This window comes from Shewanella sp. MMG014, from assembly GCF_018100775.1.
Taxonomy (GTDB): domain Bacteria; phylum Pseudomonadota; class Gammaproteobacteria; order Enterobacterales; family Shewanellaceae; genus Shewanella; species Shewanella japonica.
Genome location: NZ_JAGJDZ010000006.1, coordinates 1 through 57671, shown reverse-complemented (window position 1 = coordinate 57671; position 57671 = coordinate 1). Strand labels below are relative to the sequence as shown.

Annotated in this window: 44 protein-coding genes and 1 pseudogene (1 of these 45 running past the window's edge); 30 read left to right on the top strand and 15 right to left on the bottom strand. The window is 41.5% G+C overall.

Going from position 1 to position 57671, the window contains the following annotated elements; translation table 11 throughout:
• The 4 genes from J8L86_RS11230 to J8L86_RS11215 form a co-directional block, all read left to right on the top strand.
• Positions 1 to 595, top strand: partial view of an efflux RND transporter periplasmic adaptor subunit gene (locus J8L86_RS11230; protein ID WP_211030356.1) — the 3' end only. Its footprint begins 698 nt before the window's first position; only the last 595 of its 1293 coding nucleotides appear in the window; the start codon falls outside the window, past its left edge; it ends in the stop codon at positions 593 to 595.
• Positions 595 to 3789, top strand: coding sequence for an efflux RND transporter permease subunit (locus J8L86_RS11225; protein ID WP_211030354.1), 3195 nt, complete (start codon positions 595 to 597; stop codon positions 3787 to 3789). The genes J8L86_RS11230 and J8L86_RS11225 overlap by 1 nt, the downstream gene beginning before the upstream one ends.
• Positions 3790 to 3941: 152 nt before the next feature.
• A complete protein-coding gene (locus J8L86_RS11220; RefSeq protein ID WP_065109895.1) occupies positions 3942 to 4649 on the top strand; it encodes a response regulator transcription factor in 708 nt (235 codons plus the stop codon).
• Entirely contained in the window at positions 4646 to 5902 is a 1257-nt protein-coding gene (locus J8L86_RS11215; protein ID WP_211030352.1) for a HAMP domain-containing sensor histidine kinase, read from the top strand. Before J8L86_RS11220 ends, J8L86_RS11215 begins: the two co-directional genes overlap by 4 nt.
• Before the next feature lie 102 nt (positions 5903 to 6004).
• Here J8L86_RS11215 and J8L86_RS11210 read toward each other — a convergent pair whose 3' ends face one another.
• The 4 genes from J8L86_RS11210 to J8L86_RS11195 form a co-directional block, all read right to left on the bottom strand.
• Complete coding sequence (locus J8L86_RS11210; RefSeq protein ID WP_211030350.1) at positions 6005 to 8431, bottom strand: S8 family serine peptidase; 2427 nt, start codon at positions 8429 to 8431, stop codon at positions 6005 to 6007.
• Positions 8432 to 8947: 516 nt separating this feature from the next.
• Entirely contained in the window at positions 8948 to 9652 is a 705-nt protein-coding gene (gene trmH / locus J8L86_RS11205; RefSeq protein WP_211030348.1) for a tRNA (guanosine(18)-2'-O)-methyltransferase TrmH, read from the bottom strand.
• A 206-nt stretch (positions 9653 to 9858) separates the two neighbouring features.
• A complete protein-coding gene (locus tag J8L86_RS11200; protein WP_055022535.1) occupies positions 9859 to 10686 on the bottom strand; it encodes a mechanosensitive ion channel domain-containing protein in 828 nt (275 codons plus the stop codon).
• Positions 10687 to 10895: 209 nt separating this feature from the next.
• Positions 10896 to 11546: a DedA family protein gene (locus tag J8L86_RS11195; RefSeq protein ID WP_055022534.1), complete on the bottom strand. Its 651-nt coding sequence runs from the start codon at positions 11544 to 11546 to the stop codon at positions 10896 to 10898.
• An 833-nt stretch (positions 11547 to 12379) separates the two neighbouring features.
• On the opposite strand from J8L86_RS11195, the gene J8L86_RS11190 reads away from it, so the two are divergent.
• The 4 genes from J8L86_RS11190 (at position 12380) to mepA (ending at position 16213) form a co-directional block, all read left to right on the top strand.
• A complete protein-coding gene (locus J8L86_RS11190) occupies positions 12380 to 13933 on the top strand; it encodes an ammonia-forming cytochrome c nitrite reductase subunit c552 (protein ID WP_211030346.1) in 1554 nt (517 codons plus the stop codon).
• A gap of 250 nt (positions 13934 to 14183) precedes the next feature.
• Positions 14184 to 14744 carry a sugar O-acetyltransferase gene (locus J8L86_RS11185; RefSeq protein ID WP_080914983.1) on the top strand — a complete coding sequence of 187 codons (561 nt, stop codon included), beginning with the start codon at positions 14184 to 14186 and terminating at the stop codon, positions 14742 to 14744.
• An 18-nt stretch (positions 14745 to 14762) separates the two neighbouring features.
• On the top strand, positions 14763 to 15155 hold the full coding sequence (locus tag J8L86_RS11180; protein ID WP_211030344.1) for a ribosome recycling factor family protein: 393 nt from the start codon (positions 14763 to 14765) through the stop codon (positions 15153 to 15155).
• 197 nt (positions 15156 to 15352) lie between these two features.
• Positions 15353 to 16213, top strand: coding sequence for a penicillin-insensitive murein endopeptidase (mepA, locus tag J8L86_RS11175; protein ID WP_211030343.1), 861 nt, complete (start codon positions 15353 to 15355; stop codon positions 16211 to 16213).
• Positions 16214 to 16577: 364 nt separating this feature from the next.
• Here the strand turns inward: mepA and J8L86_RS21165 are convergent, their stop codons facing one another.
• Entirely contained in the window at positions 16578 to 16838 is a 261-nt protein-coding gene (locus J8L86_RS21165) for a pentapeptide repeat-containing protein (protein WP_247663346.1), read from the bottom strand.
• A 45-nt stretch (positions 16839 to 16883) separates the two neighbouring features.
• Between J8L86_RS21165 and J8L86_RS11165 the strand changes: the two genes are divergently transcribed.
• Positions 16884 to 17315, top strand: a complete 432-nt coding sequence (locus tag J8L86_RS11165) for a GNAT family N-acetyltransferase (RefSeq protein WP_211030339.1) — start codon at positions 16884 to 16886, stop codon at positions 17313 to 17315.
• A gap of 137 nt (positions 17316 to 17452) precedes the next feature.
• On the opposite strand, the gene J8L86_RS11160 is transcribed toward J8L86_RS11165, so the two are convergent.
• Positions 17453 to 18469 (bottom strand): SDR family NAD(P)-dependent oxidoreductase, encoded by a 1017-nt coding sequence (locus J8L86_RS11160; protein WP_211030337.1) that lies wholly within the window; start codon positions 18467 to 18469, stop codon positions 17453 to 17455.
• 101 nt (positions 18470 to 18570) lie between these two features.
• Between J8L86_RS11160 and J8L86_RS11155 the strand changes: the two genes are divergently transcribed.
• Complete coding sequence (locus tag J8L86_RS11155) at positions 18571 to 19179, top strand: TetR/AcrR family transcriptional regulator (RefSeq protein ID WP_211030335.1); 609 nt, start codon at positions 18571 to 18573, stop codon at positions 19177 to 19179.
• A 74-nt stretch (positions 19180 to 19253) separates the two neighbouring features.
• Here J8L86_RS11155 and J8L86_RS11150 read toward each other — a convergent pair whose 3' ends face one another.
• Positions 19254 to 20156 (bottom strand): LysR family transcriptional regulator, encoded by a 903-nt coding sequence (locus J8L86_RS11150; RefSeq protein ID WP_211030333.1) that lies wholly within the window; start codon positions 20154 to 20156, stop codon positions 19254 to 19256.
• A gap of 158 nt (positions 20157 to 20314) precedes the next feature.
• On the opposite strand from J8L86_RS11150, the gene J8L86_RS11145 reads away from it, so the two are divergent.
• Entirely contained in the window at positions 20315 to 21187 is an 873-nt protein-coding gene (locus J8L86_RS11145) for an SDR family oxidoreductase (protein ID WP_065109908.1), read from the top strand.
• Positions 21188 to 21642: 455 nt separating this feature from the next.
• Positions 21643 to 23250, top strand: coding sequence for an ABC-F family ATPase (locus tag J8L86_RS11140; RefSeq protein ID WP_211030553.1), 1608 nt, complete (start codon positions 21643 to 21645; stop codon positions 23248 to 23250).
• Positions 23251 to 23351: 101 nt separating this feature from the next.
• Here the strand turns inward: J8L86_RS11140 and J8L86_RS11135 are convergent, their stop codons facing one another.
• Both J8L86_RS11135 and J8L86_RS11130 read right to left on the bottom strand, forming a co-directional pair.
• Positions 23352 to 24593, bottom strand: a complete 1242-nt coding sequence (locus tag J8L86_RS11135; RefSeq protein WP_211030331.1) for a 4Fe-4S binding protein — start codon at positions 24591 to 24593, stop codon at positions 23352 to 23354.
• Between the two features lie 374 nt (positions 24594 to 24967).
• On the bottom strand, positions 24968 to 25822 hold the full coding sequence (locus J8L86_RS11130) for a PA4780 family RIO1-like protein kinase (RefSeq protein ID WP_211030329.1): 855 nt from the start codon (positions 25820 to 25822) through the stop codon (positions 24968 to 24970).
• A gap of 179 nt (positions 25823 to 26001) precedes the next feature.
• Here J8L86_RS11130 and J8L86_RS11125 point away from each other — a divergent pair, with 179 nt between their 5' ends.
• From J8L86_RS11125 to J8L86_RS11070, 12 genes and pseudogenes are all read left to right on the top strand, one after another.
• On the top strand, positions 26002 to 26517 hold the full coding sequence (locus tag J8L86_RS11125) for a VF530 family DNA-binding protein (RefSeq protein WP_065109912.1): 516 nt from the start codon (positions 26002 to 26004) through the stop codon (positions 26515 to 26517).
• Between the two features lie 203 nt (positions 26518 to 26720).
• Complete coding sequence (locus J8L86_RS11120; RefSeq protein WP_065109913.1) at positions 26721 to 27014, top strand: hypothetical protein; 294 nt, start codon at positions 26721 to 26723, stop codon at positions 27012 to 27014.
• Positions 27015 to 27342: 328 nt separating this feature from the next.
• Complete coding sequence (locus J8L86_RS11115; RefSeq protein WP_247663342.1) at positions 27343 to 28731, top strand: DASH family cryptochrome; 1389 nt, start codon at positions 27343 to 27345, stop codon at positions 28729 to 28731.
• The gene (locus tag J8L86_RS11110; protein ID WP_211030327.1) at positions 28731 to 30182 is read left to right on the top strand and encodes a deoxyribodipyrimidine photo-lyase; all 1452 of its coding nucleotides are present in this window, start codon (positions 28731 to 28733) and stop codon (positions 30180 to 30182) included. The genes J8L86_RS11115 and J8L86_RS11110 overlap by 1 nt, the downstream gene beginning before the upstream one ends.
• A pseudogene (locus J8L86_RS21160) lies at positions 30182 to 30328 on the top strand (DUF2256 domain-containing protein); the annotation flags it as partial. The gene J8L86_RS11110 and the pseudogene J8L86_RS21160, both read left to right, overlap by 1 nt.
• A gap of 92 nt (positions 30329 to 30420) precedes the next feature.
• Positions 30421 to 31992: a cryptochrome/photolyase family protein gene (locus J8L86_RS11100; protein WP_211030324.1), complete on the top strand. Its 1572-nt coding sequence runs from the start codon at positions 30421 to 30423 to the stop codon at positions 31990 to 31992.
• 119 nt (positions 31993 to 32111) lie between these two features.
• A complete protein-coding gene (locus J8L86_RS11095; protein WP_211030550.1) occupies positions 32112 to 32825 on the top strand; it encodes a flavin reductase in 714 nt (237 codons plus the stop codon).
• Between the two features lie 230 nt (positions 32826 to 33055).
• Complete coding sequence (locus J8L86_RS11090; RefSeq protein WP_211030322.1) at positions 33056 to 38935, top strand: response regulator; 5880 nt, start codon at positions 33056 to 33058, stop codon at positions 38933 to 38935.
• Between the two features lie 32 nt (positions 38936 to 38967).
• Entirely contained in the window at positions 38968 to 40059 is a 1092-nt protein-coding gene (locus tag J8L86_RS11085; RefSeq protein WP_211030320.1) for a two-component system response regulator, read from the top strand.
• Between the two features lie 167 nt (positions 40060 to 40226).
• A complete protein-coding gene (locus tag J8L86_RS11080; RefSeq protein WP_211030318.1) occupies positions 40227 to 41762 on the top strand; it encodes a response regulator in 1536 nt (511 codons plus the stop codon).
• 167 nt (positions 41763 to 41929) lie between these two features.
• Positions 41930 to 44116: an OsmC domain/YcaO domain-containing protein gene (locus J8L86_RS11075; protein WP_211030316.1), complete on the top strand. Its 2187-nt coding sequence runs from the start codon at positions 41930 to 41932 to the stop codon at positions 44114 to 44116.
• A 509-nt stretch (positions 44117 to 44625) separates the two neighbouring features.
• On the top strand, positions 44626 to 45618 hold the full coding sequence (locus J8L86_RS11070) for a hypothetical protein (RefSeq protein WP_211030314.1): 993 nt from the start codon (positions 44626 to 44628) through the stop codon (positions 45616 to 45618).
• Between the two features lie 151 nt (positions 45619 to 45769).
• Here the strand turns inward: J8L86_RS11070 and J8L86_RS11065 are convergent, their stop codons facing one another.
• The 5 genes from J8L86_RS11065 to J8L86_RS11045 form a co-directional block, all read right to left on the bottom strand.
• Positions 45770 to 46258, bottom strand: coding sequence for a zf-TFIIB domain-containing protein (locus J8L86_RS11065; RefSeq protein ID WP_211030312.1), 489 nt, complete (start codon positions 46256 to 46258; stop codon positions 45770 to 45772).
• Between the two features lie 394 nt (positions 46259 to 46652).
• The gene (gene katG / locus J8L86_RS11060; RefSeq protein ID WP_211030310.1) at positions 46653 to 48833 is read right to left on the bottom strand and encodes a catalase/peroxidase HPI; all 2181 of its coding nucleotides are present in this window, start codon (positions 48831 to 48833) and stop codon (positions 46653 to 46655) included.
• 680 nt (positions 48834 to 49513) lie between these two features.
• Positions 49514 to 50404: a sterol desaturase family protein gene (locus J8L86_RS11055; RefSeq protein WP_082972427.1), complete on the bottom strand. Its 891-nt coding sequence runs from the start codon at positions 50402 to 50404 to the stop codon at positions 49514 to 49516.
• 9 nt (positions 50405 to 50413) lie between these two features.
• Complete coding sequence (locus tag J8L86_RS11050) at positions 50414 to 51004, bottom strand: hypothetical protein (protein WP_211030308.1); 591 nt, start codon at positions 51002 to 51004, stop codon at positions 50414 to 50416.
• 72 nt (positions 51005 to 51076) lie between these two features.
• Positions 51077 to 51661 (bottom strand): TetR/AcrR family transcriptional regulator, encoded by a 585-nt coding sequence (locus J8L86_RS11045; RefSeq protein ID WP_055024836.1) that lies wholly within the window; start codon positions 51659 to 51661, stop codon positions 51077 to 51079.
• Between the two features lie 130 nt (positions 51662 to 51791).
• Here J8L86_RS11045 and J8L86_RS11040 point away from each other — a divergent pair, with 130 nt between their 5' ends.
• From J8L86_RS11040 to J8L86_RS11030, 3 genes are all read left to right on the top strand, one after another.
• Positions 51792 to 51992: a hypothetical protein gene (locus tag J8L86_RS11040; protein ID WP_065109925.1), complete on the top strand. Its 201-nt coding sequence runs from the start codon at positions 51792 to 51794 to the stop codon at positions 51990 to 51992.
• 12 nt (positions 51993 to 52004) lie between these two features.
• Complete coding sequence (locus J8L86_RS11035; protein ID WP_211030306.1) at positions 52005 to 53171, top strand: aromatic ring-hydroxylating dioxygenase subunit alpha; 1167 nt, start codon at positions 52005 to 52007, stop codon at positions 53169 to 53171.
• Positions 53172 to 53306: 135 nt separating this feature from the next.
• On the top strand, positions 53307 to 53798 hold the full coding sequence (locus J8L86_RS11030) for a tyrosine-protein phosphatase (protein WP_211030304.1): 492 nt from the start codon (positions 53307 to 53309) through the stop codon (positions 53796 to 53798).
• A gap of 369 nt (positions 53799 to 54167) precedes the next feature.
• Here the strand turns inward: J8L86_RS11030 and J8L86_RS11025 are convergent, their stop codons facing one another.
• Entirely contained in the window at positions 54168 to 54386 is a 219-nt protein-coding gene (locus tag J8L86_RS11025) for a hypothetical protein (protein WP_211030303.1), read from the bottom strand.
• Positions 54387 to 54641: 255 nt separating this feature from the next.
• Between J8L86_RS11025 and gloA the strand changes: the two genes are divergently transcribed.
• The 3 genes from gloA (at position 54642) to J8L86_RS11010 (ending at position 57462) form a co-directional block, all read left to right on the top strand.
• Positions 54642 to 55019 (top strand): lactoylglutathione lyase, encoded by a 378-nt coding sequence (gene gloA, locus J8L86_RS11020; RefSeq protein WP_065109929.1) that lies wholly within the window; start codon positions 54642 to 54644, stop codon positions 55017 to 55019.
• A 56-nt stretch (positions 55020 to 55075) separates the two neighbouring features.
• Entirely contained in the window at positions 55076 to 56176 is a 1101-nt protein-coding gene (locus tag J8L86_RS11015; RefSeq protein ID WP_211030301.1) for an alkene reductase, read from the top strand.
• 434 nt (positions 56177 to 56610) lie between these two features.
• Positions 56611 to 57462, top strand: coding sequence for a DMT family transporter (locus J8L86_RS11010; protein WP_211030299.1), 852 nt, complete (start codon positions 56611 to 56613; stop codon positions 57460 to 57462).
• The last annotated feature ends 209 nt before the right edge of the window (positions 57463 to 57671 follow it).

The window sequence follows — 57671 nt, the reverse complement described above, 5'->3', positions numbered from 1 at the left end:
CAGCTTTATTAATGTCGGTGGTGAAGTCGCAATCTTGTATAGCGTTGACCGCATAGAGGTTGAGATCCCGTTATCCGAAAAGCAATGGGCTAACTTACCGCAAGCTGTAATGAATGCGGGTAATGGCACTAATGCTGCCACTGCTAATACTGATAGTGCGCAGCAATGGCATGCAACAATAAAAGCAACAGGCAGCGACACCACACAAGGGCAACAGTGGTCTGCCTATGTTGAACGTACTCATCAATATGTTGCCAAGGACACACGTCAACGTTCATTAGTGTTAGTGGTCGAGAAACCACTTGAGCAAGGTGCGCCGCTTTATCCTGGCACCTTTGTTGAAGCGACCATTGAAGGGATGACACTAGATTATCTATGGGAACTGCCTTCATCAGCTCGTTCACAGCAAGGAGAAATTTGGACGGTTGATGCCCAAGGGTTATTGCAAAAATCAACAGCACATACCTTGTTCGAGCGCCAGAATAAAATCTATGTCACCCCAACAGAAGAGGCTGAATTAGCCCAAGTGGTTAAGCGTCCACTAAGCAACTTTAAAGCGGGTATGAAAGTTGTACCAACAACTGAGGAGCTATAATGAGTCAGCATGTAAATGACAAAGCGCCATTGCCATCAGGCATTATTTCTTGGTTCGCTCAAAACTCAGTCGCGGCAAACTTATTAATGATGGGCGTGATCATTGTCGGCCTGTTTTCATTCAATGATATTCGCAAAGAAGCTTTTCCAAGCCTTGAACCAGATTTAGTAACAGTATCGGTCAGTTACGACAGTGGTGACCCTATTCGTGCTGAAGAAAGTATCGCAATGAAGATTGAAGAAGCGCTTGAAACCGTTTCGGGTGTTAAGCGTATTACTTCAACTTCTAATGCATCAGGCAGTAATGTTTCAATCGAAAAAGAAACTAACTATGACCTAGATACGTTACTAACTGACGTTAAAACCAAAGTTGATGCGATCAATAACTTACCAACCGATGCTGACAATCCGGTTATTGATAAAGCCCGTCGTCAAGAGCATGCCATATGGGTGCAACTATACGGTGATGCTGACCGCAAAACCCTACAAGATTTAGCAGAGCAGCTTAAATCAGATTTGTTAAGTCAAAGTGCTATTCGTGACTTATCGATTAGCGCCAAACTTGATCCAATGATTTCAGTTGAGGTGAATGAGGTCAAACTACAGGCATATGGCCTGACTTTGACCGATGTCTCTAATGCTATTAATGCTGAGTCATCAAGCAGTATCGTGACTAGTTTACGTAATGCCGATAAAACCGTGCGCCTAAAAGTGTCTGAGCAAGCTTATGAAGTTGAAGACTTTAAAAATATCTCAGTATTAACCTATGCCGATGGCAGTCATATTCTACTGTCTGACATTGCCGTGGTTACCGATACGTTTGAAGAAGATACATTCAGTTTATCTCGTTATAACCAACAAAACGCGATGGGTATTCAGGTCGTCATGGATGAATACAGTGATGTGGTTGATATCGTTGCACAAGCAAAACAGGTTATCGAAACATGGCGTAGCAGCAACCTATTACCTGAAAATGTTGAGATTGAAAGTTGGTATGACAAGAGTGATCTGATCACTGAACGACTATCGCTGTTAGCGAAAAATGCATTAAGTGGTATTGCATTAGTCTTTATCATTTTGGCGTTATTCTTAAATATCCGTGTCGCATTTTGGGTGGCAGCCAGCTTACCGTTTGTCTTCAGCGGCACGTTATTTTTTATGACGGACACCTTTGCTGGGTTTACCTTAAATGAAATGACCACCTTTGGTTTTATCATGGCCCTTGGGATCGTGGTTGATGATGCGGTAGTGATTGGTGAAAGTATCTATACCACACGTAAGCAACAAGGCGACTCAATCCGAAGCACTATTATCGGTACCCATAAAGTTGCCGCACCGACGATTTTTGGGGTACTCACAACGGTTGTGGCCTTTATGTCGATAGCCGCAATTGAAGGTAAGCTAGGGGAAATTTACGCACAGTTTGGCACGATTGTGACCATCTGTTTATTGCTGTCTTTGGTGGAATCTAAATTGATTTTGCCTGCCCATTTAGCGCATATGAATACACAGCGCAGTGATAAAAAAACGTTTTGGAATACGATTCAACAAGGCGCTGATAATAGCCTAGATTGGTTTAACAACCATGTTTATAAAAAGGTCATTAGCCAAGCCCTTAAGTTGCGTTATGCGGTGGTGATGGTATTTATCGCACTGTTTTTGTTAGTGATTGGTATGCCATTTACCGGTGGCGTTCGCGTGGCCTTTTTCCCTGAAATTGCAGGCGATACAGTGCGAGCTGAAATACGCATGGTTAACGACAGCAGCTACGGCCAAACTCAAACCAATTTGATGACACTGGAAGCCAATGCCATTGAGCTTGATAAAACCTTGCGTTTAGCCGCAGGCGAGACGGAGTTTTCAAGTGATTTTGGTGCTGATTCACACTCTGATATTAGCAGCATTCAGGTTACCGCTAGCGCCGATAAGTCAGGTTCGGTAATCATCGAATTAGACAGTGATGCCGCTTATACCGCGCGTGATTTTGCCAATGCATGGTCAGATATGTCAGTGCAAATGGAAGGGGTAAGTAAGCTTAAAGTATTGTCGATGCAGGAAATGGTCGATAACTTTAAAGTTGAGCTTAAAGCCAATGATGATGGCTTATTAACTGAAGCGGCCAATAAACTTAAGCAAAAACTGCAAACCATAGATGGCGTGAGTGGCATCGATGATAACCTTGATTTAGGTGAGCCGCAGTACCGTTTTGAGTTAACACCTCAAGGGCGCGCTTTAGGGATGGATACCGCTGACTTAGCCAAGCAAGTATTGCAAGCGTTTGGTGGTGATATTGTCCAGCGTTTTCAACGTGGTAAAGATGAAGTGAAAGTGCGAGTTCGTTACCCTGAGGAAAACCGTCAGACGTTTGCTGATGTCACGACGGCCAATGTCAGAACCGCTGATGGTACTGTTGTGCCGTTAATTTCGGTCGCCAACGTTTACTCTGATTATCAGCAGTCAGAAATCACCCGTATTGATAACCAGCGCGCGGTATACATTACCGCAGTAGTTGATAAAGAAGTGATTGCGTCTAATGAGTTGGTCACGCAATTGCAGCAAAGCATGGTGCCACAATTAAATGCTGACTACCCCACGGTAAAAATTGACTTTACAGGTGAAGCAGAGCAGCAAAAAGAGTCCACCGACTCAATGCAAGCGACCTTTGTATTGGCGCTAATATTAATTTTTGCGCTGTTGGCGATACCGCTTAAATCGTACGTGCAGCCAATGATCATTATGATAGCGATTCCATTTGGTATTGTGGGGGCGATTTTGGGGCACTGGTGGAATGATTTAACTATCAGTATCTTATCGCTAAATGGTATTTTGGCGTTAAGTGGCGTGGTGGTGAATGACAGTCTACTACTGGTATCGCGTTTTAATGAGTTAGTACGTGAGAAGTCGATGCCGATTGGCGATGCTATTGAGCAAGCTTGTACAGGACGTTTACGTGCTGTGTTACTGACCTCAATTACCACATTTGCAGGTCTTGCTCCGCTATTAAGTGAAACCTCAATGCAAGCGCAGTTCTTAATTCCTGCTGCAGCGGCATTAGGTTACGGTATCCTATTTGCTACAGTGATAACCTTAGTATTAACACCGTCGTTGCTGATGATTCAAGCCGATACTGAAAGCGGCATTAAAAGGTTAAAGCAACGTTTGTTTGGCTCAGCTAACACTTTGCAAACGCAATGATAGTAACGCATCGTTCGATTCAGTTAGACTGAGTATGTGATCTTATTGCTCAGTGAATGATGCTCGTTATGTGCAGCGTAACGGCTATTGAATACACAATTATTCGCGAGTGATAAAGCCTCGCACTGATATGGAATCTAAGAGGGAAAACAATGTCTGATCATTTGCAGTTACTTCTGGTTGAAGATGATATTGACCTAGCAACAGCGATTATTGATTACCTTGAACTGGAAGATATTCAGTGCGATCACGCAGCCAATGGCGCTGTCGGCGTTAATTTAATTGAAACCAATCAATACGATGTTGTGGTGTTGGATTTAAACCTGCCGAAAATGAATGGTCTTGAAGTGTGTGAACGTATACGCGCTCAAGGCATTGATGTACCAGTGCTAATGCTTACCGCCCGAGATACCTTAGATGATAAGTTAGTTGGCTTTTCAAAAGGGGCAGATGATTACCTCATTAAACCCTTTGCGATGGAAGAGTTAATTGTACGATCGCAAGTGCTATCACGCAGACGCAGCGGCGAGGTAAGGAAACTTATGGTAGCGGATTTAGCATTAGATCTGCACAGTAAAACGGCTACACGAAAACAGCAGCCGCTTAAATTGTCACCCACAGCGACTAAAATACTTGAGTGTTTATTACGAGAAAGTCCTAAAGTCGTTTCACGAGAAAAGCTCATGCAAAGTGTGTGGGGAGATGAGCAGCCAGACAGTAATAGTCTTAAAGTGCACATGTTTAACTTACGTAAAGCGGTGGATGGAAACTGCGAAGAAGCGCATAAGTTAATTCATACGATAACAGGTCAAGGCTTTGTTCTTAAAGTTGAATCTGAAAAGAGTGTGCCCACATCATGAAGATAAGACCCAGTATAAAAATATACTTTTTACTTGCCATGTTACTCACTGGCACTGTTATCGTTGTCGGCATGTCAGCTGTTGCGGTCAGTTATTTTTTTTCTGGGTTAGATGTTGCGATGACAAACTTTGTTCGCTCTCAAGCGAATGAAATAACATTAGAGGGCGACAAGCCCTTAACGATAGGGGAACTTACCGTCGCGACTCGTTGGGAGTCATTGCCCCAAGTGATCCAAGATAACATTGATGTTAATGACCTAGAGCCTAATCAGTTAACCAAAAAAATCGATGGGTTACCGATAATCGATCAACCCAAAAGAGCCTTGTTTGCAATGAAGGTAATATCTGGCGATACAGTGCGTTATGCCTCTGTCATGCTAGATAAGAAATACAAACAAAAGCGCAGTAATAAACCGCCGCAATTTATCTATATTTTACTTGTCGGACTGATTGCGATTATGTTGTTTTCATTAGTGCTTTTTTTAGTACTGCGCAAAGTCGCCAATCCCGTTGAACAGTTAAAAGAGTGGGCTAAATCGCTTGATAAAGACAAGCTAACTCAGCCTCGTCCTAATTTTCATTACAGTGAACTAAACACGTTAGCCGATATAGTACAGTCAAGTTTAAGCTCTGTGCAGGAAACCTTAGACAGAGAAAAACGCTTTTTAGGCTATGCAAGCCATGAGCTGCGCACTCCTATTGCCGTTTCTCGTACCAATGCTGAGCTATTACGTAAAATGATAACGAAGCAATTGCCCGCAGAAAAACAGCTGGCTGTGCTTGATAGAATAGAGCGAGCAGGGCTAACAATGACTGATTTAACTGAAACCTTATTGTGGTTAAACCGTCAAGAAGGCAAGTCATTACCGACCAGTGATGTGGCCGTTGGCACGTTAGTCGAAGCGATTACAGCAGAGTTACATTATCTTTTACAAAGTAAAACGGTAGAAGTCACTTTGAGTACAGACGATACTGAATTAACCATGTCTGAAGGCTTATATCGGATCGTTATTACTAACCTTATTCGTAACGCATTTCAGCATACTTTTAACGGCAAGGTGGTGATTGAGCAGTTAAACGATCACTTATCGATTACCAATTATAACCTTGACCCTGATGATCAAAATCAAGCGGATGATTTGGGCTTTGGATTAGGGTTAGAGTTAACTGAAAAATTAGTGAATCAATATGGATGGCATTATCAAGTGACAGAAGTCGAAGGCGGCCGCAAGGTTGAACTTAACTGTAAGTGATTGATAAAAAATGCCTGCCAGAGGGGAGCTGGCAGGCATAAGAAAGATATAGTGCTACAGCAACATAGGCACTATAACTTGCCCATTACGGACTGGGTCGAGTTATTGAAAACTTAACTCCCAAGCGTTTATTGTGCCAGTATCTCGTCGTGCACTATCAACCGCTTTTAGCGTCCAATCTCCAGATGACTCAACACCTGACATATCAACCATATAGGTGTTAACAATGTCGTTGGCACTGCCGCCACTGTTGTCATGCAATACAGCAACTTGACCAGTAGGGCTATATAGCTCGACTTTTAAATCACCGATGTAAGTATGACTAATATTGACGCTGACGGTGATTTCACCTGAGTCACCCGTGCGTGTTGCAGATAAGGTGCTACTAGCGCCTACACTGCTGTTATCAGGGATGTTATAGCTAGTATTGTTTGAGTAAGTTGCAGCGCCGCCGCCACTGCCACCGCCAGTCGAATCAGTGTAGTTAGCCACTAAGCTCACGCCACTAAATGCACTATAACCTCGCACCATGACATGGTATGTACCCGTTTGCGCTGAAGCGATAGGACAAGATTCAGCATTTCCGCCTTTCCAAGGACGACAGTCATAGCTGCTGGTGGTTGGTGCTGCGCCATATTGCACGTATAAATCAGCGTCACCGCTACCGCCGCTCATAGTAAAGCTTAAGTCTGTAGCACCTGCTGGTACATCAATTGTGTAAAATAACTCATCACCTGTCGCGCCACTTAAATTAGATTTAGCCACACCATTGACCAGCTCATTATCACCGACACCTGTGCCAGGATCTGTTGGTCCATTACAAGAAGCATCCAAATAAGCTTTAGCTGCTTGGGCATCAACCAAACCATAACCGGTTCGGTTATCACGACCTGCAACATCTAAGTCTTCAGCTGTTGCATTAAGCGCAGCACGTACTTGGGCCGCACTACATTCTGGGTGATGACTCCACACTAAAGTAGCGACACCTGATACATGTGGTGTGGCCATAGATGTACCATTGTAGTACTCGTAATCTTCATTATCGGTATTGCTGACAGTTGCAGTAGCGCCGATTTGATTTCGCAGTGCCAGACCTGTAGCGCGATCGACTGAGACAGACACAATAGGGGCTTCGTTATTACTGTCGACTAAAAATGGGTTTTGTAGTCCTGGTAAGGCGGTATTACTGTAGACAATTGACGCGCTAGCACCTGCGGCTTCACAAGCTTTAACAGCGTTAATATCAGGGTAACTTGTCCCTTGGTTGCCAATACGTTCAACTAAACAAATTTTATTGTTCATGTTGCCACAGTTAAAACTACTGCCGTTAACGGTACATTCTGCCAACTCACCCGTTGCAGAGCCGATAAAAGGAGTACTGACATGGTTTGAACCAGAAAGTACATAGCGGTTATGCGGCACAACGCCATTATCAAAATACGATTGACCGTTAATAGTAATATCGGCTAAACGACCTTCGCCTCGGGTCACCGTTGATAAAATTGCTTCACCGGGACCTGAGATTTCGACTTGCGCAGTGAACTGTGAAAATGCCGCATGGTCTTTATTGCTATCGACCGCCGCTACTGACATGACAGAGTCATAAGATGCTGGGTAGCTCAGAGTTGAATTACCATCATTACCTGCAGCTGCAATCAATAACACACCGTTATTTTCATGGGCAGCGAGCGCATTTCTCTCTGTGTTACTAGAGCCTGAACCACCTAAACTCATGGTGACAACATCAGCGTTGTTATTCACACAAGTATCGACAGCTGCGACTAGATCGGATGAGTAACCCCAACCAGAAGCATTAAACACTTTAATCACATGGATGTTCGCGTTTTGATTTGGCATAACACCAACAACACCTTCATTGTTAGCGATAGCTGCAATGGTACCTGCAACGTGAGTACCGTGGGCATTTCCAGCTCCTGGCTCATACCAATTGTTAGTGCCAGAGTTATTGGTGCCAGTGACATTGTTGGCATTTAAGTCGTTATGACCCAAGTCGTATCCAGAATCAATAATACAGATTGTACGATTGCCCGCTTGGCTATCACTGACAGCTGTCGCGCCGACATAAGTCTGACCCCAAGGAGTGCTTTCGCTTAATAATCGACGTGGTACATCTTCTTCAACGTAATCAACATCGGCACGATATCTCAGTGCTTGTAGGTTTTTACTATCGAGCTTAACGCTATAGCTATTGCTGCGCCCAATTCGCTTCATTTCTTTCGCTGAAACACTGTTCATGGCGCGAAAGTGAGAAAAGACTTCATTGCTTCTAGGTTCGTATTGGGCATCACTTATGGCATCGGAGGATGCAGATGTTGAAAAGCCAGCTGCTGCAGCATTGGCGTTTTTAAATTTAACGATATAACGCTTTGGTAGTGGGTTTTGTTGGTCGAGTTGAGGTGAATTACTATTCACATTTTGTGTAAAAACAGGTGCTGCGTTGATGCTGGCAGAGATCGAAAGTGCCAACACAGACAGTCCTAGCACTGTTGTGGCTTTATTTTTTGTCATAACTATCTTCCATGTTATTCAGAGTAAAAAATTGTTTATTATAATTTTTGCAGCGTAAAAAGCTGTTTTATCTCGCTGCGACGATCAATGTATCTTTAGTTGTTACAGTTGTAAAATAAATGTAAATGAAATTGCATAAAGGAGTCGTGCTCGATGAAATGAATTTTTGATGAATAAATATTCAAATTGAGATGAGGTTTATTGTTCTGTTTTGCGAAGTGTGTGATTTAATATTCAGTGATATGCAGTTTTTATTTGAAAAGGGGGAGTGGGTTTAGATATTGAGTTAAAATCAATAAACCAATCTAACTATATGATTTATTTGGTTTATATTTTTTGTACATTATTTTTGTAAATTATTTTTAAATTGGTCGTCGCAATAGCGTTATTTTGCTTAGGTAATCAAGAGGTCATTCAACTTTGGCGTAAATCGGTTTTGATCAATATCCGCTCCGGCAAATATATGGCAGAGCGGTGATGTTGAGTTAACGTGATGAAGCTAATACGAGTAAGAATTTACTCATCCAATGCTTCATTTGGATCGGGAGCGCGCATGCGATCCCACCAGTCATCATCAGCACTGATTTGTCCTAATTCATCTATCGCTGGGTAAGGAATACTCTTTCTTCGACAGGCTTTAGCGTAAACAGGGTGGCCTTGCTCAAATAACTTAGTTTGGCAATATTCATGGTCTAATTGCCTGTTATTATACAGTCCAGCCTCTTGGCGTTGACGCTGCGCCTCATACATGATCAAAGCACCAGCAACAGAGACATTCAGTGATTGCACCATGCCTACCATAGGAATAATGATATGTTGATCGGCGGAGTCAATTGCTTCTTGGCTAACACCATCTCGTTCGTTACCCAGTACAATTACCGTCGGTTTAGTGTAATCAATCTCACGAAAATCCACGGCAGTGTCTGAAAATGTCGTCGCTAATACCTGCATTCCCTGTGCTCTAAACTGCTGATACGCTTCTTGATAAGTTACATGCTTAATCGTGTTAACCCAGCGGTGACTGCCTGATGATGTATTACCCGACACCCATAATGAATCTTCTGGCATGACAGCATGAATTTGATGAATACCTACGCTATCGGCAGTGCGGACTGTAGCAGCGATATTATTGGTTTTATGAACCTTATCGAGACACACAGTGAGGTCGACTTGGCGGTTATCAAGCATTTCATTGATGCGGGCTAAACGTTCTGGCGTCATGGGGTTATTTCTACTTCTTTGAATAATAGGATGAATCGTTATCACGATTTTTTGCGCAGGGATTATAACGTTAAAACGGCGATAAACTCGACTGAAATGTGCTTTAAGCGAAGGATTGAGGCTCAAGGGTAATAATTGCAAGTTATGATAAATAGAAAACGAGCAAGGCTATAGGCGCTTGCTCGTTAATGATAATTGCTAATTGACTATTTTTCTTTCTCAATAATGACTTTTCTGTGTGGGAAAGGAATTTCGATTCCCGCTTCATCGAGGGCTTTTTTAACCTGCTCAGGGATCGAGTACAAGATGTCAAAGTAGTGTTCACCATGACAAAATGGTCTTACGAGAAAATCCACTGAACTGTTATTGAGGGTTTCAACTTCAACAAAAGGAGCTGGGTCTTGTAACACATGAGGATGAGCGGCAAGCACTGCATCAATTACTTTTCTGACTTCATCGGTATTCTCTTTGTAAGCCACGCCAAAATGCATATCAACACCACGAATATCATGGAAGGAATGATTAACAATTTGCGCGCCCCAAATTTGGCTGTTAGGAACAATAATATGTTGATTATCGAAGGTTTTAAGAATGGTTGTGAATAAATCAATTTCTTGAACATTACCGAATCGATCGGCTGCACTAATAAAGTCGCCCACTTTATAAGGGCGGAATAATAACAGCATAACGCCGGCAGCTAAGTTAGACAGCGTCCCTTGCAGTGCTAAGCCAACTGCTAAGCCTGCTGCACCTAATAAAGCAACAATGGATGCGGTTTGTACCCCAAAGCGGTTTAATACGGCAATGGCCACAAATGCAAGAATGACATACTTAGCGACACTGCCTAAAAAACGAAATAGGGTGTTGTCGAGTTTATCGTAGCTCTCACCAATTTTATTAATAATTGCGCTTGCTTTGTTAGCGACATATAGGCCAACGATGAGTATAAGCGCAGCGAGTAATACATTGATCCCGCCATCGATGATGATGGGCAAATATTGATTAATATCGATTTGACTCACATAGTCTTGCATTTAATGCCTCCTGCATAAAAGGGATACTTACCTTAGATTCAACAAATATGCTGTATTGGATTGAACATAACTGAGCTGCTAGTTAGGCAAGTTATTTCAAGCTAATGACTTGATATTATTGATATCAAATGAAGCTTAGCACAACCCTGTGCTATATGTGATGACAAGCGCTTTACGCTAATACTTTTGCTTTAGACAATCGGTAGAAATCATTGATTATGACTTTTAGACTTTTTTGAAAAACGAAACACCATGGCTGCAGTAGCTGATAGCATTAAGCTCATACTCACCACTAAAAATGCTTTATTTAAGGTTTCTTGATAGTCACTTAACAGGGGGTTATTCATTACCCATTGACCGATAAATAACAGGGTTGTGGTCCATATCAGTGCACTGGTAACGCTCATTAATACAGTGCGCTTAACGCCAAGCTTTCTGATCCCCATTAGCATTGGAGTGAGTACTCGCACAAAAGGTATAAACCGTGAAAAAAACAATGCGAGGAAGCCATACTTCTCGAGTAAATCAGATGCCCGCTGTAAGGTATTGTCTGGTAGTCCTTTCTCAATTTTGTTGACCATAGGGTGGTGTGACAGCCATCGTCCTTGCATATAGGCAATAAAGGAGCCTAGACCCGCAGCAACGGTCAGTAATGCGATGGCCAATTGCAGCTCAACAACACCTAAACCGACTAAGCCGCCAACAAATAGCACTAGACCATCACCGGGAAGGGGTAAGAATACAAAGCTTGATTCTAGAAATAAGATTAACGCTAATATCAACATTAAGTGATATATCGAAACAGTTTCCATTAAAGCATCAAAATCTTGATGCCAAATTGAAAGCAGTACATCAAACATTAACTATCCTTAAATTATATTTAAGCCAAGCAAATAAATAGTGAAGACATTGGCATATTAGGGAAAATATTAATTGTCTAGGGTATCACTCAATATCGTTTTTTTTATATTAAATAACGGTCATCTTTATACTGCGTAACCATTAACGAATGTGTCACTTTGTTATTCTTTACTGATACTAAATTAGGTTCTTTTATTATATTTTTTGCTAAATTTGCTGTTAATAATATAAGCTGAAATGATAATTAATTTATATTTAAGGTTAAATTAAGCTTAGTGATCTAGTAATTTTATTTTCTGAAAATAATGCAAGTTAGATAGGTTGTTTAACTTGATCTTGATTATATTTAAATGATTTTTGTGAGGTGAAAATGTGCTAACTGTTACCCATTTAAGATTCGAGTGAATTTTAATTAAATTATTTTCAATTAGTTTAAGTTATTGTTTTTGATGGTTTTTATTTTTGGTCTTGTTTGATTTTCTGCTTCAGCTAAACGTTATTGCTGTTTTTTTACCTTAATAGGTTGAAAGTTAGGCACGGCCATTTTGAATTTATCAGCAAACTTTACCCCTAAAGGGGTATCTCTTTTAGAGGTAAAAATTTGAACTGAGACAAGTAAATAGCGTTGGTTTGTAGGGAGTCACATTAATATAGCAAAGCCCTGTTTCACCTAGCTCATTATGATAATAATTGTTTTAAATATTTTAGATTTTAAGTTTTAAAAAATCTCCAAGAGCACTAATTGCTTTAACGAGAGTATTTAAAATGTGTTTGGTAATTGTAGGGGATAACAATGCCAGCATAAATATAATAATCCTAATGAGGAATGATGATGAAATTAAGAAAACTAGCTGTTGCAGTAATGCTTACTACCGCATTTACTGGCTATAGTGTTGCTGGCGAAGTTGATTTATATAAAAGTGAAAACTGGCAAAACACTTTCCCAGAGCAATATAAAACTTGGGCTGAAACAGAAGAAAGCACGCCAGCATCTGGCAAACTTGATGACTTACTTGCCAGTAATCCAAATCTCGTGAGTGCTTGGGCTGGGTATGGTTTCGCTAAAGACTACAACCGTGCACGTGGTCATCACTTTGCGCTAACAGATATCATTAAAACCTTACGTGTAGGCCATCCAATGGTCGGCCATGATGGAAAAATGGTCGGTGAAGCAATGGCTGCAAGTTGTTGGTCATGTAAAACCCCTGATGTAGCACGCATGTATGATGAAGTAGGTGAAGGCAAGTTTTCAGACAATGCATGGTCTACTTGGGGCCACGAAATGTCGAACACCATTGGTTGTGCGGATTGTCATGAATTAGGTAAAGAAGACTTACGTCTTAGCCGTCCTTATACTGACCGTGCAATGAAATCCATTGGTAAAGAGTTTTCTAAGCAAGATGCAACAATGCAAGCAAGCCAAACTTGTGCCCAGTGTCATGTTGAGTACTACTTCGATGGTACTGATGAAAAGAAAGTGAAATACCCAATGGATTACTGGGTGCCAGGTGAGAAAACAGACTACAAACAGTTTGTTGGTTACACAGGTACAGACGGTTTATATGAAGGTTTTGCTGCTGAAGCGCAACTCGCTTACTTTGATAACCGTGGCTTTAAAGATTGGACTAACGCCGTATCAGGTGCCCCAATGCTTAAAGCGCAACATCCAGAATATGAAAACATGATGGATCGAACCGAACACGCTATGGATAACCATTTAGAGTTTGGTTGTACGACGTGTCATATGCCGAAAGCAACAAACGACAAAGGGGCTAAATACTCGAACCATAAAGTGACATTTGAAGCTGATACATTACCGAAAAGCTGTATCGGCTGTCATGATGGTGCTGACTTCAAAGAAATCTTTGCTGAGCGTAAAGCTGAAATCAATAAGTTACGTTTTGAAGCTGACGGTACCGACCCTCGTTTGACTGAAGTTCACTTCAAAGCACAAGCTATTTGGGCTGCCAATGGTGTTGAAGGTTTAGAAGCGAATAAAGGTATTGCTGAAGCTAAAGCGAACTATGAAGCTGCGCTAAAAGCGAAAACACCACTAGCAGGTGAAATGAATAGCTTACTGATTAAAGTCAGAAATGCGCAATGGTTCTGGGATAGCGCAACAGCCTCTCATGGTATCCATGCTCATAACCCTGAAGAAGCAATTCGCCTACTTGAGAAGTCTAATGCCATCCTAGATGCAGCATTAACTGAAGCAAATGCGTTATTGAAGAAGTATGCGCCTGAGTACAAGTACGATGCGACTAAATACGACACTAAAGAGAAGGTTCAACCTCTTGTCGGTTTAGACTTAGAAGCAATGAAAGCGTCAAAAGCATTGTTCCTAGAAAAACGCGTTGAGAAAGAATGGCCAGCTGAACTTAAGTAATTAAGTTTAGGCAGTGTGATTTGAATACATAGACACTCCACTATCACCGTTCAAATCAAATACTGTTACAGCCTAATGCCAGTCGATGTAAATTGACTGGCATTTTTTTATCTTCAAAAACACGATTCTATTATCTTTAAAAGTTTAGACATGTCGCTAAACTCACACAAATTGAAAGCATCTCAACCCATTCCCAAGTATTATCTTTGAAAGTGATGAAAGGTAAATAATTGACTGACGAAGGATTAACATGAGCGAGTTTGAAAAAATGACATCGGGTCAGGCATTTAATGGTGGCGATAGAGAATTAAATGCCATGCGTGATGATGCAACCTTGATGTTAGTAGAGCTTAATCAGACCGTTGATGACGCAAGTCGTCTTGGGCTATTTAAGCGCTTATTTGCTCACTTTGGTGAAGGCAGTGTCATTCGTTCACCTTTTTCATGTGAGTTTGGTAAAACGATTTCAATAGGTGATAACAGCTTTATTAATCTTAATGTCACCATGCTTGATGGCAGTTTTATCACGCTAGGGAATAATGTCCTTGTGGGGCCGAATACTCAGTTTTACTCGGCAAGCCATGATTTAGATTATCGTCAGCGCCAGCAATGGCAGACCCATTGTTTGCCTATTGTGGTTGAAGATGATGTATGGATTGGTGGTAATGCAATTATCAATCAAGGGGTGACCATTGGCGCTCGCTCAGTGATTGCTGCAAACTCTGTGGTGACAAAAGATGTGCCTGCAGATTGCCTCTACGGTGGCACCCCTGCTAAGTTAATTCGACATTTATCTGAAAATAACACCTAAGAATAAAATCTAAATCCTATGCATAAAGACCCTATCACTATTTCACTACCTTCGCTTATTCATCGCATCGGCAGAGAGAGTGTTAATCAAGCAAAAGTGATAGCTGTTGAGCATCATTGTGAGCTTAAGCGCGTGCGCCGTTCAAGAAACTGGGCTCTAGTAGGAGAGGCGATTAAGGTTCAATCATTTAATAGTCAACTTAACTCAGTAAGCCAAGAATCCTTTGCCTACCTAAGTAAGAAAATATCAGCGGCGTTAATTGTGCATGCCGATAAACTGGAACCTTTAGAAGCTAAACTGATCCGATTAATCACCGAAACCCCTAGTATTACGCTTGCAGAGCTTATCCAGCAAACACAATGTACCGAAGTGCAAGCTAGAACTGCCAGATTTGAAGCGGATACTTGGTAACTGCGCAAAACGTTTTGACAGCTTTTTTCATTGTTAATTCGACTTGCTCTATGGTCTGCTATAGCAATCTTCTATTAATTTTTATCAAACAATAACCACCTTCTTGTGATTCCCCTCTACACTTATAAAACTGAAGTTTAACCTAGCTTTGAGCCTTGCTAGTACCTTGCTTAATGTTCAAATAAAAGAGAGTCGTTATGCGGTATTTTTCTGTTGTTATTATTTTGATGCTACTTATGGCAAGCTCAAATATTCAGGCACGCTTTAATCCTTGGGAGCATACTAAAACACCTTTTGAAGGGCCCGCTGCAGCTATTGGCGAGTATGCAAATGGCTGTTTATCTGGCGCAGAAGCTTTGCCCTTATCAGGCAAAGGGTTTCAATTGATTAGGCCGCAAAGAGATCGATATTATGGTCATCCGAATTTGGTGAACTTTGTGCAGCAATATGCTGTGCAATTGCAAGGTGAAGGGATTGAGCAAATTCTAGTGGGGGATATGTCGATGCCCCGTGGTGGCCAGTTTGATTATGGCCATAACAGTCATCAGATTGGTTTAGATGTTGATATCTGGTTGAGACTAACTGAGAAGCCGCTTAGTAAAGCTGAGCTTAAATCGCCGCGTGCGCTGACAGTGGTAGATAACCAAGAGTTCGCAATCGATACCGCTGCTTGGAGCCCACAACATAAACTGATGATAAAAGTTGCAGCTCAAGATCCACAAGTTGCACGAATATTTGTTAATGGTGCAATCAAACAGCAGCTGTGTAATGAGCGCACACAAGCTGATGATGCTTGGCTTAATAAAGTCCGCCCTTGGTGGGGGCATAGTGCACATATGCATGTTCGCCTTAACTGCCCCAAAGATAATCCAGACTGTAAGGCGCAAAAGCCGATAAACCCAGGTCATGGGTGTGAAGACATCGCTTGGTGGAAACAACAATTTTACACCGCTAAATCAGCGCCTAAAAAGAAGCTTGATAAACCTACACCACGCAAACCCAAACCACTACAAGTTAAACCCCAGCAGTGTGAACCATTAACATGGGCAGCACCGTAATAAAGAGGCTTAGCAATGTATGATGGCGCGTTATGCCTTGTTGGCCATTTGAACAAGTCAACGTCGTAGTGCTTCGCCCCTCTTTTGTTAAGTGTACGTCGAAGAGTGACCCAGCTTCCCCCTTTTTGTATCAGCCATGTCGCTTCGGATTTTCACTCTTTATTGATAGAACCGCGAAAGTGACAACACTCGAAATAGACAAGACTAAATAGACAAGACGAAATGAACAAGATGGCGAAAGAGTTCCAGTGAGGGTGTATTTAGCTTTGCTCTTCGTTTGCTGTGCTAATTCTGTTTTTGCCTCAATCAGTTTCTACTTCAATCTGTGAAAGCGTTGCTATTCACTCCTGCGATGATGCTTGGTTTATTGCCGAACAAAAGCAAAGTCGGCTAAAACAAAGTCGGCTAAAACAAAGTCGGCTAAAACAAAGTCGGCTAAAACAAAGTCGACAAAAACAAAGTCGACAAAAACAAAGTCGGCTAAAACAAAGTCAGCTAAAACAAAGTCGGCTAAAACAAAGTCGGCTAAAACAAAGTCGGCTAAAACAAAGTCGGCTAAAACAAAGTCGACACAAGCAAAGTCGATAGTACATGGACGGTTATCTATTTTGTCGATAAAATACACTCTCGCGGCTGCACATAAATTTCAGTCAACGATAGAGAAACCATAATGATTGTAGAAAATGTGCTTCCCGAAAATTACGCAGAAATGCTTAATGTTTGGGAAAACTCAGTCCGAGCTACGCATGACTTCATAACAGAAGCAGACATTGAATTTTTTAAACCTATTATCATTGAGCAGGCTTTTCCTGCAGTCACGTTAAGATGTGTTAAAAATGAAACGGGCTCAATACAAGGTTTTGTGGGTATCCACGACTCAAAGATTGAAATGCTTTTCATCTTAAACGAGGCAAGAGGGCAAGGCGTTGGTAAAGTGCTACTGCAATACGCACTAGAGCAGTTAGGTGCATCCAAGGTCGATGTTAATGAACAAAACCCACTGGCAGTAGGCTTCTACGAGCATATGGGGTTTAAAGTCGTTTCGCGATCGCCACTCGATGATATGGGAAAACCTTTTCCAATTCTGCATATGACACTTTAAAGCTCGGTTTGTTGTAACCAAATTTGTAAGAAGAAACGCCCAAAGCTGATAATCACTTTGAGCGTCTCAGTATGTATAGGAAAGGTCTATAGCTATCTCTAAGCTATGACTTATTGAATACCCATACAGCATGAGGATTATGACTTTCCCTGAATCTTTATAATCGATTTTGCAGCATCAAGTACAGTTTCTGAAAATGGACGAGGACTCCAGTCAAATAGCTCTCGTGCTTTACTGTTGTCGGCACCGATATTCATATCCAGTAAACCCACCATACCTTTTGCTTCACTATCAAATAGAGACATAAAACGTATTAATAGGTTTGGCGCGATGCGTGTGCTTGGGCCTTTGTAGCCATGTTCTTTGAGTATTTTTGCAATCTCTTTAAGGTGAATTGGCTCTGAACGAGAAGCCACAATGCGCTGACCTGCAGCCTTAGCGTGAGTCATCGCTTGTACGTGGACGCTTGCCACATCTCGAACGTCGACCATTGGAATTGCCACATTGGCGAGCATTGGAATTTTTCCACGTAGCATCTGATCAATCATTGTCATTGATTGCCCAGTAATATCGTCACCCAATGCAGGACCAAACACACCTCCGGGGTTGACCGTCACAAGCTCCATAGCAGAATCTTGTTTTTCCATAAATTGCCATGCCGCTTGCTCTGCTAGCGTTTTGCTTTTTGCGTAGGTGCCAATGTCTCTAGAGTTGGTATTAGCCCAATCATTGGGTCCGATTGTGCCAGTCTTCATTGTTGCCATCATCGTCATCGTAGAGCTTGTTAATACCACTCTTTTTACGCCTGCCTTTTTCGCAGCACGTAATGCGCGAAGTGAACCATCGACAGCAGGCTTGATCATCTCATCTTCATGTTTTGGCTCAGCTGCTGCATATGGCGAAGCAACGTGCATAACATAGTCACACCCCTCTGCGGCGTTATCCCACCCTTTATCTGACGTAAGGTCTAGTTCAATGAATGACAATTCACTTACATCTGCAGATGCTTTCTCTAACGTATTTTTAATGCTCTGTGCTTTTTTTAAATTACGAATAGAGCCACGGACGTGAAAACCCTTATCTAAAAGTTGTTTTGCAATGTGAAGACCAATAAAGCCCGATATACCAGTAAGTAAGACGATTTGTTTTGCCATAGTAGATGCCTTTGAAGTTTCTTGCGTAATTAAGTACTGGGTGGTATCTTAATTGCGAAGTATTAAACTGTCAACAATAAAATACCACTCGGTACTAAAATATGAATGAAGAAAAAAAAGCATCACGTGGTCGTCCTAAAAAGTTCGACCGTGATCATGTGCTAGATATCGCACAACAAAATTATTGGAAACTCGGTATCAATCAGGTATCGATAAATGAATTGTGCAAACTGGCAGGCGTATCAAAGCCTGGTATTTATCGCGAGTTTGGTGACGAAGATGGTTTGATGCATGCTGTGCTAGAGCGTTACGACAAGACAATACTCGGCCCAATGCTCAGTTTTTTGAGTTTAGACGCCCCATTCAACGACACCCTACAAAATCTAGCATTCCACAGCACGAGTGAGGATGAAACCTCTGAAATGCCCAAAGGGTGCCTGTTTGCGAATATGAAAGAATCGCGCTTGAGTCTAGGAGAATCAACGATCGAACAAATTGATAAAACCTATGAAAATGTCGTCATGGCGTTCGAGCAGTGGGTTGATGCGGCAAAAGAGAAAGGTGAGTTCAAAACGATTGATATGGATAGCCGATTTGCTGCTATCTATATTTATGCCCAAATCAGCTTTGCTCAATTACAGATGATGAAGGGCGAAACCAGTGACGATGTTAGGGCAATATTGCAGGTTGCTCTCTCCGTTCTTAGATAGCAAACCAATAACCTCATAAATGTTTAGCTCCTTACGATGCCCATTTATTGATGAGCATCTTGGAGTTAAACAAATTAGCCATTCAACAATACTGCAATTTCTTCACGTTTATTTTTGATAAAGTGGATGAACGCCTTAGATTTTGAAGGCAAATGTTGTTTGTCGGTGTATACCAGATATAGCTCTCTACCTCGCGGGATCCATTCCTCACACAAGCTTATTAGTCTTCCTTCGTCGATATACTGTTGAACTAATCCAGTCGGCAGATACGCCGCTCCTGCACCTTGCAAGGCCATTTGAACGGATATGATAAGATCATCCGATAGTAAGCTGTGATCCATATTAAGATCGATAGACTCTCCCTGAAACATGAAGCGCCAAGGCAATATCAAACCATCATTGTGGTTTAGAATGCAGGGCCACTTTAACAAGTCTTCAGGTCTACTGATTGGAGGATGTTTCTCTACGAGCTGTTTATGGGCAACAAGTGAATAGTGTAATAGTGATATGGGGATCGCAATGAGTGATGAATCATTCAGTGGTCCGAGGCGAAGGGCGAAATCGGCTCGTTCTGCCGTTAAGTCTTTGGTTCGACTTGAGGAGTCAAACTCTAGTTTGATACTTGAGTATTTGTTTAAAAACTCCGAAAACAGCGGAGCAAGAAGAGAAAACACCGTTGCAGGTGCAGAAATATGTAAAGTGCCTACAGGATTCGCTTTGTGAAATGTCGCTTCATCTTTCAATTCGCGCACAGTATCAACCACTAATTTTGCCCTTGGCAATAAGCGCTCGCCAACCTCACTAAGAGATAGCGATCTGGTGGTGCGATTAAATAATCGAACACCTAGCTCTGTTTCAAGTAGTTGAATCTTCCGACTGATGGTTGTTGTAGGTAGGTTAAGTGAACGTGCAGCTTCTGCAAAACTGCCAAGACGCGCCACCTCAATAAAAGCAACTAACTCACTGCTGTATTTCATTCTGTTCTCCCGATGATTGAGAGTGATTTATTAACCCAATTTTCGGGATTATGTTGCCCATTAATCAGCGTACTAAAATTTATCGGTTCAATCTATAGTTGTTTTGTTCACGAGCTGTCGGGCTCGTTATTTCGTTATAAACCACAGGATAATTCACAATGACAATCTTAGTTATGGGCGCAACAGGCAATACAGGTTCAGCCATTGTTAATCAATTGAAAGAAAAGCAAGCAGACTTTAGTGCTATGGCGGCAACATATGAAGAGGCGTCAAGACTTAATTTAGAAAAAGAACGTATTCGCATTGGAAACTTCAATGATGTCTCTTCACTGATTTCCGCGTTTAAAAATATCCAAAGAATTTATTTGTTAACGCCTATTCATCCTATGGCAACAACTTGGGTGAAAAATGTCATTCAGGCTGCAAAAGAAGCTGGCGTAAAACACATTGTTAAGCAGTCGGGCCTGAAAGCAAGTTTAGATGCAACTTCAGAAGTGATCAGAGAGCACGCGTATACAGACAACCTGATCAAAAAATCGGGTTTAGATTATACGTTAATTCAGCCTAATACTTTTTTTCAGAACTTCTACGCTAACCTTCCAAGCATAAACGCAGAGGGTCGTTTTTACTCTTCACTTGGTGACACGGCACTCAGTCTCGTAGATATCAACGATGTTGCAGCGGTTGCTGTTGCAGCGTTAACAGAAAGTGGGCATGAAGGAAAAACGCACCATATTACAGGCTCTGAAGCGCTGACTTCATCTGAGCACGCTAAATTACTGAGTGCTGCAAGTGGTAAAGAGATTACTTACATTGATATCCCAGAAGTTGCACTTGTCGGTGCATTAAAAGAGGCAGGTTTAGGTGACTGGTTGTCGGACAAATTAGGGGAAATGATCACCTGGTTCACTCAAGGTGACTATGCCCTGACTACTAACACCGTTGAAGAAGTGACAGGTCGTAAGTCTCGTACATTCGCTGATTTTGCTCAAGAGCTTTCTCACTCTATTGAAGTTGTCAAACATGACTAAATCACCACCAAGTGAGCTGCTTTTCATATCTGTAGTTATTTACTAGTTGCCAAATTCCTATTTTCCGAAACTCACTTTTGTCCAAAAGTGAGTTTGGAAATGATCAAATCTTATGATCAAATCTTATGATCAAACATTAATATCAAACATTAATATCAAACATTAATATCAAACATCTCATTCATGCTCAGATAAACGATTAATCCATTGCGTTGTTAGCGTTCATGAGGGCGGGAATTTTTTATCATGATCGTGTCTATCAATTTACAACTTGGCTTTTGGGACACTAGATCGATAGCTAATCGTAACCGCTAATATTTACCCTACTTTCGCAATCCATGCCCCAAGTCTCTATTAAACTCATCTTTCGGGTATCTAATACACAGTAGAGTCTGTATACTGCCGCGCTGCTTTTAAGCTCACTTTTTCTACTATTTACCCCGAGGGTTACCACTATCATTAGTACAAACAACATCACCATGCAGTTTGGCGCAGAGCCATTGTTTGAAAATATCTCCGCTAAATTTGGCCACGGTAACCGTTATGGTCTAATTGGTGCTAATGGTTGTGGTAAATCAACATTCATGAAAATCCTTAGCGGCGCGTTAGCACCGAGTTCTGGTAATGTCTCGATTACTCCCGGTTTGAAAGTCGGTACATTGAGCCAAGATCAGTTCGCATTCGAGCAATACAGTGTGGTTGATACTGTGATCATGGGTGATGCAAAACTATGGGAAGTGAAGCAAGAGCGTGACCGTATTTACTCGTTACCAGAAATGAGTGAAGAAGACGGCATGAAAGTCGCTGAACTTGAAAGTGAATTTGCTGAAATGGATGGCTACAGCGCAGAATCTCGTGCCGGTGAAATCCTATTAGAAGCAGGTATTGAAGAACATTATCATTTTGGTTTAATGCAACAAGTTGCACCGGGCTGGAAACTGCGGGTTTTACTGGCACAGGCGCTATTTTCAAACCCAGATATTTTGTTACTTGATGAACCGACCAACAACTTGGATATTCATACTATTTCTTGGTTGGCAGGTGAACTTAATCAACGTAAGTGCACCATGATTATCATTTCACATGATAGACATTTCTTGAACTCCGTTTGTACTCACATGGCCGATATTGATTACGGTGAGCTGCGAATTTATCCTGGTAACTACGAATACTTCCTTGAAGCTTCTGGGTTAATTCAAGAACAATTATTAGCAGGTAATGCTAAAAAGAGTGCCGAAATGGCAGAGCTGCAAGACTTCGTTAATCGTTTCGGCGCCAATGCCTCGAAAGCAAAACAAGCAAGCTCTCGTGCTAAAAAACTTGAGAAAATCAGTTTAGATGAAGTGAAGTCATCGAGCCGTATGACGCCATCACTGCGATTTGATGAAAGTAAAAAAATGCATCGTCAGGCATTAGTGCTTGAAGAATTAGGTCATGGCTTTGACGGTGAAAGCTTATTTGCAGGTGGCGATTTAATATTAGAAGCGGGCGCAAAGCTTGCGGTTATTGGCGAAAACGGTGTTGGTAAAACCACCTTACTGCGTTGTTTAGTCAACGAATTAGCGAATAACCATGGCACCATCAAATGGTCTGAAAACGCTGCGATTGGTTACTGCCCACAGGATAGCAGCAAAGACTTTGATAATGACTTGTCTTTGTTTGATTGGATGTCGCAATGGCGAACGCCAAAGCATAACGATTTAATGGTGCGTGGCATGCTAGGGCGTTTGTTATTCACTGAAGATGATGCGAACAAGAAAGCCCGTAATTGCTCAGGTGGTGAAAAGAATCGCTTGTTATACGGCAAGTTAATGATGCAAGACGTTAACGTATTAGTCATGGATGAACCGACCAACCACATGGATATGGAAGCGATTGAAGCGTTAAATAACGCCCTTAAATTATTTGAAGGTACGTTGATTTTTGTTAGCCATGACCGCGAGTTCGTATCGTCATTGGCAACGCATATCATTGATGTGAAAGACAAGCAGTTAGTGAGCTTCCACGGTACGTTTGATGAATACTTAGCAACCCAGGCAGAAGCTGCCAGTAAAGCGGCATAGTGCCTCAAATACAGTTTAACTGAACGGGTAAAAGTAATGCCGCTAACCTCAATGACGTTAGCGGCATTTTTGTAGGTGCATAATAGTAGTCTTTTAGCTTATTAATGACCAATACTGCCTAAATGTTGTATTAACATCATTTTTATTTCTGTTGGCGTTTCGCTATGCCAAAAACCACCAACATATGCCCAAAGTGGGATCATAAATAGCAATGACAGCAGTAATATTGTTAAGCCTCTGGCAGACATTTTAGTTCCCCAACGAGTGCTAAAATGCAGCGCCTCTTGTTTAGGGCAAGCTGAGATGCACTTCATGCAAGCTTGGCATTCGTCGCTACGAATTGTCGTTTGAGTGTGAACGATAATGTTAGCTGGACAAGCGCGAGTACATTTATCGCACTTCATCCCTTTGCCTTCAATTAAACATTGCTCAGTGGTGCGGCGTATTTTGAACGGACTTAAAAAACTGAGTAGCCCTAAAAATGCACCATAAGGGCAAATATATCGGCAAAATCCTTGTTTCTTCCAAGCGGCAATACCAAGAATAATACTGAAACAGATAAGGCTTATGATAGTCGGTTTTAAGAAAAACAGCGCCATCTTTAAGTCCGCGACTTTGTGATAATAACCATCAAGATAATGAGGAATACTGGCAAGCGGCATAGTGAAGACTAATAAAATCAGCGCTGCCATTAGCAAGTATTTAAGCATGCGCAATATCCAGTCTAACCAAGCTGGTGGAGCAAACTCTTGTTTGATGAACTTCTTTCTAAGGGCGTAAAGGTAATCGCCAGCTAATCCAAGTGGGCATGCCCAGCCACAAAAGGCGCGCTTACATAATAAGCCTGTGAGTAAAACCACCACTAACATGACGGCAGCAGAAGGGTGGTTTTTATCCCATAACCCCAGCCCTAAAATGGCTTTAAGTTCTATTCCGCCTGCAATCGGTAAAAAGGCATCGCCAATATCTGGACGAACCAATATGGGTTCGACTCCTGCTTTAAGCATGGCGGAATTGATGGCAAATTGTACCCCAACAAGCAGCATAGATAACGCCAGTAAGTGCCTTATCATTTCTCGTAATTGGTTGGCTTTGTTATTGCCTCTTGAGCTTTCGCCAGCAGCGCCGCCTTGGGCCAGTGCAGGTTGAAACTTATTTAACATTGTCACCGCAACCAGAGCCACGACTAGGCCGACAAATAACGGCCAATGGAGAGTCATTAACAGGGCAGAGCCAAGTAATACAGCGCTAATAGCCGCGCCCCATTTTTGTTTACTCCAGTAAAGTAAACTGATGCTATAGACTAGCGCTAGCATTAAGGTGATTGATTCGATAGTACTCATAAGATGACTTATTTATTGTGTAAGTGCTTATGAGAGCCAAGCTCGCTAATCTAAGTTCGTTATCCCATTTCAGATTGTGAATGAGTTCGTAAATTTAATATAAAAATCATAAATAAAATGCGCAATATCACTAACCTGAAATTAACATTATTAACAGGGGTGGTATTTTCAAATTGATTTGATAGGAGGGGAGGAACTTAGCTAAATAGGCTGACCGTATAGTGAAGCCCAATGTTCAGTATTCTTGGGCTTTAGTGATTGTTTTAGTGATTGCTTTCGTTGAGTTTATGGTTGCCAAAGCGAGTGAGTAAGTTGTTTCACTCGCTGGTAGATACGGTTTGCATTCAGGTTTCTCTTAACAATCTTCATTGGCATCAATCTTCATTCGCATCAATAATGCGCTGCAATCTTTCTTGCTCTTCTTCCCGTGCTGCGTTGATTTCTTCAAGCACAGAGTCAACATCAGCGATGTGTTCGCTTTCTGCAAATTCACCTGTAAGTTCAGTGTCTGGCGTTAGTTCTCCTGCTTCAAATAGTGCCCACATTTCTTTGGCATATTGGGTGTTAGCAAGCTCTGGGGCAAACTGGCTGTAGTAGTTTGTCATGTTGTTTACATCACGGGCGAACATCCACACTGCATTATTGTTGGCTGCGGCATCAACCGCTTGTGGCAAGTCGATAATCACCGGGCCTTTGTCATCAACCAGTACGTTAAACTCTGATAAGTCTCCGTGAATAAGCCCAGCACATAACATTAATTTAGCGTATTCAATCATACTGGCGTGATCGCGTATGGCATCTTCTTTTGAAAAGACAACATCATTAAGTCGAGGGGCGACACCCCCCTCACTGTCAGTGACGAGCTCCATTAGTAACACACCAGAAAAACAACCATAAGGCTCAGGCACGCGAACACCCGCAGCGGCTAATTTATATAGCGCATCAACTTCGGCGTTTTGCCAAGCTTCTTCTTGCTGATCTCGGCCGAACTTAGAGCCTTTCTCCATCGCTCGGGCGCGACGGCTATTACGAACTTTTCGTCCCTCTTGGTATTGAACGGCTTGTTTAAAGCTGCGCTTATCAACATCTTTATAGACTTTGGCGCAGCGAATATCATCGCCGCAGCGCACTACATAAACACTGGCTTCCTTGCCGCTCATTAATTGGCGCAGGACGTCGTCGACTAAGCCTTCTTCAACCAGAGGTTGGATTCGTTTTGGGATTTTCATTGCGCCGTTATACCGAGTTTATTAGAACAAAGAAAGACCAATTATCGCCATCAGAGTAAAAAGTATCGTAGTGAACAGTAAAAGCTTTTGGGATAAACACCCAGCGAGATAGCTAAGCGTGTCGATTGCTTGCTATTATGAGGTTTATATTTCGCTCACCGGCATTTTTGGGATCTCTTATGGTTGAACTACAACGAAATAATCCACTGCATGGTTTAAAATCAGAAACAATGGTCGCTGAGCTAGTTGATTTTTATGACTGGAAGATTTTATACGCAGCCCTGCGCTTAGAGTGTTTCAATAATAATCCCAGTTTAGAGTCATGCCTTAAGTTTTTAAAGAAAACCGAATGGGCGCGAGAACGCGTTGAAAGCTTTTATCTGTATCGTTTTAAAAGCATGCCAAAAGGTAATGCTGCCCAGTTTGAGCTAAAACCCCGTGAACGTGGTTTTGCTGATGGCATCGTGCCACGTAAGCCGCAAGAGCTGACTGTTGAGTTAATTGCAGAAATGCGTGAAAAGGCCACAGCTGATTACGAAGAAATGAAGCGTAATAACAGTCGCCCCAACAAGTACGGAAAAGATAAACCCAGAGCGCAAGATAACTATGCTCAAAATAATCATGCTCAAAATAAATCTCGTAATAAAAACCGCCCAGCGCCATCACAAGATCCAAATAACCCTTGGGGTAAATAGGTTGGTTACTTTAGCACTAAGCGTTTTGCTAGACGATATAAGTTACCGTTTAAAAAACTTAGGCTAAGGATAAGTTGCTTAATTTGAATGGGTAGATCAAGCGTCTCATGTTTACCTAGAATAAGGATGTAGAGCACCTAAATACCGATATACGCTCGATTCGAGATATAACTTGCTCAGATTTATTATCAAGGACGTGAACCATGATAAAAAGCTCAACGTTAATAGTGATACTTAGAACTTGTATTTGTTGTGGCATTTGTCTGATTTTACTTGGTATTTATCTACATAACTTTAACCACACTGTTGAAGTGATGGGAGTGAAGGGGATTATTCTCAGCGCCATGTGTGTGGCATTTGGGATGGTGTTGTCATTGCCGACGAAAATGTATTTAACCCTAGTACTGGTTAATCATGAAAACCATCAACGTGAACTTGAGCAGCAACAAAGTGCCAGTCGCAAGTCTCACACCAAAGCGCAGCCAAACGATCCCTAACATCTCCTTTAGCTGTGAATCAAAAGCCGTAGCAAAGCGGCATAAACCTCAGCAGAGCGACATAAACCATAGCAAAGCGGTATAAACCATAGTAGAGCGACATAAACCATAGCAAAGCGGTATAAACCATAGTAGAGCGACTTAAGCCTTAGCAAAGCGCTATAAACCATAGCAGAGCGACATAAACTTTAGCAAAGCGGTATAAGTCTATTTGCTATTGATGAATACAGATCTTCCCACCTCTCACTTAGCAGTTCACTTTTCTAGTAAACCTTTCTGGTGTGCGCTTCGTATCAATAGCATGTTTGAATAATCTCTAGGGTGTGTTTTGTCAGACAATCGCTGCTTATTTGTGTTTACTCAAGACCTTCGCTTACACGACAACATGGCGCTGAATTCGTTATTGCGTCACGCGCAATCAGTGCAGCATGGTGGTCGCTCAAACCAGCAAACGCCAAGTTTGGCTTTTGCCTATGTGTTTGATGAGCAATGGTTTACACCAAGATGTTACCAGCAGCAATCAATGGGACCACACAAACTCAGTTTTTTACTGCAATCCTTGGCAGATCTTCAACAACAGCTCAGTGTATTAGGGCACTCATTGCAGTTATATTTTGGTAATCCAGTTGCAGTGGTTACTCAGTTGGCCGAACAAAACCGCATTAATGCGCTAGGTTACAGTAAATCAGTGGGCTGGGATGAAAGGCAATCTTGGCAGCAAATAGGTAAAAACCTGCCAGATGTCACTCTACTTGCACAGTGGAATAATGGTTTGTTCAGTCAGCAGCAAATGACGCCTTATATTGATGCAATGAACAGCTTCTCGCAGTTTCGCCGTAAAGTTGAAAAGGCGAAGTTACCAGTGGAGTTACCTTGCGATACCTTCAATGGTATTTCGCCACAACCAATCACCTTAGTCAGCCAATATGAAACCGACTTCAGTCAGTTTCAAGCGCCATCTTCCGCTCTATTTTCTGGCGGTGAAAATGCGGCTAATAAGCATATTGAACATTATTTTTCGAGTCATTACGCCAGCGACTATAAACAAACTCGTAATGCACTCGATGGCTTTGAAAATTCGACTAAATTCAGTCCATTTCTCGCTTTCGGCAATGTGTCGGCAAGGGCGTTATGGTCACAGCTAAAGCAATATGAGCGCATACATGGCGCGAATGAGTCGACATACTGGATAGGCTTTGAGCTGCTTTGGCGGGAGTATTTTCATTGGCTTGCTTGGCAACATGGTCCGCAGTTATTTCATTTTAAAGGCCAAGCGGCAGTCAAGCCTCTGACAAGTTTTTTCCCTGAGCGATTTAAAAAATGGTGCTTAGGTAATACTCCTTATCCTTTGGTCAATGCTTGCATGAAACAGCTTAATACGACGGGTTACATGTCTAACCGTGGGCGACAGATTGTAGCCAGTTGTTTAGTGAATGAATTAGGCCTTGATTGGCGCTATGGCGCTGCCTATTTTGAGCAACAACTGATTGATTATGATGTGGCATCCAACTGGGGAAACTGGCAGTACATTGCTGGCGTTGGAGTCGATCCACGTGGTGGTCGCCATTTCAATATCGAAAAACAAACAGCCATGTACGACCCTCAGCATGTTTTTATTCGCCATTGGTTGGGCGAGCAATGGCAGCAAGATCTAGCGTTAAACTTAGATAGCCTTGATGCTGCCGATTGGCCACAAGAACATCAGGAGGCTGGCTAATGCCTATAGCGGTTGTGTGGCTTAAACGAGACCTACGCTTGTCTGATCACGCGCCTTTATTGGAGGCAATTAATTCGGGTTTGCCTGTATTACTTTTATATTGTTTTGAGCCCATAGTCGTTAACGACAAACACACTTCCGCTCGCCACTTACAGTTTATCAATCAATCCTTACAGGATATCCAGCAACGAGTCCCTCAAGGCGCATTACGTTGCAGTCTTGATAACGTGACAGAAACCTTAACAGACTTACATCAGCAATTTGGTATATCGGCGTTATATTCACATCAAGAGGTGGGGCTTAATAGTACCTTTGAACGTGACATCGAGGTGGGGCAATGGTGTGAAATTCAAGGCATTGATTGGCATGAAACACCCTATGGGGCAGTGATACGAGGTTTATCTGATAGACAAAATTGGGACAAGCACTGGCAAAAGGTTATGCGTGCGCCCTTAGCAAATATTGATTTATCGGTAATTGATTGGCTGATTGATGATGAAGCGAAAGGTTCATTGAGTCGATGTGCAGCCTCGCTGCCCAACGCTATAGGCACATTTCAATATGGTGGCGAACAATCAGCTTGGCAAACGCTAACGTCGTTTTTTGAAGGGCGTGGCCAATCTTATGCGTACTCATTATCGAGCCCACTGTTAAGCCAAATTCACTGTTCACGCCTGTCGGCATATTTGGCGTGGGGCAATATAAGTTTGCGTCAGGTATACCAGCAACTTTTACAACACTGGAACACCAAAGGCTGGCGGCGCAGTCTGGTGGCGTTAAGCTCAAGGTTGCACTGGCATTGCCATTTTATCCAAAAGTTTGAAAGTGAATCAGCAATGGAGTTTAGACCGGTCAATCGTGGCTACATTGATTTACCACGAGCCGAAGGGGCTGCTGCTATGCTCAAGTTAGAGGCATGGAAAACCGGTAAAACAGGTATTCCTATGGTGGATGCGTGTATGCGATGTTTAATTCACACGGGCTATATCAACTTTAGAATGCGTGCCATGTTAGTGAGTTTTCTGACCCATCATTTACAGCTTGATTGGCGTTTAGGTGTGCAGCATCTTGCCCAGCAGTTTTTAGACTTTGAGCCAGGGATCCATTACAGCCAATTCCAAATGCAAGCTGGGGTTACTGGCATCAATACCATTCGGATTTATAACCCTGTAAAGCAAGGTATCGAAAAAGATTCTGATGGCGAGTTTGTCAAAAAATGGTTACCTGAACTGGCAGATATTCCAGCTCCTTTAGTGCATTCACCTTGGATGTTGTCACCAATGGAGCAAATGATGCATCAAGTGCAACTCGGTATTGAATACCCTGAGCCAATTGTTGATCTAACTGAAAGCTATAAAGCGGCGCAAAGTCTGTTGTGGCAATGGCGAAGCCGCCCACAGGTAAAACAAGAAGCGCAGCGTTTGTTGCTGCGTCATGTTAGGCATGATTAATGAGAAAATCCGTTGGCGTAAAAAGCACCCTTGCTGAAAAAATTTGTTTGGTTTGTCAGCGGCCGTTTAGTTGGCGTAAAAAATGGCAGCGAGATTGGCCAAATGTGAAGTACTGCTCTAAGCGCTGTGCGGGTGAAAGACGATCAGTTAATGCAAGCTTAGCGAATACCTTACCCGTGAATACAAAACTGACTAAGGCTGAACTAGCTAATAAGCCATTAGTTAAAAAGGAAACGTCATGAAAACAGCCAATCGATTACGACTGATTTTAGGCGATCAACTTAATGCGTCACATTCTTGGTTTCGTCAGACCTGTCCAGAGACTTTATATGTTATTGCTGAGCTAAAACAAGAAACAAACTACACCCGTCATCATGGGCAAAAGGTGTGTGCTTTTTTTGCGGCAATGGGTGCCTTTGCTAAGGCACTACAGCAAGCTGGGCATCGTGTGTGCTATTTAACGTTAGATGACACAGCGTCATTTATAGATTTACCTGAATTACTCCATAGCCTGATTGAGCAATACCAAGCTACACAGTTTGAGTATCAGTTACCTGATGAGTATCGCTTGCGAGAGCAGTTAGCGAATGATATGAATTTCAACACAGGTTTTACGACTCAAGCCTATGAAACAGAGCACTTTTATTTGTCTGATTCAGAGCTCAATGAGTACTTCAAAGCGGGTAAGAAACACCGTTTAGAGCACTTTTATCGCAAGATGCGTAAACGGGTTAATTTACTGATGGATGGAGACAATCCAGAAGGTGGGCAATGGAATTATGATGCTGAAAACAGGAAAAAGTTAACCCCTGCTGACTTTGAACATGTACCCGAAGCATTAGTCTTCAGTCATGATGTTAGCGAAATAATTGCACGGCTAAAGCGCCATGACATTCACACCATAGGTAACATGTCACAGACCTTGCTTTGGCCTGTAACGCGTCAGGAGTCACAGGATTTATTAGTGCATTTTTGTCGCGTTTGTTTAGTGCGTTTTGGTCAATTTCAAGATGCGATGACTGGCCAACTTGATACCTTGCTTTCTCAGCGACAATGGAGCTTATACCACTCTCGGCTATCCTTTGCCATTAATAGCAAAATGCTCAGTCCACAACATGTGGTCGACACCGCGATTGCATCTTATCGCCAAGCAGAGGGTGCCATTTCAATAGCTCAAATTGAAGGGTTTGTTCGTCAAATTTTAGGTTGGCGTGAATTTGTTCGTGGCGTGTATTGGGCCAATATGCCCGAGTATCAACAGCTAAACTATTTAGATGCTACTCAAGCCTTGCCCAGTTGGTTTTGGGACGCTAATACCAAGATGAATTGTCAACACCATGCCATTAAACAATCCCTCGATTATGCCTATGCTCATCATATTCAGCGTTTAATGGTCACGGGTAACTTTTGCCTGATTGCTGGCATTCACCCTGATGAGGTAGACCAGTGGTATTTAGGTATTTATATCGATGCGATTGAGTGGGTTGAAATGCCCAACACCCGAGGGATGAGCCAGTTTGCTGATGGTGGCATTGTTGGTTCAAAAGCCTATGCCGCTAGCGGTAACTATATTAAAAAAATGAGCGACTATTGCACAGACTGCCACTACAAGGTGAATCAAATTGACACGGAGGATGCGTGCCCGCTGAACTCGATGTACTGGCACTTTATGGATAAGCATCAACACCGTTTTAATGCCAACCCTCGCACTAGAATGGTGTACGCCAATTGGCTTAAAAAACCAGAGGCTGATAGGGATCGTATACTGAAGCATGCCCACGGATTATTAGCCAATTTAGATAATATCTAATGTTCAGCTCGGCACACTGGCATCGAGAAACCTTACTTTGAATCAGCGCTAACCATAGTCAGAATGCATTTTACAACCTACTACTTACAACCTACAGGAAACGTCATCATATTATGGCAATGAAGCATTTTAGTTCAGCAGATATTAATGGCTTTGCAGCTCGTCAACGAGCAAGATTTATCAATAGCTTATCAGGGTTTAAAAGCGCCAATCTAGTGGCAACAATTGACGAACAAGGCATCACTAATTTGGCGATGATAAGCTCGGTGTTTCACATTGGCGCGTCGCCTGCGTTAGTCGGCATGATCATTCGCCCCACGGCTGTGCAGCCCACACCAGAAAATAACACCCTCAAAAAAGCGAACATCAGCGCCGCTGAGAATAAAGCGGTCCCCCGAAATACCTTAGCCAATATCAAACGCACTGGTGGTTACACCATCAACCACGTATCGGCAGATATTTATCAGCAGGCACACCAAACTTCGGCTAGGTACGATGATGCTATTTCAGAGTTTGATGCAGTAGGGCTGACAGAAACCTATATCGATGGTGTTGCTGCACCATTTGTTCAACAAAGTCAGCTTAAGTTTTCTTTGTCTGTACGAGAAATTGTGCCATTAACAATCAATAATACGATACTCGTCATTGGAGAAGTCACCCATGTGTTAGTGGATGATGCTGCGGTGAAAACTGATGGTTATATTGATATAGAGTCGCTTAATACAACAACAGTGTCAGGGCTTGATAGCTATCATACTACGCAGCGAATAGCTCGATTAAGTTACGCAAAAACCAATGAGACTCTTTATCAGTTGCCAATAAATGGGAAGTAATTCTAAAGACCTTGAACTGCATAATAATGACAAATCAGTGATTTATATTCTTCTGAAGAATTAGGTTTTTTTACTACCATTTCACTGCGTTTTTATGTTTATTGTATAACTTGTATATGGCTATCAAAATCATGAGTTTAACAATTTTGCTTCATGTTTAAAGTCTTGTTAACCAATAATTTTAAGTGTAGATTTAAGTGTGGTATTTTTTGATGTAAGGATGCATTACTATGCCCTCAGGCAATCTTTCTACTTCTTCATTCCGTTTGTTATTGATTGTATTGGCGGCTGCTTTTTTATGCCTATATCTCCCTTCATCAACGGCTGAGCCCGCTCCTACTGCTTACAAGCATTTATCTGAAGCCGAAATTAAAAGTCTCACTACAGAATTACAATACTATGACGAGATTTTGACATCGTCAGTATTAAGCTATGCATTTTCGGGAGATGAAAAATGGTTAAGTCGTTATCATGAATATGAGCCTAAACTAACAACACTTATTAGTACCTTATTGTCTAGGCAACATGTTGATGACAAAGTACTGATTGAGAAACTTGAACAAACCAATGAACAGTTAATTATCCTTGAAAACCGCACCTTATCGCTGATTAAAAACGATAATCGTAAACAAGCGATGGATATCATTAATAGTGATATTTATCACGAGCTAAAACAAGACTACCTTGAATTATTGTTTGAATTTGCAGATAAAATCATATTGCGTTCTTCTGCGAATGAGCTTGTTATTAAACAGGTTGAAAAAGTCGGCTTAACAGCTGAAGAGCAACAATGGATCAAAGATAATAAAGTGGTTATAGCCATTGATGATTGGCCACCTATGCTCTTTATGCAGGAAGATGGAAAGATAGGCGGTTTCGCAGGGGCTGTTGTCAATAAAATTGTCAATAAGACAGGTTTGCAGCTTGAAGTGGTTGAAGGCGAGTGGAATAGCAACATTGAAGCATTCAATCGTGGAGAAATAGACTTAATCCCTGACGCCTATATGGAAGAAGCTCGGAAAGAGTTTGGCTATTACACCACGCCGTTTTTTTTAGTTAGGGAACTGTTTCATGTAAAAGCAGATAACCTTCGATTTAAAAATAGTATCGATTTAGCCGCCGCAAAGATTGCCATACCAAAGGGTTATACTTCAATCAGAAAGTTGCAGAGCTTCTACCCTAAAATGATCATTGTCGAAACCGCCAATATGCAAGACTCTATTGAACGGGTCATATCTGGAGAAGTCGATGCACTGCTAGATTCAGAAATTGCGATACAACATTCACTTAAGCAAGATGAACTGAGCTCATTAATAAGGGCAATCGATGAAGATATTTTTCCACCAACCTCGGTTCACTTATACAGCAACATACAGCATCCTATTCTACATTCGATACTACAAAAAGGCTTAAATTCACTTAAATTACGTGATTTGATGTTAACTAAAAATGATTGGTTATCCAACAATGTATCGACGACAGCAGACACTGAGCCCAAATTAATTTACTCATTGCTCACGGGTATTTTGATTGTCATAGGCTTGTTTGTGCTAGGAATGTTGGTTAGTTCAAAAATTTTAAAAACGAGTGATGCCGATTTAGCCAATAAATTTGGCTCTAAAAGCTTTAAGCGTTCAGTATTGATTGGTTTAAGCATGTTAGCGCTGATTTTATTAATGCTTATTGCGATTATCATTCAATATACGGAACACAAAAATCGCGGCGAAGTTGAGTACAATTTACACACCTTGCTTACTTCCACCCATCAGCGGTTATTTTACTGGGTTGACTACGAATTAGATGGTTTAGAGCAAGTGGCTCGTAATAAAGAACTGGTCAATATGGTGGAACAGTTGTTGGTGATCCCGCGCGATCGAGATGCGTTATTAGAGTCGCCGATTCAATCAGAAATTAGACAGTTTTTCAGTGATAGAGAAGGCGAACCAGGCTCTTATGGTTTCTTCATCATCTCTCCCAATATGGTGAATTTATCATCACGACGTAATTCAAATATTGGCGACATTAATCTTATTAACCAACATCACCCTGAATTACTCAATAAAGTGCTTGCTGGTGAAAATGTCTTCATTCCACCTATTCGATCTGATGTGTATTTTTCTGAAAGTGTTGAGAGCCAAGTTGATGATAAACCCACGACGATGTTTTTTGCATCCCCTGTCGTTGATAGTAATAACCAAGTTATTGCCATTTTAACTAAGCGAATCAACTTTAATGGTGTTTTCTCATCAATTTTGTCTGCTGGGTTTATTGGTCATAGTGGTGAAATTTATGCTGTCGATAAAGCTGGGTTATTACTCTCTAACGTGCGATTTGAAAGCCAGCTGCGTGACATTGGATTAATTGATCAAAATCAAGATGCCTCGCTTAATATTCGTGTTGCCAATCCTGGTGTTAATTTACTTAGAGCAAACAACATTATTCCGCCCAATCCCGACTGGGAATTGACAGAAATGGCGCAAGGTATTAGCAACAAAACATCTGGGAAGAACCTTGATGGATATAATGATTATCGAGGTGTAAAAGTCATTGGTAGTTGGCTATGGGATGAGAGGCTATCGATGGGCTTAGCGGCTGAAGTTGATGTTGAAGAGTCTTTTGCACTTATCAATACCTTCAAGAGAACCGTGTGGTCTGTGGTGTTTATTTCATTGGCTTTAATGCTCGGTAGTACCTTGTTTACCTTAAGAGTCGGTACACGAGCGACAAGGGCATTAACTCGTTCAAGAAAAGAACTTGAATTGTTAGTCCATGATCGCACTAAAGCGTTGGAAGTCTCAATGCAGCGAACTCGCACCATTATTGATAATGCCTCTGACGGAATCATTGTGGTAAATACATTAGGTGTAATTGAAGAGTTTAGTCCAGCCGCTGAGGCAATATTTGGTTATCGCTCTGATGAAGTGATTAATACTAATATCGACCAATTGATACAACCGGCATTTCACAGCCACTACTTGCTGAATAAAGCGAGCAGCGGTGATACTTCAGTATTTGAACTAACAGGTCTTCGCCAAAATGGCCAAGAGATTACGGTTGAGGTCGCTGTTGGTGAAGCGGTGATTGATCAAGAGCAGATGTTCACCGGTATTGTGAGGGATACCACTGAGCGTAAGGAAGCAGAAGATGCATTGAAAAACGCGATGCAAAAAGCTGAACAGGCAACAAGCTCACTTGCTGAGCAAATGAAATTACAGCAAATATTGATTGATACCGTTCCTCTGCCATTATTTTATAAAGATGCTGAGGGGAGATTCTTAGGTTTTAATAAAGCCTATGAAGAGACCTTCAATGTTAAAGCTAAAGAGCTAGTAGGACTTAAAGTCGCTGATTTAACTTATTTAAGTGCAGATGATCGCAAGTTATATCAAGCGGAAGATACTGACGTCATTTGCAATCAAACGACGTTAAAGAAAGAAATGCGCATTCCATTTGGTGATGGGAAAGTCCATGACACTCTCTATTGGGTGACAGGGTTTAAGGACAGCAATGATAAGCCTGCTGGTTTAGTCGGTAACTTCATTGATATAACCGATGAGAAAGAAAATGCCCGCCAGTTAGAAGACGCGGTTAAAATTGCTGATGAAGCGACTAAAGCTAAAAGTGACTTTTTAGCGAATATGAGTCACGAAATTCGCACACCGATGAATGCCATTATCGGTATGAGTTATTTAACTCAACAAACCGATCTTACCCGCAAGCAATCAGACTATGTTGCCAAAATTCAAAATTCGGCCGAATCACTATTAGGTATCATTAATGATATTTTGGACTTCTCAAAAATCGAGGCCGGTAAACTTGATCTTGAAGTGATCCCGTTTAATTTAAACGATAGCTTTGACAGCCTAGTGCAGATGATTTCTCATAAAATCCAACAAAAAGGCCTTGAGTTATTAATCGATATTGAGCCGAATATGCCCACTGGCCTTAAAGGTGATCCATTGAGGTTAGGCCAAATACTGTTAAACCTTGCCAATAATGCTATGAAGTTTACTGAACGAGGTGAAATTATTGTCAGTGCTCGTTTGGTTGAACAATTTGATGATGTTGTCACTGTTGAATTCTCTGTCAAAGACACGGGGATTGGAATGACACCCGAGCAGCAGTCGCGACTATTCCAGTCATTCAGTCAAGCAGATGCTTCTACAACCCGTAAGTATGGCGGCACAGGACTGGGGTTAACTATCTGTAAAACCTTAACTGAAATGATGGGTGGCGCTATTGGGGTGAAAAGTGAAGCTGGAAAAGGCAGTACATTTTTCTTCACTGCAACCTTTGAACCGACTGATGAAGCTAATATTGAGCAGTCAGTATCAAGTAAAAGTTTATTGAATTTACCTGTTTTAGTGGTTGATGATAGCGTAGCAGCGAGAGAGATTTTGTTTTCCTTGTCTGAAAGCCTTGGCTTTTTACCTGATGTGGCTGCATCAGGAACTGAAGCAATTGAGAAAATCAAAATAGCAGATGAGCAAGGTAAACCCTATCAGTTGATATTGGCAGATTGGAAAATGCCTAGTATGGATGGGGTCGAACTGTGTCAACTTATCCGTGAAGATGCGATGTTGTCAGAACAACCTAAACTTGTGATTGTGACTGCATACGACCGTGATGAAATGCTTAAAAAAGCCAGTGATGTTGGTATTGATAGTGCGATTACTAAGCCGGTAAGCGCCTCAACATTATTGGATACCGTATTGAGTGTCATGGGAAAAACTGCGGCAATAAAGTCTACCAGTAATCATAATAAAATGGATGTATCTGCGGCGAAAGATATCGTCGGTGCTCACGTATTATTGGTTGAGGATAATGACATAAATCAGGAGATCGCCACAGAACTGTTGCATATGGCAGGCTTGAAAGTGTCATGTGCGTGTAATGGTGAAATCGCGGTGAATATGGCGCTTGAACACGAATATGCTGCAATATTGATGGACATTCAAATGCCAGTGATGGATGGCTATGAGGCAACCAGAACCATTAGACAACATGCCCATATGCAATCTATACCTATTATTGCTATGACAGCAAATGCGATGAGCGGCGATAGAGAAAAATGTGAGGCTGCAGGTATGAATGATCATATACCTAAGCCAATTAATCCTCAGCAAGTTTACCAAACATTAGCCAAATGGATTGAGCCAACAGGGCTCACTTTAGATGAGTCTTCACAAGAAGAACCGCAAGCGCAATCAAAGGTTCCAGCGTTAATATTGCCTGATTTTGATGTTGAAACTGCTCTTGGTCGAATGTCAGGTAACGTAAAAGCTTACCGAAAAATGCTCGCTAAAGTGGCGGCCTCAGAATCAGATGCAATTGAGCGGGTAAAACAAGCCATTGCAGCCAAAGATATCACCACAGCGATTATTGCCATTCACACTGTAAAGGGAGTGGCGGGTAATGTTGGGGCTAATTTTGTCGTGCCTTTAGCCGCTAAATTAGAAGCTGCACTGAACGAGCAAAAACAAGCTGGTGAATGTGTGGAATCTGAGGTCATTATTCAACTGTTTAATGAATGCAGCACTCAAATCGACAAAATGGTGACTCAGATTGAGCATGATATGGCACATGCCAATCAGCAAGATGCAGAGCAAGCTTCCCCCTTACTAGGAGACAATTGGCCAAGCCAAGCGGTTTTTTTAACCCAAGTAGAGGCGCTCAGTGAGCAAATCGATATGATGGATAGCACTGCTGTGGACAGTATTGAAGAGGTGCTTAATGGCCTTAAAGGGATGAAGCAAGATCTTGGGCAAGCACTCTATGAGGCATTATCTGAATATGATTTTGATGCAGCAGAAGTTTTATTGCCACAGTTTAAAGAGCAAGTTATTAATTCATTAGGTGCAGCCTCCCATAGCGAAAGTCAGCTTTTTATCAGTGATGAAGATTTGCTGGTAAAACTGGGTTCGATTTCCGAGCAAATTGACGATTTTGATTCAACAGTAGGGGACAGTGTCGAACTGTTACTTGAGCAAACCATTACCCCTGAACTAAACGGACTATTAGAGGCGCTGTTAGTCACACTCAGCGAATACGATTTTGATGCTGCGTCAGAACAACTTAAACATATTTTGGTGACAGTTAAAGGGACTTAGTGCCCATGAATAAGTATAAATAAGGATATAAAATGGTTGAATCAAAGAAAGCGACGATTCTGGCTATTGATGATACTGCGACTAATATCGAAGTGGTTAAAGGTGTATTGTCAGATGACTACTTAATCCAAGCAGCCCTTAGCGGCAAAGTTGCGTTAAAGATTATTGATAAGCGTAAACCTGACTTAATTTTACTGGATGTGATGATGCCAGAAATGGATGGTTATCAAGTATGTCAGCACCTTAAGTCTCAAGATGAGACCAAAGATATCCCTATTATATTTTTGACCGCCAAAGTACAGGAAGAGGATGAAACCAAAGGGTTAGCCTTAGGTGCGGTGGATTATATTACTAAGCCCATTAGCCCGGCGATTTTAAAAGAACGGGTTAAAAACCACTTATTATTGAAAGCATCTCGTGATTTAGTTGAACGTCAAAATGAAATTCTAGAAGAGCGAGTGATTGAGCGAACCAAGCAGCTTGCTGAGATTCAAGATGTGGCAATGGTGGCAATGGGAGCGCTAGCTGAGTCTCGAGATCCTGAAACAGGAAATCATATTAGGCGAACACAGCATTATGTAAAAGCCTTAGCTATTGCGATGGCTAAAACCCCAGATTTTAAGGATATCTTAACCCCAGAAATCATCACTGCGATGTATAAGTCAGCACCACTTCACGATATTGGTAAAGTCGGTATTCAAGACAGTATTTTACTGAAGCCTGGTAAGCTTACAGATGAAGAATTCGACATAATGAAAAAGCATACCACCTTCGGTCGAGATGCACTGAATGCAGCTGAAAAGTCGATGGATATTGCAGATAACTTTCTTATTTTTGCCAAAGAAATTGCCTATTATCATCATGAAAAGTGGGATGGCTCAGGTTATCCCGAAGGTTTAGCTGGCGAAAATATTCCGCTTTCTGCAAGGCTGATGGCCATTGCTGATGTATACGATGCACTCATTTGTAAACGTGTTTATAAAGCTGCATTTAGCCATGAAAAAGCCGTGAGTATTATTCGTGAAGGCAAAGGGTCTCATTTTGATCCTTTGATGGTTGACTGCTTCATGGAGATCACACAAGAGTTTGATGATATTGCTCAAAAGTTTTTAGATGAAGAATAAGACCCGCCGTCGCAAGAGTAAAAGCAAGAGACTTTATTAATACCAAGTGCATGTGATTTAGATAGACACTATTACAGAACGTATGGGGCACTATTACATAACGTATGGGCAGTGGGGCTCGCTTATTTAGGCCTTTATAATAATAAAAAATGCTGGAGAATATAATTGTGCAGCCATTTCAACTTGTAAATCAGTACGCTGATAAAACGGTACTCATCGTTGATGATTTTCCTGCGATGTTAAAGACTGTTGGAAGTATGCTTATTTCAGTAGGGTTTAAAAAAGTACATAAAGCTGCACATGGTAAGGAAGCATTACAGATATTAGAAGTTGAGCGGGTTGATTTAATTATTTCAGATTGGAATATGCCCAAGATGACTGGCATTGAGCTGTTGAGAGCGGTTAGAGAAAGCGAACAAGCATTTTCAACCCTGCCATTTATGATGCTCACCGCCAATGTCAATCAAGATGATGTTAGAGAAGCGGTCAATCTCGGTGTTAGTGAATACTTGATAAAGCCTTTTAATCAAACCACGCTTAAAAATAAGATAACCAATGCGTTTAATCCTTCACTTCGTAAAATACAAACTCAGACCAAGCCATTAAGTTATGATACTAAAACACCGAGCCGCTCACCGGCATCGATTCTAATTGTTGATGATAATACGACGAATGTTGCAGTACTGACTGAATTATTGAAGAGTACCTATAAATTAAAAGCCTGTTTGTCAGGTGCAAAAGCACTGGAGATATGTCAAAAAGAGGTTAAACCCGATCTTATTTTACTGGATATTATGATGCCGGATATTGATGGGTTAAGTGTGTGCAAACAACTTAAGTCCGATCCGTTAACAGAACATATTCCGGTGATATTTATCTCAGCATTATCTCAAGATAAAGATGTCATAAAAGGTTTAAATCTTGGTGCTGTCGATTACATCACTAAACCGATTTCCCCAGAAATTACCAAAGCCAGAATTGCGACCCATATTCGCTTGGTTGAGCAACGACAGGATATGGTTCAACAGCTTGATACCATGATTGAAAATGTTCGCTTAAAAGATGAAATAGACAGGATTGTTAATCATGATTTCAAAGGGCCTTTATCCACCATTATCGCTGCCACTGAGATGATTGACCAAAAGAATGTTGGCTGCGATGAAGAAGTACAAATCTTGCAAAGTAGTGTGTTATTTATCGAGAAAATGGTCGATGACAATATGTTGGTTCACCACCTTGAAAAAGACACTACTAAGATTCAGCTAAGCCCACAAAATGCGCAGCAACTTTTGCATGAAATCATGGTTGGTTTAAAGAAAAAGCTAACGACAAATCAACAAGTATTATCTGTTGATATTCCAGCTGAGTTGGAGTTTGTTGGGGATAAAACCATCAGCTTTAACTTATTCCATAATTTGCTACTAAATGCAGTTGAAGCCGCACCTGAAGGAAGCGAAATTCAGGTAACTCAAATTGCTGACGCTCAGTGGGTTAAATTTAATATTCACAATGAAGGTGAAATTCCGCAATCAATTCAACAGACATTTTTTAATAAGTATGTGACTTCAGGTAAAGCAAACGGTACAGGAATAGGCACCTACTCAGCGTTACTTTCTGCTAAAGCACAGGGAGGGGATATTCGTTTTTCTTCTGATGCTAGCCGTGGCACGACGCTGAGTGTCAAACTTAAACGGGCAACATAATGTTTATTTATAACGTTAATTCGTTTTGTTTGCTGCATTTGCTACTATTTTATAATTAATCCAAGACTAATGGACTAAAAACACCGATAATTCACCCACTCGATAGATAGGCGCGATCGTTAGCGCTGATTTAAACATATTAGCTAAGCAAGTTGTGGGTGTATTCAATGGAAATCAAAGTTAACTTTCTCGATAACTTAAGGCTCGAAGCCAAGTTTGACGATTTTACGGTGACGGCCGATCAACCGATCCGCTATAAAGGGGATGGCTCTGCGCCAAGTCCGTTTGATTATTTCCTTGCATCATCTGCGTTATGTGCGGCTTACTTCATCAAGGTTTATTGTAAGGCGCGTGATATTCCAACAGATAATATCCGTTTATCACAAAATAACATTGTTGATCCTGAAGATCGTTATAACCAGATCTTTCAAATCCAAGTTGAGCTCCCTGATGATATTTCAGAGAAAGATCGCACAGGCATATTGCGTTCAATCGACCGTTGTACTGTAAAAAAGGTCGTGCAGACAGGTCCTGAGTTTAAAATCGAAACGGTTGAAAACCTCGATAGTGATGCCAATGCGATGTTAATGGGCCAGCCAGATGGTGATGACTCTACCTACATTTTAGGTAAAGACTTACCGCTTGAAGAAACCATCAAAAACATGACGGGTATGCTCGCTGATCTTGGAATGAAAATCGAAATTTCATCGTGGCGTAACATTGTCCCTAACGTGTGGTCTTTGCATATTCGTGATGCTGCATCACCGATGTGTTTTACCAATGGTAAAGGCGCGACGAAAGAAAGTGCATTATGTTCAGCGTTAGGTGAGTTCATTGAACGTTTGAACAATAACTTCTTTTATAACGATCAGTTTTTTGGCAACGAGATCGCTAATAGCGAATTTGTGCATTATCCCAATGAAAAGTGGTTTGAACTCGAAGAAGACGATGCTTTGCCTAGTGGCATGCTCGATGAATATACCCTTGAGATATATAACCCAGATGATGAACTCCACGGTTCACATCTAATAGACACTAACTCAGGCAATATTGAGCGCGGCATTTGCACGATTCCATACACCCGTCAAAGTGATGGTGAAACGGTCTATTTCCCATCAAACTTGATTGAAAACTTATTTTTAAGTAACGGCATGAGTGCGGGCAACAACCTGCAAGAAGCACAAGTACAGTGTTTATCTGAAATCTTTGAAAGAGCCATTAAACGCCAAATCATTGAGCAAGAAATTGTCCTTCCTGATGTGCCAATGTCAGTATTAGAAAAGTACCCAAGTATCCTTGCGGGTATTAAAGGGTTAGAAGAACAAGGTTTCCCCGTTGTTGTTAAGGACGCATCACTTGGTGGTGAATTCCCAGTGATGTGCGTGACCTTAATGAATCCTAAAACAGGTGGTGTGTTTGCCTCATTTGGTGCACATCCAAGCTTTGAAGTGGCATTAGAGCGCAGTCTAACTGAATTGCTACAAGGCCGTAGTTTTGAAGGCTTAAATGATGTGCCAAAGCCGACATTTAACAGCATGGCAGTGAGTGAACCTGAAAACTTTGTTGAGCACTTTATTGACTCAACCGGCGTGGTTTCATGGCGCTTCTTTAGCAGTAACTCTGATTATGAGTTCTGTGAGTGGGATTTCTCTGGTACATCGGAAGAAGAAGCCAACGGCTTATTCGGCATCTTAGAAGCATTAGGTAAAGAGGTGTATACCGCTGAGTTTAATCAATTAGGTGCATCGGCTTGTCGTATGTTGGTACCTGACTTTTCAGAAGTGTACCCAGTGGAAGACTTGATTTGGGATAACACTAATAAAGCGCTGGATTACCGTGAAGACATTTTAAATCTGCATTCTTTATCAGATGAAGAATTAGTGGATTTAGTTAATCGTTTAGATGAAAGCCAGCAAGATAACTACACTGATATCCGTACCATGATTGGTATCGTATTTGACGAAAATACCGTCTGGGGACAGTTGACGATTATTGAGCTTAAAATCTTAATTTATCTAGCACTAGGCGCACATGACGAGGCGCTTGAGTTAGTCGAAGACTTCTTACAGTTTAACGATAACACGGTAGAGCGTGGCTTATTCTATCAAGCTGTTAATGCTGTATTAGAAGTTGAATTAGATGAAGAGTTGGAACTTGAGCACTTTATCCATAACTTTACCCGTATGTTCGGCGAAGAAGTGATGCAGAATGTGGTTGGTAGCGTAACAGGTGAAGTGAGATTCTATGGCCTAACTGAAACCAGTATCAACCTTGAAGGCATTGAGCCTCATTTACGCTTGATTGAAAGCTATAAGAAACTGCATCAAGCGCGTAAATTGGCTGCTAAGTTATAAGCTCAACGCTGCTTAATAATGCTAAATCGCGTTTTATTGAAATGAATTTAATGCCCGTTAGTGACTCACTAATGGGCATTTTTATTGTTATTTTATCAAGTTATTGCTTCATTAATTTTCAGCATTCATTTCATTTGATTTCAGTTCAGTTCAGCTCAGCTCAGTTCATTCCCTTGCACTAACAAAAGCACTCTTTATCGTCAAAGCACTACTTATTCCCAAAGTACTATTTATGATGATTTACATCGCGTTGCGGTAATGTTCGTGTGTGCTTTGAAGTTGTAACCTTGTTGTTCGACCATAGTGATTGCACAAATATACAATTGTTTGAGTAAGGTTTGCTGGTGGGTGTTATTTGATGGTTATGTTGATATTTTCTCTTTGTTTTTGTAACTAAGTTGTTGAATAAGAATGTTTTTGGTGTTTTTAAGCTTGTTTGTCATTCAGGTTGATTAACATGATGAGAAATAACAATAAACTCAAAATATTTCTTTCAGAGTGACATGATAATGACAAAGATAAAAGTGACGATGTTAGCTGCTTCAGTAGTGTTTTTACTGGGTTGTGATGATGTTGATATCAATAATAACTACATTCAAAAAAGTCTAACCGCATCAAATGGCGCTTTATACGATCAAAACACCGCCTTTGAAGGTCGTGCGTATATGGACTACGACTTGCCAAGTATTAGTCCTCGTTTAGGCTATTGCTTCAATGGAAGCCTTGCTGTGCAAGTGTGTGCAGAGACATCATTTGATGGCCGAGTAGGGTACGATGAGGATTGGGTAGAAAACTATCAGGCGCTTGATTTAGATAATAAAACCGTGCGTTTTAAAACCTTCAATGAAGCCACAAATCCTGAACAAGATTTGATCCCACTGATTATTAATAAAGCCTATTCCTACAGCAGCGATTGGGAAAGCCGATTGATTGATTCTGCAAAACGTATTGAAAGCACAATTGGTCAGCGGATTTTTCAACGTGAAATACTGTATGTCGATATTCATGTAGAGGATGAATTCGCTGTTAGCCGAGATGATTTATATAACGGCAGCTATATGACGAATGACAATAAGTTGAGTGCTGATGGTGTTGCCACCTCTTATAAACAACTGATTAAAGAGAATCCACATGTTGCAGGTGGCATTATTATGTCTGTTGGCTCCAATGTGGTTTACAAAAACTGTGGTGATTCTAAAGGCTCGGTGAGCTATGCACCTAAAACAAACTACATTCCATCACAAGTCATAGACTCAGAGGGGTATTTGAGTAATGAAGGCTTTGTGTGGGTCAATTTAGGCGTAGTATCGGGCACGTGTAATAACCTGAATAATGTCAGTAATAGCATTATTGATCATGAGTTGGGGCACTTGATCGGCCTTGCCGATCATTTTGAAGATTATGGTCATGGCGCAGCTTGGGGGGATGGAGCTAAAGCAGTGCTTAAAGCGTTATACAACAATCCGCTTGGCACGCCTTATGACTTAATTGAAAAACCATAAAACTGATATCATATCAATGCGAGTCACTAACAGTGCCGGCTGTAGTAACTTGTTGATTATGAGTTGATTTTGTCACTGACTTACATTAAAAAGCGAACCTCATGGTTCGCTTTTTAAGTTTATAGAGATTCGTCGATATCACGAATATTTTTTAAAAAACGCTCATAAATAATCGTTGTAATTTTTGAGCTAATGCGTCTTTTTGTTGTATTTTCATATCATGGCTTTTCTGAATATTAGTCTCTAGCATAGCAAGTACAAAATCTTTGCCAGCTTTGTCTCGATCCTGTTGATTAGGGAAGAGCTCCCTAATTTTTGCGAGTTCATTATAGTCAAACCACATCCCCCCACAGCCAGGGCATTCATCCACTTCTACTTGATTTTTTGGACTGTAAAAATATCGGCGCATGACGATATCGGGACATTTCGGGCAATTAATTCTTTGGCTATAATCTATTGCAGATGGGGTAAATTGAGATAAATGCTCTACCAGCACCGAACCGCGCTTTTCATGTTCTTCGTCAAAATGCATCAGCTCATCATTGTCAAAAAAGACACCACCAGAGGCTTTGGAAAATTCGACCGTTATACCGCCGACTTTGATAGGTGTTAGTTCAGACGCCGTTCTTGGGCATTTCATGTCGTTACTCCTTTAACTGCTAGGTTTATATGCTTCATTGTAAAGATTAATTTGCTGTTAAGTTACTTTTAATGGGTGTATTGGTATAGCTTTAAAATAGAGTTAGGTTTAGTCAATTGATTACGAAGGCAGTTAAGGGGCTCAGGGTTAGTCAACTGCCAAGAGAGGTATGTTGAAACGTAGGAGTGGTGGTTAAACGGGTAAGCGTTAAAAGTGTTTCGAATAAGAGAGTAATAGCGAATAATCATTTCAGTGGCGGAAACTGTCACTAATGACTAGAGCCAGTAATAGATAGAGTCTGTGAGGTAAATTAACCTTGCGAAAATACTGTCCTTACAAGAATAGAACCCGCGCGAGCATAAGGGGGCTCGCGCGGGTAGCTTAATCCAATAAATTATAAATCAAATCTATCGGCATTCATCACTTTGACCCATGCGGCAACAAAGTCATTAACGAACTTGGCTTTATTATCATCTTGCGCATAATGCTCACAATAAGCACGTAAGATGGAATTAGAACCAAAGACTAAGTCAACACGCGTCGCAGTCCATTTCTGAACCCCAGTTTCTCGTTCAACAATATGATAGAGGTTGTTAGCAACAGGCTTCCAAGCGTAGTTCATGTCAGTGAGATTAACGAAAAAGTCGTTAGTTAACTTACCGACATTATCAGTGAACACGCCATGAGTCTCACCGCCATAGTTGGTGCCTAATACTCGCATGCCACCAATTAAGACCGTCATTTCTGCTGCAGTAAGCCCCATGAGTTGACTGCGCTCTAACAATAGCTCTTCAGCGGTCACAACATAGTCAGACTTTAACCAGTTTCTAAAGCCATCATGAATAGGCTCAAGAACATCGAATGACTCAGCATCTGTCATTTCAGCGGTTGCATCACCTCGACCTTGGCTAAATGGCACTGACACATTAACGCCTGTTTGAGCGGCTGCGTGTTCGACAGCGCAGCTACCGGCTAACACAATTAAATCAGCCATCGAAATGGATGAATTCTTTTGTGCTTTAATCGCTGCTAATACCGCGAGAACTTTATTAAGCCGTTCAGGTTCATTGCCTTGCCATTGGTTTTGCGGCGCAAGTTGAATACGAGCGCCATTTGCACCACCACGTCTATCAGAACCACGATAGGTTCTGGCGCTATCCCATGCGGTAGTAATGAGTTCAGCCGCCGTTAACTCGCTTTGTAAAATAGCCGCTTTAAGCTCATTAATTTCAGTTTCACTGAGAGTATGAGGGTTACTAGGGATTGGGTCTTGCCAAATTAGCTCTTCATTTGGCACATCATTGCCTAAGTAGCGAGCTTTAGGGCCAAGATCTCTGTGAGTAAGTTTAAACCAAGCTCGGGTGAACACTTTGGCAAAGTAGTCGGGATCGTTATAAAAGCGCTCGGCAATTTTTCGATATTCAGGATCAAATTTTAATGCCATATCGGCATCGGTCATGATTGGATTATGGCGCTTAGTTGGGTCTTCAACATCAACTGGCATATCTTCAGGTTTGATATTGACCGGTTCCCATTGCCATGCACCAGCTGGGCTCTTGGTTGTCCACCAATCGTAGTTTAATAATAGGTGAAAGTATCCGTTATCCCACTGGGTAGGGTTTGTTGTCCAAGCGCCTTCAATACCACTGGTGACAGTGTCACTGCCGATCCCACGGTGTTGTTTATTGAGCCAACCAAAACCTTGATTTTCGATTTCAGCCGCTTCTGGCTCAGGGCCTAATTGCGCTGCATCGCCATTACCATGACATTTACCCACAGTGTGACCGCCAGCCGCTAAAGCGACGGTTTCTTCATCATTCATGGCCATACGCGCAAAGGTGATGCGAACATCATGGGCGGTTTTAATTGGATCTGGCTTACCGTCGACCCCTTCTGGGTTAACGTAAATCAGCCCCATCATGACCGCAGCTAAAGGATTATCTAAATCTCGCTCGCCAGAATAACGGCTATTTTCGTTATCACTGGTGGCGAGCCATTCTTTTTCAGCGCCCCAGAAAATATCTTTCTCTGGACTCCAGATATCTTCCCGTCCGCCAGCAAAACCGTACATCTTAAGGCCCATTGACTCGTAAGCCATGTTACCAGCAAGAATCATTAAATCTGCCCAAGATAAACTGTCGCCATACTTCTTTTTAATTGGCCAAAGTAGGCGGCGGGCTTTATCTAAATTGCCGTTATCAGGCCAGCTGTTCAAAGGAGCAAAGCGCTGGTTACCGCGGCTTGCACCACCGCGCCCATCGGCAATACGGTATGTCCCAGCTGAGTGCCACGCCATGCGGATCATTAAGCCCCCATAATGTCCCCAATCAGCAGGCCACCAGGATTGTGAGCTGGTCATTAGCTCAATTAAATCTTGCTTAACTGCATCTAAATCTAATGCATTAAACGCATCGGCATAACTAAAACTGTTGGGCATAGGATCGGTTTTAGTATCGTGTTGATGCAAAATATCGAGGTTAAGCGACTTGGGCCACCATAGCTGATCTTGGCTTTGTTGATTGGTGTTGCCCCCATGCATGACAGGGCATTTTCCGGCTGACTTTGAGCTATCCATTACGCTATTTCCTTGCTGAGTGATGTGATAAACATAATCAAGAACTCCCATTAAACTGGGTGACTTCTTGATTGAACGTACTTAAATCGTTGTTACCATTAAAAAAGACAGAGAAATGAAACGGTTATACATGCTCGGCTAGTTAACAGATAGCTGAGCCTACATGTTAAAGCTGACTTTGAAGCCGTACTTGTGTTTTACCTTTTAGCGTGGGGTAAACACAGTAAGAAATATTTCAAAGCGGAATTATTGTATACGGCTGTTTTGACGTTTTATAAATCTAGATCAATATTTGGCCAATATCCTGTTGTTCTTTGCAGTCATTTACATTGGCAAGTCTTTAATATCTAAAAACAGTCAGTTAACGGTTTGGTGATGTATTTGGAGAGCGGCTCAAGTTGTAAGGCAAACGAGATTAATCGCTAGTTTTCTCGTTGCTATGTGTCAGCTGTTGCTTATGAGCCGCTATGAAGCTGGTCTGCGTCAATGAGGTTGATATCGATGCAAAAACAAAAAAAAGCGAACGACAAGGTTCGCTTTTTGTGTCTTCATTTGCCAATCAAACGAAACGAATGCGGAAGCTTGAGGATAACCCGATTGCTAACTGCGGCTTAACCAAGACACTAAATGCCTGAACAAGACACTAAACCCCTTAACTAAAGACACTCAGTCTAAGCAGGCTAGTTTTTATTTATTTGTTCCTGCTGCCAAGCCCACGTTGGGGACTTTATCAGTAAGTGAATGCGGTAACGCCAGCTAGGGGCATGCCATAGTCGCTTGATAAGCGTGACGTAACCAGAAAAGAACACCTTAATAGGGTTTACTGTGTTTATTCTTGGGTAAACACCATACTTCACTGGTTCTTTTTCTTCCGCAAAAGTACCAAACATTTTGTCCCAAATAATGAACATGCCCGCATAGTTTTTATCGAGATATTGTTTATTGGTCGCATGATGCACTCGATGATGAGAAGGCGTATTAAATATGGCTTCTATCGGGCGTGGAAGTTTTTTCACTGTTTCAGTGTGCAGTAGTGTTTGGAATACTTGCACAATGATTTCTGCTAAAAAAATCACAAAGGGGTGAAAGCCTAAAAAGACTAATGGTAAGTAGAAGAACAACGGAAAAAACCAATCCATTGGTCCGTGTCGGTATGCCACCGAAATATTAAAATGGGGAGAGCTATGATGCACAGTATGAGTTGCCCAACCAAAGCCATTCATGTGTAAAAAGCGATGTTCCCAGTAATAGGCAAGGTCGGCAAGTAAAATACAACACAGTATTGTCCATCCCGTTATAGGAAGTTGTACTAGGCTAAGGTGTTCATAAGAAAAAAGAAATACGCCAGCATAACTCGCAGCAACAATCGTAATAATTAACCCAAATAGTCCTAGCGTGACAAAATTGGCTACGCTGTCCCCTAACAGGTTTTTAGTGAACTGCTTCTTTATTCCATATCGAAGCAGTTCAATAATAAATAACCCAATGGCGAGGACAAAAAACCAATTATCAATCCAGACCTCTAATCCCCACACATCATTAGGGGTAAACAGTTGTGATAAATAATCCATCATTGCTCCCTATTGATATGAAACAAGCATCGTTGTCGATGTTGCATTGCCAGAATCATCTAAAAAGTGAGTTTCAAGGACAAAGTTGACCGTTTTACTATAGTCAATTTTCTCCCAGGCTGTTGCCAATTGCGCAGCGGTGTAAGCGTGTTCTGGCAAAATAATGTCGCCATTTTTTGTATCAATACTATATGTGTTGGGATGTTGTTTTAGTTCTTTTACATCATAGCCAATGGTGACATCAGCTCGGTGAAAGCTATTTGTCATTGCTGAATATAAGACAAACACTTTAGTGGGCTGCACAACTAATGAGGCATGTAACTCTGCTTGCTCATTGAATGTTTGCCAAAGCTGGTGGATATCAGCTATGGCAATGTTTTGTCTAATCCCCGCGATGTTAATTTGCTGATTAACCTTGATTGCAGGGGTTGAGTTTGAATCAACTGATGTAGGCTCGATACTGTTTGACGTTATCGATTTATTGGGCTGTGGAGATGCTTCTTGTTTGAGCGCATTGGCATCAGGGCTTTGAAATAGAGCAGCGCCCCAGACTAATATCACTATCAATACTGAGGTTAATATCGAGTTGAACAAATTCATAAATGACACCTATACAAAAAATAGTCAGTGCAATTTACGTTTTTGGGTATTTATTGTCAATGTGAAAATTAACTATTTTAACACAAGTTGCTCACACAGCAGAACAGATGATTGCTTTAACTTGTACATTTCTTCAAACATACCAAGAGGTAACAAGGATTCACTCATTAAATAGTTTGAATAAATACCATATGCAATTAATTCAATTTTTTCTTGGCTGACTTCTGGGTATTGAGCCGTAAACTCGGTAATTAAATGCTGTATAAACTCATGCATGATTTGTTGCTGATGCGCTTTAATGGTCTCTAACCTTTTAGCCTCTGAAAATATCGCTTCACCTATGACGGTGTTATTGACCATTTCCTTAGTTCTCGTGCTAAAAAGGCTATCTACAAGGGCTTGAGCTCTATTTGTTTTGGGGAGCCAATTGAGTACTTCTTGCCATTGTTGCGTGTATCGCAAGGTCCAACGTTCACTTAATGCGCAGATAATATCATCTCTATTACCAATATAGTGCCTCAAAATAGTACGCTTCATATTTGCGGTTTCGGCGATATTTTCTAAAGACGTTGCTTGAATACCTTTATCCAATATACACGCTTCGAGGGCATCGAGAATTTCTTCTCGACGTTGAGTCGCCATGCTCGGCCTTGCCATACCATTCTCCCTAGTCATCAAAGCTAACATGATAGCATTTTGATTTTAATTGTCACCTTGACAATTAACTTTGGTTCAATATAAGCTATAAATTGTCACAGTGAAAATAAACGTATTGGGGAGTGTGGTTATGTGGTTATCTTTACCTTGGTCTTATTGGTTAGGCTTTGCGTTAATTCTTTGGTTGCTATTCGACCTCGTTAGAGGGGAGGCGTATATCTGGGAGTCATATAAAAGAGACACTCAACCAGCCATGTATTGGTTTACCATGCTGATATGGACTGCCGTTGCAGCGAGTTGTTTTATTTATCCTTATTGGCCGTTTGTGTAGTGGCAGGAAAAAATGAATTCAAATAATGGTTTACCTATTGAAGCTTACATTGACTCTCACTTTTTTGAGTTAGAGCAGAAGCATATATTTTCAAATACATGGGCATTTGCTGGATTAATTGAGGACGTAAAAATCCCCGGTGATTACCTAACGGTGCAAGCTGGACTGAGTAACATCGTTATTATTAAAAATGAACATGGAGATCTGCTTGCTTACCATAATATGTGTCGCCATCGAGGGACCCAATTATTGGAAGGTAAAGGAAGTGGCTTGAAAAAGTTAACCTGCCCCTATCATGACTGGACATATCAGTTATCAGGTGAGCTTGTGTCCTTACCAAAATTCAGAAGTGAATTTGCTGGTATTCAAAAAGATTGTTTGAACCTGAAACCTGCCAATGTTGGGATTTGGCGAGGCATGATTTGGGTACACCCAGATCCCAATTCCACTTCTTTACAAGATTGGTTTGGACCAATAGAAAATCAATTAGGCCCCCACGAGGTTGAATCGTTAGTAGAATTTAAAGACAGTGTGGTTATTGAAGACATAAATGCTAACTGGAAGGTGATAGTTGAGAACTACATCGACCATTACCACCTTGCTCAGCTTCATGCTGGCACACTTAATATGTATAACCATAAAAAAGCTCAGTTTGGTTTTGTGGGTCAACATTTTAAATTCTGGGAGCCACTGACTGATGATTATCAACGCAACCTGCAACAAAATGCTGCCTCACCATTGGTTTATCAATCTGGACTGAACAATATTGGCGTGTGGGTGCCGATGTTATTTCCTGGAATCGGTTTAGCTGAGTTGGAGTCCTCTTGGTCTGTTTTTCACATTACTCCTATTTCGCCATCCAAGAGCAGGGTTATTGTTCGAACTAAAATGAAGGACAGTGGCACACTTGACTACCTTAAACAAAGTCTAAGTTCAGCGGCTTTTTGGGACAAAAAAGTGAAACCGAAATACGCAAGTTTCGATCAAAACCATCCTTTAGGATCGGCAGACTTTATGCGAGAAGATATTTACATATGCGAGCAACTGCAAAAATCATTCACTAGCCCACAATTTGAGTTTGGACCTAGTGCAAGTTTTGGAGAAGCGCCTATCCGGCAGCATCAGGAGCTTATTTGGAACATCATCAAACCCTATTGGGACTCAAGACTCGTTTCGTAAAAAGTTTAAATTACTTGTACAAATGAATGTATCAAGTGACATAATCTACTTAATACAACCCTTGAATTTTGGCAAACGATCTTACATCAATGTCGCCAATCGCTGAAAATAATTCGCTAAAATTAGGAGATGATAATGTCGACACATCCGTTTGATGCATTAACTTTGGATAACGGTGCTCAGCTGATTTTTACCCCTTGCCCTGGCACCAAAGAGGCGTCGTTGAGTGACTCTGTTGCCACATTAAAGCAAGCCGGCACAGATATGTTACTGACACTGATGTTTGATAAAGAAATGGCTGCTAATAACGCTGAATCATTACCGACTGTGTGCAGCGATAATAATATCGTTTGGGCGCAACTTCCGATCCTTGATGATGCGGCACCGAGTGATGATTTTGAAGCTGCATGGGCAACATATCGATCGCAAATTTTGGCGCTGATTGCCAATAAAGGTAAAATTGCTGTGCACTGTAAAGGCGGAACTGGCCGAACAGGTTTGGTCATTGGATTGATTTTATTAGCTCAAGGCTGGCCAGTAGATAAAGTGGTTGCTGAAGTGCAAAATATCAGACCGAAAGCGCTAAAAAATCCTGTCCAAGTGGCTTATTTACATGCCTATGCATAGCTGATTTATTCAAGCTTGCCCTTGGGCGATGTGAGCGCGGATTTAAGTAAAAAAGCGAACCCAATGGTTCGCTTTTTTTGCGTGTAATATTCTGTGGCCAGTTCAAATAAGTCAATTTACCGAGTGGTTAAAAACCCTACATAAATGTCGAGCTGACAAATAATTAAACGTAATTAGCTCAATAGCGAACAGTAATCCAACAACGCTAGCGCATTAAAAAATCAGGTGACCGACCATCCTAATTAAATGGCTGAAACCTAGCACTGGTAAGGGTTTGTGGCATAGTTTGTTATCTGAGCAATGAAGAGGGCACAGGCGAAATCAAGATAGATTAATGATTAATCTGTTGTAGCAAACCAAGATAAAGAATTACTTAATACGGCTGACAGTTAGCTGATTACCTTTGGCGTTCTCATGAAAGATATCCGCTAAATACTTATCCAGTTCAGATTCTGCTAAATCGGCGGGGATCACCACATCATAAATCCTAGATCGCAATCCCGTTCCTGAATCTAAAAATAATTGCCATTCTTCGTTTTTACGCAATACCGCCATGGTTTTGCCAAACACATCAAACGTTATAAACATAAACCACTCCGATCTAAACCTTAGCTACAGTGTAGTGAAATGATCCCATGGGATCCATTGATATCGCAGGCACAATTTAAGTGATTTTTCCTGCTATTGAATGTCTCAGTTGATAACAAAAAATTATGATTATAAGAATAAATGCTAATTATATTTTTATATTTGATAGGCGTAAAATGATGTTATTCCCATTGAGGCACACTCAAGCAACAAGCTTAATGACTTTTGTTTGAGGCCAACTTTGTAAGGCAAATTATGAAATTTTTACACACAATGTTACGCGTCGCTGATCTTGATGCCTCTATCGAATTTTACACGAACGTGTTGGGTATGAAGGTACTTGAGCGTCACGAGAATAAAGACTATCGCTACACCTTAGTGTTTGTCGGTTATGAGCAAGGTGGCACCACAATCGAGTTAACCCATAATTGGGACACCAATGAATATGAAATGGGTAATGCTTTTGGTCATTTAGCCTTAGGTGTTGATGATATTTATGCCGCTTGCGACAAGATTAAAGCATTGGGCGGTAATGTCACTCGTGAGCCAGGCCCAGTTAAAGGCGGCGAAACTCATATCGCCTTTATTACAGATCCTGACAAATATCAGATTGAATTAATCCAATTAGATTAATTCAATCATATTTGCTTTCAGATTATTTTTGCCGTTTTCGATTTTAAGGAATTCCTATGAAAGACTCACTATTTCAAACGATACAGTTAGGTGAACATGCCCTAAATAATCGTATCGTCATGCCACCAATGACACGTTCACGTGCATCACAGCCAGGCAATGTCGCCAATGACATGATGGCGCAGTACTATGCTCAACGTGCGCAAGCAGGTTTGATCGTCGCCGAAGGCACGCAAATTTCAGCAATGGGTCAAGGTTATGCGTGGACGCCGGGGATTTACTCAGCCGAGCAAATTGCTGGTTGGAAGAAAACCACTGACGCAGTACATGCTAAAGGCGGAGTGATATTCGCTCAGTTATGGCATGTAGGCCGTGTGACGCATCCTGAAAATATTGGTGGTCAGCAACCGATTTCATCGTCAGCGTTGAAAGCTGATAATGTGAAAGTGTTTATTGATGATGGCACTAACGCACCAGGCTTTGTTGATGTGGTTGAGCCGCGTGCAATGACAAAAGCGGATATTGAAGCTGTTATTGCAGAGTACCGTCAAGCGGCGCTGAATGCGATTGAAGCAGGTTTTGATGGTATTGAACTGCATGCTGCGAATGGTTATTTGATTAATCAATTTATCGATTCAGAAGCCAACAACCGCACTGATGAATATGGTGGCTCGATTGAAAACCGCCTGCGCTTTTTAAGTGAAGTGGTTGCTGCCATGGTTGATGCTATCGGGGCTGATAAAGTGGGCGTGCGTTTAGCGCCGTTTACCTCGCTTAATGGCACCGTTGATGCAACACCTGTCGAGACTTACACCGCAGCTGCAGCATTATTAGAGACTCACAAGATTGTATATCTGCATATTGCCGAAGTTGACTGGGATGACGCGCCTGAAACGCCAATCGAATTTAGAATCGCGGTTCGTGAAGCTTATAAAGGGGTATTAATTTATGCGGGTAAGTATGATGCTGAAAAGGGCGGAGACGCCATTGATGATGGCTTAGCTGACATGATTGGCTTTGGTCGTCCGTTTGTCTCAAACCCAGATTTACCGAATAGAATTAAGCATGGCTATCCGTTAGCGGCACACGACCCTGCTACCTTATTTGGCGGCGATGAAAAAGGCCTAACAGATTACCCTGAATACAGCCCATCATGAAAATTACTGGTTAGTTAACCCAGCCGTATTTAGGCTAACATAGACTAATAAATAGCAACCTTGCAGATGCAAGGTTGCTTTTTTATGTTTAATACACCACACAATTACTGACAAATGAATTAACACAAACTCGATATAATTGTTGATTTCACAGTTTATTGATTCATTGTTCGTCAGCTGAGTCTTTATCGTTTATAACAACCTCAGTTTATTATTCGTCACTAGGGCCTGTTGAACTTTGCTGGTTAAGTTTTGTTCGAATTAAAAGTGTTTTAATTGAGATGGATGGATTGATGCGTTGATGCCTTGATGCCTTGATGCCTTGATGCTTAGACGCCTAGTCATCTAAGCACCTTTTATTCACAAAGGTGCATCCAAAACTTGCGACAAAACAACCTTGAAAGATCAACCGCCCAGCCATTAAGAGTCTTTTTATGCGCGGAGCATTGTTTTTATTTATCGCCACCTTGTTGGCAGCATTTGGCTGGATTGCCTCGAAAATTGTGGTCGCTGAAATGCCCGGTGAAAGTTTTATTGCAAGTCGTTTTTTGCTGGCAAGTCTAGTGCTGCTGCCATTTTGTTATAAAAGTTTATGGCGACTTAGAGCCAAGCAAATCTTACTTGCTTGCTGTGTCGGCGTCTTTTTGGGGTTAGCTCTGCTGGTATGGGTACACGCGGTATCTGTGACTGCAAGTTTATCGGAAGGGGCATTTATCATGAGCCTAGCGATGATCATCGCACCGATGACAGCATGGCTATTGTTTAAGATTAAGCCCAACAAAGCCTTTTGGTACGCACTGCCACTCAGCGTAGTGGGGATGATGTTGATGACCTTGACCAATGGTTGGCAAGTGGATGAATCTCAGTGGTACTTTTTATTTGCATCAGCACTTTTATCGGTGCATTTTGTATTAAACAAAAAAATCAGTAGTCGTATAAAACCATTAGATTCCATTTGTTTACAGCTCTTTACCGTCGGACTCGTGGGCGGTATTTACGTGCTCTTTACACAACCCGCCGCTTTTGAGCTAAACAGCACCTTACTGGCGTGGTTTGTTATATCGACAGTCTTTGCCACATCGATGCGTTATTTGCTGCAAACACTAGGACAATACTCGGTGAACATGGAAACAGCGGCACTCATCATGATCCTAGAGCCGATATGGACACTCATGCTGAGTGTAATGGTGCTTGGTGAAGCGATAGAAATTCAAAAACTGGCAGGTGGTTTGATCATCTTTTTATCTTTGTTTATGTATATTAAGTTATCTAAACGACCCAATTGATACCCGCTTAAAGAGTAGGCTTCAAGCTTGTTGGCACACTTTCACTGCTTTGAAATTGCACTCACAGCTCACTCATAAGCGAGTAGTGGGTGAGGTAGAAGAAGGATATTACGAGCATTGCTAACTGATTTTTGGACAAAAATGCGTTAGAGCTTAAGCTCTGAAAATGATTATTGGGATTAGGGACAGTATGGTAATCGGACATGCGA

Coding starts and splice junctions, on each gene's coding strand:
- J8L86_RS11015 (WP_211030301.1), top strand. CDS start 55,076: ATGAAAGACTCACTATTTCAAACGATACAGTTAGGTGAACATGCCCTA.
- J8L86_RS11050 (WP_211030308.1), bottom strand. CDS start 51,004: ATGAATTTGTTCAACTCGATATTAACCTCAGTATTGATAGTGATATTA.
- J8L86_RS11225 (WP_211030354.1), top strand. CDS start 595: ATGAGTCAGCATGTAAATGACAAAGCGCCATTGCCATCAGGCATTATT.
- J8L86_RS11150 (WP_211030333.1), bottom strand. CDS start 20,156: ATGAAATACAGCAGTGAGTTAGTTGCTTTTATTGAGGTGGCGCGTCTT.
- J8L86_RS11070 (WP_211030314.1), top strand. CDS start 44,626: ATGACAAAGATAAAAGTGACGATGTTAGCTGCTTCAGTAGTGTTTTTA.
- J8L86_RS11125 (WP_065109912.1), top strand. CDS start 26,002: ATGGTTGAACTACAACGAAATAATCCACTGCATGGTTTAAAATCAGAA.
- J8L86_RS11075 (WP_211030316.1), top strand. CDS start 41,930: ATGGAAATCAAAGTTAACTTTCTCGATAACTTAAGGCTCGAAGCCAAG.
- J8L86_RS11085 (WP_211030320.1), top strand. CDS start 38,968: ATGGTTGAATCAAAGAAAGCGACGATTCTGGCTATTGATGATACTGCG.
- J8L86_RS11095 (WP_211030550.1), top strand. CDS start 32,112: ATGAAGCATTTTAGTTCAGCAGATATTAATGGCTTTGCAGCTCGTCAA.
- J8L86_RS11090 (WP_211030322.1), top strand. CDS start 33,056: ATGCCCTCAGGCAATCTTTCTACTTCTTCATTCCGTTTGTTATTGATT.
- J8L86_RS11025 (WP_211030303.1), bottom strand. CDS start 54,386: ATGTTTATAACGTTTGATGTGTTTGGCAAAACCATGGCGGTATTGCGT.
- katG (WP_211030310.1), bottom strand. CDS start 48,833: ATGGATAGCTCAAAGTCAGCCGGAAAATGCCCTGTCATGCATGGGGGC.
- J8L86_RS11195 (WP_055022534.1), bottom strand. CDS start 11,546: ATGTTTGATGTACTGCTTTCAATTTGGCATCAAGATTTTGATGCTTTA.
- mepA (WP_211030343.1), top strand. CDS start 15,353: ATGCGGTATTTTTCTGTTGTTATTATTTTGATGCTACTTATGGCAAGC.
- J8L86_RS11045 (WP_055024836.1), bottom strand. CDS start 51,661: ATGGCAAGGCCGAGCATGGCGACTCAACGTCGAGAAGAAATTCTCGAT.
- J8L86_RS11035 (WP_211030306.1), top strand. CDS start 52,005: ATGAATTCAAATAATGGTTTACCTATTGAAGCTTACATTGACTCTCAC.
- J8L86_RS11120 (WP_065109913.1), top strand. CDS start 26,721: ATGATAAAAAGCTCAACGTTAATAGTGATACTTAGAACTTGTATTTGT.
- J8L86_RS11200 (WP_055022535.1), bottom strand. CDS start 10,686: ATGCAAGACTATGTGAGTCAAATCGATATTAATCAATATTTGCCCATC.
- J8L86_RS11010 (WP_211030299.1), top strand. CDS start 56,611: ATGCGCGGAGCATTGTTTTTATTTATCGCCACCTTGTTGGCAGCATTT.
- J8L86_RS11145 (WP_065109908.1), top strand. CDS start 20,315: ATGACAATCTTAGTTATGGGCGCAACAGGCAATACAGGTTCAGCCATT.
- J8L86_RS11130 (WP_211030329.1), bottom strand. CDS start 25,822: ATGAAAATCCCAAAACGAATCCAACCTCTGGTTGAAGAAGGCTTAGTC.
- gloA (WP_065109929.1), top strand. CDS start 54,642: ATGAAATTTTTACACACAATGTTACGCGTCGCTGATCTTGATGCCTCT.
- J8L86_RS11100 (WP_211030324.1), top strand. CDS start 30,421: ATGAAAACAGCCAATCGATTACGACTGATTTTAGGCGATCAACTTAAT.
- J8L86_RS11110 (WP_211030327.1), top strand. CDS start 28,731: ATGCCTATAGCGGTTGTGTGGCTTAAACGAGACCTACGCTTGTCTGAT.
- J8L86_RS11030 (WP_211030304.1), top strand. CDS start 53,307: ATGTCGACACATCCGTTTGATGCATTAACTTTGGATAACGGTGCTCAG.
- trmH (WP_211030348.1), bottom strand. CDS start 9,652: ATGACGCCAGAACGTTTAGCCCGCATCAATGAAATGCTTGATAACCGC.
- J8L86_RS11055 (WP_082972427.1), bottom strand. CDS start 50,404: ATGGATTATTTATCACAACTGTTTACCCCTAATGATGTGTGGGGATTA.
- J8L86_RS11190 (WP_211030346.1), top strand. CDS start 12,380: ATGAAATTAAGAAAACTAGCTGTTGCAGTAATGCTTACTACCGCATTT.
- J8L86_RS11215 (WP_211030352.1), top strand. CDS start 4,646: ATGAAGATAAGACCCAGTATAAAAATATACTTTTTACTTGCCATGTTA.
- J8L86_RS11220 (WP_065109895.1), top strand. CDS start 3,942: ATGTCTGATCATTTGCAGTTACTTCTGGTTGAAGATGATATTGACCTA.
- J8L86_RS11185 (WP_080914983.1), top strand. CDS start 14,184: ATGAGCGAGTTTGAAAAAATGACATCGGGTCAGGCATTTAATGGTGGC.
- J8L86_RS11155 (WP_211030335.1), top strand. CDS start 18,571: ATGAATGAAGAAAAAAAAGCATCACGTGGTCGTCCTAAAAAGTTCGAC.
- J8L86_RS11135 (WP_211030331.1), bottom strand. CDS start 24,593: ATGAGTACTATCGAATCAATCACCTTAATGCTAGCGCTAGTCTATAGC.
- J8L86_RS11160 (WP_211030337.1), bottom strand. CDS start 18,469: ATGGCAAAACAAATCGTCTTACTTACTGGTATATCGGGCTTTATTGGT.
- J8L86_RS11040 (WP_065109925.1), top strand. CDS start 51,792: ATGTGGTTATCTTTACCTTGGTCTTATTGGTTAGGCTTTGCGTTAATT.
- J8L86_RS11065 (WP_211030312.1), bottom strand. CDS start 46,258: ATGAAATGCCCAAGAACGGCGTCTGAACTAACACCTATCAAAGTCGGC.
- J8L86_RS11180 (WP_211030344.1), top strand. CDS start 14,763: ATGCATAAAGACCCTATCACTATTTCACTACCTTCGCTTATTCATCGC.
- J8L86_RS11210 (WP_211030350.1), bottom strand. CDS start 8,431: ATGACAAAAAATAAAGCCACAACAGTGCTAGGACTGTCTGTGTTGGCA.
- J8L86_RS11165 (WP_211030339.1), top strand. CDS start 16,884: ATGATTGTAGAAAATGTGCTTCCCGAAAATTACGCAGAAATGCTTAAT.